We start from the raw sequence: 57671 nt of genomic DNA, 5'->3' as shown, positions 1-57671 counted from the left end.
TTGCGCCCCACCAAACAGACCCGCTCGCCCGCATCGACCTGCAGATTGACTGCATCGAGCACGGGCGGCCCGCCAAAGGCATGGGAGAGGTCGTTGATGGTCAGCAGCGGCATGGATTGAAAAACAGAGCCCGCCACGCTGCCAGCGACGCCCCGCCCAATGCCAGACAGATCTGCGGGCGCAGCTCCACCGCAGATTTGAACCGCAGATCACGCTGATAGGCGCAGATACCGTGGGGCAACGTGGCATTGAACCGCGAAGAGACGCGAAGCCACGCCACCGCAACACCGCGTCCAGATCGCCGCGCTCGCGGGACGGGAACCACGTTCTCGCGAACCATCGAGGAACGCCAATCGACGCTGATTTTCGCTGATTGGTATGAGCGCAGATTAGCGCCTATCCGCGTTCCCAAGCATGTTCTGCCCCGTCAGTCGGAGCTTCAGCGAAGGCGGGCCTCACGGCATCTGCGCCCATCCGCGCCATGTGCAGTTAAACCACGTTCTCCACTCCACCGCAGCACCGCGTCCGGATCGCCGCGTTCGCGGGACATGCGGGTCGCGGTCCACCTCAAGGCCGCCAGGTGGACGCCGACGGCGTCACGCTGCCTCTCAGCCACCATACCCCTCCGTGGATTCTGTGCCCTTGCTTCGGCACTTCGTCTCTCAGATGTCGCTGCGCTCGGTAGTGGTTAAAGAGATCCCGTCCTCACGGCATCTGCGCCCATCCGCGCCATCTGCGGTCAAAGCCTCCGTGCCTCGCGGGTTTCACTCGTTGCCATTTCGGTAATAAAGCCGGCCACGCGGCACGGGTTTCACCGACCAGGTTCCGCTGGCGACGAGGTCGCGCAAGGGCGTTTCGTCGACCGGCACGTTGTCCCACCAGAGGCCGGTCATGAGCACGGCGAAGGGGCGCTCCTCGGCGAGGAACTGCGCCACCGAGCGATCCGGCGCCGCGCTGCCGGTGATGGCGTTCACCGCCTCGATGCCGCGGCAACGATCCCGCCCCAAATACACTTCGTAGGTCGACGCGCCGTAACCCACCAACACATGCCGCCCGTCGTCCGGCCAGACTTCGGCCAGCGCCTGCGCCGTGGTCGAAACTGGCAGCACGGCCGGACGCGCCGCCAGCCGCGCCCGCGCCGGCCACCACCAGACCATCAGGACCAGCGCGCCCACCACCCAGATCATCCGCAACCCGCTGCGGGCCCGCGCGGGGATCCGTGGCGCGACCTGGCCGAGCCCCCAACCCACCACGGCCAAGGCTCCCGCCAGCACCGGCAGCAGATAGGTGTCCTTGGCCAGCACGACCAAACCCGGACCGACCACCAGCAAGCCTCCGCCCAATAACCACCACGCGCCTGGCTCGGCACTTGGCACCCGCTCCCGGATCAACAGGGCCAGCACGGCCAGCACCGCCGCCAACCCCACGCCGAAACCCAATCCCGCCGACGGTCGCCAATACTCCACCAGCACCTCCGCCGCATGGGTCAGGTTCCAAACCACATGCTTCAGCATCGCGCCGGGGTTGCTCGCCCAAGCTTCCGTCAATGAAGTCGCGCCGGGAAAATCCTCCGCAATGATCTCCGGATAGCGCGCGTAGGGGTCGAAGTTGCTCAGCCCCCGCACCGTCACCTCGCGCACCGCATAGTGCTGCTGAAAGGCAAACCACCCGCGATGCCCCACGCCTCCCCAGGAGCTGCCCTTCACCACCACGCCAATGGCCAGCACCAACAGCAAGGCCGCCCCCACCGCGGCCACCTGGACCGCCGGTTGGGCCGCCTCGCCGCGTATCCAACATTCACGCACCCGGCATCCGTCGCGCCACCAGCGCCAACCGAGTCCGGCGAGCACCACGGGCAAGGCGAACTGGTAATCCTGCCGATACGCCACCGCCCACGTCAGCAGCAACACCCCCAGCAGCGGCCAGCGATCGATCAACGCGAGCGCCGCGAGGAACCACATCCACGCCGCCAGATAAACCATCGACGGATACTCCAACTGAAACCACGTCGCGCTCCACGCCAGCACCGCCGCCACCGCCGCGGTCGGATTCCGCCACAGCCGCACCAGCGCGAGATAAAGCATCACGGCCACGCCGAGCTTCACCAGCGCGTGTTGCCAGATCACGGTGTGCCCGGCGTCGCCAAACCACGACAGCACGCCGTAGTTCACCACGTAACCCGGCCCCGTATGCAACTCACCAAAGCTGCCGCGTCCCTCCGCCCAGTCCGCGCCCCGGCCGGCGAAATTCGCCTCGTCCCACATCGGCCAGTCCGTCGTCTGCAACCAGCCGCTCAACAACCACGCCTGCGCCGCGACCACGATCAGCGCGCCGATCACCACCCGCCGTGGCGTCGCCGCCGCGACGTCCGCCAGCAGCACCTCGCCGACTCGACTCCCGCCCCGCCACGTCGCCGTCGCCGCCCGGGCCATCCCCTGCCCAAACGCCGCCGGCACCACTCGATGCCAACGATCCCGTTCCCGCACCGCCGGAAACCGCGCCAACCCAACCCGCAGCACGATCACGCCAACCGCCGCCGCCAGCCACCAGCCCCACGCCCGGCCGCGCGCGTGCCGCAAGGGTCCGCCGAGCCCAAACCACACCTGCACGTCGTCCGATCCCACCGCCGCCGTGGCCTCAAACCACTCGCCGGCATCGTGCCACGAATCGACCTGCAGCCGCGGCGTGACCGCCGAGCGCGGGAAGCGCGCGATCACCCGCCCCGTCGCCGACTCCAGCCACGGCACGCCGACCGCAAACGCACCGCCTGTCGTCATCGGATCCAATCGCAGCGTGAAGATCGGCGCCCGCGGCACCGTAAACCCGATCACCGTCTCCGGCATGCCCGGCACGAGCTCCCGCACGCTGACATCCCCCGCCCACAGTCCCTGCCCGACATCGAAGTAAAGCTCCGCCCGCGACACCTGCTCCACCCGCAAGGGGACTCGCAGCACGTTGGGGTTGTGCGCGTCGATCCAGTCCAAGCGTCCGCACCACCCGGCCATCGCCAGCAACGCAGCCGCCAACACCGGCAGCAGCCGGGCAAGCAAACGCTGGTGGGCATCGGACAAGAACATCGCCGCGACGTTGGCAGCCTCCCCCACCCGGTCAACGCGCACGTGGCGGAAGGCCTGACCACTAAAACTATGAACCGCTACCGAGCGCAGCGACATCTGAGAGACGAAGTGCCGAAGCAATGACGCAGATGGGGCGGGACAAGTTTTTCAGGAGAACGCTGATATGCGCTAATCTTCGCTCATACCTATCAGCGAAAATCAGCGTCGATTAGCGTTCCTCAGTTGGTCTCTTGATCTGCGATTCCAGGCGAGCGCTGTGGTTCTAATCTGGAATCGCCTCTCCGCACTGAACGGAAACCACCGCCTTCCGTGTCCCGCCCTTGCGGGGGACCTCCGGGCCATGTTCTGTTCGGCCTTTCATGAAACGCGCTTTGTTCTTCAGTGGCGGCTGGCCCGGCCACGTTCCCGAAACCTTTACCCAACTGTATGCCGACGCGCTCACCGCGCATGGCTTTGAGTGCCAGCTCGAGACCGAGACCGCCTGCCTCACCCGGCTCGATCTCACCACCTTCGATCTCATCGTGCCTAACTGGACGATGGGCGAATGGACCAAGGAGGAATCCCAGGCCCTCCGCGACGCGGTCGCTGGCGGCGTAAACCTCGGCGGCTTCCACGGCGGCCTCGGCGACGCCTTCCGCGGCGACGTGGAGTTCAAGTGGATGGTCGGCGGCATGTTCGTTTCGCACCCGCACATCGGCGACTACGAGGTGCACGTGACCGACCCCGAGCACGTCATCATGCAGGGCATCCCGGCCGACTTCACCTACACCTCCGAGCAATACTACATGCTCATCGACCCGGGCGTGCACGTGCTCGCCGAGACCACCTACGTGTGGGAAGGCCAGTCCGTGCCCATGCCCATCGCCTGGATCAAACACTGGGGCCAGGCCCGCGTCTTCTACGGCGCCCTCGGCCACGAACCCAAGGAATTCGCCACCAGCCCCCACGCCTTCGACCTCAACGTCCGCGGCCTCCGCTGGGCCGCCGGCGACCTGAACTGAAATTCAATTCTCAACCACAGATTTCACAGAGGACACCGAACCACTCCAACCCTTGGGAAACCGCAGATATCACAGATAAACGCAGATCCACTCCACCGAAACCCTGCCTCTCAGCCTCTGTGATAATCTGTGTCATCTGTGGTTAAAAAAACCTGCCTCTCAGCCCGTCTTTTCCATGTCCGACTCCCCCACCAAGATCGCGCTCATCGGCTGCGGTAACATCTCGAAGGCCTACTTCGAGGGCTGCGCCAACTACCCCATCCTCGACCTCTGCGCCGTGGCCGACCTCAACGTCGACCTTGCGAAAAAGACCGCGGCCGAACGCGGCCTCGCCTTCGGCGGCTCCGTCGACGAGCTGCTCGCCCGCGACGACATCGAGATCGTGGTCAACCTCACCATTCCCGGTGCCCACGCCGAGGTGAACCGCCGCGTGCTCGCCGCCGGCAAACACGTCTACTGCGAAAAACCCTTCGCCCTTTCCGCCGACGACACCGCCGCCGTCGTGGCCGAGGCTGCGTCCGCCGGCCTGCGCGTCGGCAGCGCGCCCGACACCTTCCTCGGCGCCGGCCTGCAGACCGCCCGCAAACTCATCGACGACGGTGCCATCGGCACGCCCGTCTCCGCCACCGGCTTCATGCTCTGCCCCGGCCACGAGGCCTGGCACCCGAATCCGGATTTCTACTACAAACACGGCGGCGGCCCCATGTTCGACATGGGCCCCTACTACTTCACCGCCATGGTCAACCTCTTCGGTCCCGTCGCCCGCGTGAGCGGCGTTGCCCGCAAGACCTTCGCCGAGCGCACGATCAAGAGCGAGCCACGCCAGGGCCAGACCATCACCGTCGATGTGCCGACCCATTTCTCGACCACGCTCGAATTCGCCAGCGGTCCCGTCGGCACCTTCGTCCTCAGTTTCGACGTGCCCAAGACCACCCTGCCCCACATCGTGGTGCACGGCACCGAGGGCACCCTGCGCGTCTGCGATCCCAACTGGTTCGACCTCCCCTGCTTCCTGGCCAAGGCCGGCAGCATGGACTTTGAGGAAGTGCCCATGACGCACGCCACCGGCCGCGCCCGCGGCAGCGGCGTGGCCGACCTCGCCACCGCCCTGCGCAGCGGTCGCCCGCATCGCGCCAACGGCCAGCTCGCTCACCATGTCGTCGAGCTCATGGAAGCCGCCACCCGCAGCGGCGCCGAAGGCCGCCACATCACGATCGAGTCGAGCTGCGAGCGGCCCGCCGCCCTCCCGACCGACCTCGCCGGCAGCAGCTTCGAAAACTGAAGGCAGGATTAGGGAAACGCGGATAGCCGCTCATCTTCGCTCATCTTCATCAGCGAAGGTCAGCGCCGATGAGCGTTCCACTGCGGCCTGATGGATCCGCCCGCGCCTGAGTTATTTGTGCGCCGCGGGAGCCTCGGCGGCACAGCACGACTGTCCGAATTTCTTCGCGCTTTCATCGGGTGAGGGCACCAACAGCCTAGCGCTTTCCCCTCCCCGCCATTCCGACCAATGAAACGTCTCCCCGCCGTCCTGGCCGTTTCGCTGGTCACCAACCTGCTGCTGGCCGCGGCTTGGTGGTCCGCTCCTCCCCCGTCCTCCGCGGCATCGAACACCGCCGATGCCGCGATCGCATCGCCGTCGAAAACTGACGCTCCCGCGTCCGCCACCACCCCGGCCTCGCCCCCACCGCCCCAGACGTGGGCCGAGCTCACCGACGGCATCGACGACAACCCGGCCGACGATGTCCGGCTCGTCGAACGCCTGCGGGCGGCCAACTTCGACGACGATACGATTCGGGACCTGCTCTGGCGGCGCATCAAAGACCGCTACGTCGATCGCGAGGTCGCCTTGATCGAGGCCCAACCGCGACCGGAGTATTGGAGCCAGCGCTATACCATCACCATGCGCGGTCCGCTGGAACAACGCGCCGCGCTGCGCCAACTGCGCCTCGAACAAAACGCCCAGCTCGACGCCCTGCTCGGCCCCGCCGCGGAATCCGCCGAAGATCGCCGCGCCCGCGAACGCCGCTTCGGCCCCTTGCCCCGGGAAACCGCCGAGAAACTGAAGGACCTTTTTGCCGACTACCGCGACCTCGCCGCCGAAGCGCGCGCCGAAATGAATGGGTTCTCCCTCCCCTCCGACCGCGAGGATCTCGCCCTCATCGAGGAAGCGCGCATGGCCGATCTCGCCGCCTTGCTTACGCCCGAACAACTGGAGGCCTACCTCGTGCGTTCGGGACCGGTCGGCAGCCGCCTGCGCCAAACCCTCACGGAATTTGCCCCCACCGAAACCGAGTTCCTATCCCTCTACGCGCTGCAGAACGCCTTCGAACAACAATGGGGCACGAGCGGTCCGGGGATGAGTCGCGAGCAACGCCAGGCCGTAATCGCCGCCCGCCAGGAACTCGACGCCCAGATTGCCGCCACTCTCGGGCCTGAGCGCTACGCCGACTACCAGGTGCTCACCCACCCCCAATACCGCTTCACCAAACAACTCACCGACCGGCTGGGCCTCCCCGCCGAAAACGCCCGCGCGGCCGCCCAACTCCAAATGGATACCACCGCGCGCATGCGCGAACTTTTCTCCAATCGGGACCTCGCGCCAAACGCCCGAATCGAGCAACTCGCCGCCCTGCAACAATCGGTGCGCGATTCCCTCCAACCCTTGCTGACCGCCGACGGTCTCGCCGCCTACGAAGGCTCCGGCGTCGGCCAGTGGATCAGCCGCATGGTGCCGGTCGCCCCACCACCGCAAGGAGGCAACTGACCATGCGCACGACCCTTTCCGTTCTCCTGGCCGCCTCCCTCCTCGCCAACGGAGTGATCGCTTGGCGCCTTTGGGCCGCCCACCAACCTGCCGCCACCGAACTATTTGTCGCTCCAGCCCCCGCGGCCCCCGCAACGCCGCCTCCGCCACCACCGCCCCCCCTCGGCGAACAACTTCGCACCGACGACCCCGCCGAACTCACCGCCCGATTGCGCGCGATCGGCCTGCCGCCCTCGCTGCTCAACGCCGTCGTCTCCAACCGCCTGCACCGCGCGCTGAACCACCGCTTGCGCGATCTCCGCAACGAAAACAGCGAGGACGGTTATTGGACCGGCACGCCGGACCTCAACCCCGACCAGCGGCGCGCCATCATCCAGCTGCAGAGCGAAATCGAAACCCAACTCCGCGAACTGCTCGGCGACGACTACCGCAACGACCCGATTCGCATCGCCGAATTGCAGCGCCGTTACGGTCCGATTGATCCCGCCAAGCTGCCGCGTCTCGAAGCCATCATCAGCGATTACCAAAGTCTCGCGGCCAGCTACACCGTCACAATGTTTGAACTCCCCGGTGACGTCGAAACCCTCACCCTGATCCAACAGGAGCAGCAACGGGACCTCGCCGCCCTGCTCAGCCCGAGCGAACTGTTGGAGTTCAATGTGCGCAACGACCCTGCGGCCCATCGACTGCGCCAAAGCCTCGGGGTCATGCAACCAACCGAAGCTGAGTTTCGCCAACTCCTGCCCCTCTGGCAGCAAATGCCCGTCGGCAACGAACCGCGCCGCGTGATGAACACCGTGGCAGCCAGCTCGCCCGAAGAACTCGCCGCCCGCGAAGCCCTCATCGCCCAAGTCAGCACCCTCTTCGGTCCCGAACGCGCCGCCGCGCTCAACCAGGCTCTCACCCCGCAGGCCTCCATGGAAAACGCCTTCGCCGCCCGCGTCGGCCTGCCGGCCAGCGCCGCCCGCAGCCTCTACCACACGCGTCTCGCCGCCCAGGAACTGTTGCAGACGTCCTCCGGCAACCCCGCCGCCGCCACCCAGGCTCAAACCATGCTGGATGAAATCACCGCCACGATCGACGCCGACAACCTGACACTCTACCGCAACGTTTTCGGCGGCTGGATCAACGGACTCGAGTCACTCGCCTCCACCCCGCCCTCGCCGCCCACGCCCGACGCCGGTGGTTGACCCCGCGGACCTCACCCGCAGCCGGACCGCTGATCTTCGCTCAGCAAGTTCAGCGAAGATGAGCGTTTCCTTTCAGGTCCGCCCGATGCCGTATTTGCGATCCAGCGAATATTTGCCGGGGCCGAGCAGGAAGAGGGCGAGGAAGCTGAACGCGAAGAGGAACGCCGTCTCGCCGCCGTGCGGCGCGCGAAAGCCAAAGTGATGAAACAACCCCCAGGCCACGAACATCGCGATCGACAGTCCCAAGGCATGCAGCCGCGTCGCGATGCCCAGCATGATCGCAAAACAGCCAAAGGTCTCCAGCCACGTGACGAGCACATAGCTCAGCTCACTCGAAATCCCGATGAGATCGGGGAAGCTGTGAAACTCCTTCTTCGCCCCGGCCAACGAAAACCAGTTGGGCAAGCCCGCGGCCTCGTCCTGCCAACCGGTCAATTTGCCCCAACCGTGGTAACGCACCATCACGAAGGGCAGCGCCAGCCGCAGCACCAACAAACCGAGATCCGCATTGAGTGGCAGGAAGGAGAGACCAAAGACCTTTTTCATGGGGCAAAGCAGCTTGAGGGCGGGAAACGACGTGAGCTTGGCAGACCCACCCCCGCGAGCAACCCCGCCCGCGAACATTGTTGAGCACCGCAGGCACAAATGGAGACAAGCGCAGATGGTGCATCCCGCTTTCGCGGGACCGGCGTCGGCGTCCACCGGGCGGCTTGAGGTGGACCGCGACCTCCGGACGCGGTGCTGCGGTGGAGTGGAGAACGTGGTTCAACCGCAGATGATGCGGATGGGCGCAGATCAGGTAGAATGGATGCCGAGGGGCAGATGGGTTTTTAACCACAGATGTCACAGAGGGGCACAGAGGGTGGGTCGGCTCTGTGTTCATCTGTGTCATCTGTGGTCCAATCTCGTTGCCTCTCCGCATCTGCGATTATCTGCGTGATCTGCGGTTATGTCCTCAGTCGTGTTGAACCGCAGATGACGCGGATGGGCGCAGATCAGGTAGAATGGATGCCGAGGGGCAGGTAGGTTTTTTTAACCACTACCGAGCGCAGCGACATCTGAGAGACGAAGTGCCGAAGCAAGGTCACGGAGGAGCACAGAGGATGAGGAGGCTCTGTGTTCATCTGTGTAATCTGTGGTCCAATCTCGTTGCCTCTCCGCATCTGCGATCATCTGCGTGATCTGCGGTTATGTCCTCAGTCGTGTTGAACCGCAGATGACGCGGATGGGCGCAGATGCTGAGAGGGCAACGATTCGCCGGCGGAGACCACCGCGTTCGCGGCCTCCGGACGCGGTTTTGCGAGGGAGTGGCTTCGCGTCCCTTCGCGCCCTTCGCGGTTCCACACCACGTTGCCGCACGGTATCTGTGTAACATGCGGTTAATCCCCGCGTTGCCTCGCAGCATCTGTGTCACTCGCGCGCCTCGGGCTCAGAAGCGGTGAGGCCCCGCAGGGGAACGCTAATCTACGCTGATCATCACTGATCATTGTTGATCCAGATAAGCGCAGATGAGCGCAGATCAGCGTTCCCTTCCCCTCCCTTCCACAAGCTCACCGGATTTGGAACACCTGACGGTCGCGCTGGCAAAGTCCGGCCCGGTGCGCATTGGTTTTCAGGTCCATGCCTCCGGTTCTGCTCCTCATCATCGGTCTCATCGTGCTCACGCTCGGCGCGGAATTGCTCGTGCGGGGCGCCGCCGCACTCGCGTTGCGACTCGGCCTGACGCCGTTGGTGGTCGGCCTGACCGTGGTCGCCTTCGGCACCAGCGCGCCGGAACTGGTCGTGTCTCTGCAAGCCGCCCAACGCGATGCCGCCGCCATCGCGGTGGGCAACGTCATCGGCTCCAATCTCTGCAACCTCGCCCTCATCATGGGCCTGTGCGCGCTCTGCCGGCCGCTCATGGCGAGCCACTCCGTCATCCGCCGAGAGGTGCCCTTGCTCATCGGCGCGACCGTGCTCGCGGCGGTCTTTCTCTTCAACGACCACCTCGCCATCTGGGAGGCCGCCGTGCTCTTCGTCGGCCTCATCCTCTACACCTGGCTCACCCTGCGCCGCGCTGCCGACGACCCGGACCAACATCTCGGCGAAGACGTCCCCGCCCCCACCAGTTTGCCCAAGGCCACCGTGCTCAGCCTCGTCGGACTTGGCCTGCTCCTCTACGGCTCCGATCTCTTCGTCGATGGCGCCGTCATCCTCGCCCGCGACTGGGGCTGGAGTGAAACCCTCATCGGCCTCACCATTGTCGCGGTCGGCACCAGCCTGCCCGAGCTCGCCATCTCCCTCGTCGCCGTGCTCAAGGGCGAAAACGATGTCGCCATCGGCAACCTCGTGGGCTCCTCGCTCTTCAACCTGCTCGGCATCCTCGGCGCCACGGGTCTCGCCGCCGGCGGCACCATCGCGCACCTCAACCTCCTCGATCTCGGTGTGCTCCTGGCGATCACCATCGCCGTCCTGCCCCTGGTGCACACCGGCGGCCGCATCAACCGGTGGGAAGGTGCGGCCCTCCTGCTCGCCTACGGGGCCTACACCGGCTGGCTGGTGGTGCACAACGTCGGCTGAGCACGCGGGGCCGCCCCGTTTTCATTCCCAGCCTCGCCTCGCGGCCCTCGACTTGCTCGAATTGCCCGCATGCAGGTGCTTCCCCCCACCGAAAATCCCGAGGACCTCGGCCCCTTCCAGTTTGGCGTGCTGGTGCTCTCGCTGGTGTTGCTGGCCGGTCTCGGCGCCGAACTCGTCTTCGACGTGCCCGAAGAAATCCGCCGGCTGGTCTTCTACATCGACACCACCATCTGCGGACTCCTCTTCGTCGATTTCGCCATCCGCTTCGGTCAGGCCGAATCCAAACTCCGCTTCATGAAATGGGGTTGGTTCGACCTCTTGGCCGCCATCCCCGCCATCGAGACCTTCCGCATCCTGCGCGTCGTGCGTGTCGTGCGCGTGCTCATCGCCATCCGCTCCTTTCGCCGACTCTACCACATCCTGTGGGACAACAAGGCCAGCGCCGGCCTCACCGGCGTGTTGGTCCTCACCTTTCTCGTGATCTCGTTCGGCTCCACCGGCGTGCTCATCGCGGAACTCGATGAACCCGGCGCAAATATCCACACCGCCAACGACGCGCTCTGGTGGAGCATCACCACCACCACCACCGTGGGTTATGGCGACAAATACCCCGTCACCACCGCCGGCCGCATCATCGCCACCTTCCTCATGATCGCGGGCATCGGCATGTTCGGCACGCTCAGCGGTGTCGCCGCCAGCATCTTCCTCGGCAAAAACGACGACGAGCCCGCCTCCCGTGACGCCCAACGCCGCATGGTCGCGCAACTCGAGTCGATCCAGACCGAACTCAAGGACCTGCGTGCGCGCCTGCCCGCAACGCCCCCCGACGATCCTACCAAACCGGCATGAAACCGATCGCCGCCATCGCCCGCCGCGGCTGCCTGGCGCTTTGCCTTATGTCTTCCCCCGCCGCCTCGGCCGACGACGCGCTCTTCGCCTACCCACCGGAGCCCCTCACCGACAGCGCCCCGCTCGTCAGCACCGCCGACGGCGTGACGGTTACGGACCACGTGTTCGCGCCCTATCCCGGTCAGCCCGATCACGCGCCCCTGCGCGTCACCATCGTGCGCCCGACGCAAGCGCCCGACTCCGCCCCCGGCCTGCTGTGGGGACATTGGCTGGGTGAGCCGGAGACCTCGCACCGCCAGCAATACCTCGACGAAGCCCGCGCCTGGGCGCGCGACCACAGCGCCACCTCCGTGCTCGTCGACGCCTTGTGGTCCGACCCACGTTGGTATCGCGACCGCGACCTCGCCAACGACTTCGCGCACGGCGTGAAACAGGTGATCCTTTTCCGGCGCGCCATGGACCTGCTGCTCGCCCAGCCCGGCGTGGATCCCGACCGCACCGCGTTCGTCGCCCACGACTACAGCGCGATGTATGGCAGCATCGCGCTCGCCGTCGACCCCCGCATCCGCCACGCCGTCTTCATCGCCGCCGCCCCCGAGCTGCGTGACTGGGCCTTCTACGTCACCCGCCCCGCCGACCTCGACGCCTACCTCGCGGAGAACCGCCCGCTGCACCTGCCCGACTACCTCGCGCGCCTCGGCGACCGCTCCATCCTGCTGCAATGGGCCGAAGAGGATTTCTACATCCCGTCCGCGCGCCGCGAGGCGTTCGTCACCGCCCTCGCCGCCGAGGCCACCGTCAAAATCTACCCCGGCGCCGGGCACGAAATGAACGCACCCGACACCATTCGCGCCGACCGCACCACCTGGCTGGCGCAGGCACTCATTAAAAAGTAGCCACGCCCCCCCGCACCGCGGCGGTCCCCGACGGCGTCGCGTTGCCTCTCAGGTTTTGAACCGCTACCGAGCACAGCGACATCTGAGATGACGAAGCGCCGAAGCAAGCGCACAGAAAACACAGAACAGCCGCCCGTCCGCGTTCATCCGTGTCCATGCGTGGTCAAAAAAACATCCGCGCCATCTGCGGTTAAAACCACGTTCTCCACTCCACCGCAGCACCGCGTCCGGATCGCCGCGCTCGCGGGACAGGGATCACGTTCCCGCGAACCATCGAGGAACGCTATTCGACGCTGATTTTCGCTGATTGGTATGAGCGAAGATTAGCGCCTATCAGCGTTCCCAAGCATGTTCTGCCCCGTCAGCCGGAGCTTCAGCGAAGGCGGGCCTCACGGCATCTGCGCCCCTCCGCAGCACGGCATCCGGATCACCGCGATCGCGAGTCACGTCCCCAGCCTACGGCGTCAGGTGGTAGCGCACCTTCTCCGCGAGCTGTTCCACCGCGTCGCATACCGCTTCGCGCACGCTGAGCTCCTGCCGCTCCACCCGCGCATCCCGCCCATCACCGCGCACGGTGATGATGCGTTCCAGACCCTCCACGGTCTTCAACCGAAACGTCATCTCGCACTCGTAGCGCACATGCGTGACCAGCAGCGGCCCATCCGGCAAACGCCGCAACAGGTCGTGTTCGACCAGCTCCAGCGTGTAGTCGGCCTTGGGGGATCCGGTGAACACCGCGCCAAACAACTCCCCCACCTTGACCCGTTCTTTCGGAAAGGTGTCGCCGATCTCCAACGCGAGGATCGCGAAATCAAAATCCAAAAACACCTCCGGGATCGGCTCCGTTTTCGGCCGGATCGCCGGCGGACCACCCCCGGTGCTCACGGTTTGCAGGCAACCGGTCAGCAGCAGGATCGACGCCGCGACCAAACAAACAACCAGGGCTTTCAGACGAAACGGGGCGGACACAAGAGGGTGGGATCGCCGAAGCCCGCCGTGGTTCCAAACCACTTTTGCGGCGCCGCCAAACTTTTCTGTAACCCCGCGCCATGCTGCCGTGTTCCTCTCCTTGACAATCTACAGGAAAGGCGCCTCTCCTGTCGATTATCTAGGAAAGACCTTCAACCATGGCCAAAGACAAATCCGACCTCCTCCAAGGCACCCTCGACATGCTCATCCTGAAGGCGCTGCAGCTGCAGCCCATGCACGGATTCGGCATCAGCGTGCGCATCCGCCAGATCTCCGCCGACGTCCTGCGCGTCGAGCAGGGTTCGCTCTATCCGGCGCTCTACCGCCTCGAGGAACAGGGTTGGATCAAGGCCGACTGGGGCGTCTCCGAAAACAACCGCCGCGCTCGTTTCTACGAGATCACCAAACTCGGCCGCAAACAGCTCGAGAAGGAAACCGCCAACTGGTCCCGCCTCTCCGACGCCGTCAACGCCGTCCTCACCGCCAAACTCGAGGACCTCGGATAATTCCTACCACCGATGAACACGGATACCCCCAGGTCCAAACCAGATTCCTCCTGCTACTCCTGCGGCGCGTAGCCGGTAGGCGAAGCCATCCGTGTCCATTGCTTCGGCACTTCGTCTCTCAGATGTCGCTACGCTCGGAAGTGGTTAAAAAAATCCTGCCCCTCAGCCCATGAGCAAACTCTCTGGCCTCCGCACCCGCCTCCGGCGCGCCTTCCAGCGCCGCGCGATGGACCAACAACTCCTCGACGAAATGAAAGATCACCTCGAACGCGAAACCGCCCGCCGCATCGCCCTCGGCGAAGATCCCGCCACCGCCCGCCGTCGCGCCGCCGCCGACTTCGGCTCGGTCGACGCCCGCGCCGAGGAGGTGCGCGAAGCCCGGCTCGGTTCCTGGCTCGACCAGCTCGGGCAGGACATGCGCTACGCCGCGCGACAACTGCGCAAGGCCCCCGGCTTCACCTTCGTCGCCGTCGCCACCCTCGCGATCGGCATCGGCGCGACCACCGCCATCTTCAGCGGCGTCGACGCCGTACTCTTGCGCTCACTCCCCTACCCGGAGCCCGACCGTCTGGTGCGGGTCTTTGAGACCACCCCCAAAGGCGGCGCCAATACCGTCGCCGGCGGCTCCTTCATCGACTGGCGCGATCATCAGACCCAGTTCGATGCGCTCTGCATCTGGGCCGGCGACCAGCTCGACCTGACCGGCATGGGCGATCCCGAGAAGATCGCCGCCGTCACCATCTCCAACGAATTCAGCGAGGTGCTCGGCATCCGCCCCCTGATCGGACGCGACTTCAGGCCGGCCGACGACCAGGTCGGTGGCCAGAACAACGTGGTCATGCTCACCGAGGGTTTCTGGCGCACGCGCTTTGGCGGCTCGCCCACTGCGCTCGGCCAGACCCTCACCCTCAACGGCAGCCCGCACGAGATCATCGGGGTGATGCCCGGCGGCACCTGGCATGACCCATCGGTGCAACTCTTCGTGCCGCACGTGCTCACCCCCAACAACTACCGCACCAGTTTTGATGTGCACATGGCTCAGGTGTTTGGCCGCCTGAGCCCCACCGCCTCCGTCAGCAGCGCCAACGCGGAACTCAACGCCATCAAGGCCAACCTCAACCCCGGCTACCCGGATTGGATGCGCAGCTGGGGCGTAGGGGTGGAGCCACTACGGGACAAGCTGGCGGCCAATCCCCGGCCCTTCCTGCTCATGATGCTGGGCGCCACCGCCCTCGTGCTGCTCATCGCCTGCGCCAACGTCGCCAACCTGCTGCTCGCCCGGTCCGCCACCCGCCAGCGGGAAATCGCCGTGCGCGCCGCGCTCGGCGCCAGCAGCGCGCGCATAGTCCGCCAAGTCCTCACCGAGAGCGCGCTCCTTGCCTGCCTCGGCGGCGCCGCCGGCCTGCTCGTGGCGTTCGCCTGCATCCGTGTGCTGACCGTGGCCAGCGCCGACTTGTTGCCCGCCACCATGTCGCCCCAGCTCGATTGGCGTGTGCTCAGTTTCGCCCTTGGCACCAGCATGCTGACGGGCCTCTGCTTCGGCATCTTCCCGGCCCTGCGCGCGCGCCGGCCCGACCTCAACACCACCCTGAAGAGTGGCAACACCGGCGCCACCGACGGCGCGCGCTCGCGCAGCCAGAGCGGCCTCGTCATCGCCGAAATCGCTCTCACCGCCGTGCTGCTCATTGGCACCGGCCTGCTCGTGCGCGGCATGGTTCGCACGGTCACGGCTGACCCCGGCATCACGGCGGAAAACTTGCTCACGTTTGAACTTACCCCGCCCTACTCCGGCAACTACGGCCCGCAGGAATCGCGCACCGAGTTTCTCAACCGGGTGCGCACGGAGTTGCAGGCAGTGCCGGGCGTCATCGCCGCGGCCAGCGCCGACGACCTGCCCTTCGGCAGCGGCGGCCAAGGCTACTTCGTGAGCCAGGAGGAAAAGCCCGAGACCCGCCAGGACCTGACCGCGCGCATCAAATACGTGTCCGAGGACTACTTTGACACGCTCGGCATGCACCTCGTGCGCGGCCGCTGGCTCACCGCCGACGACAACCGTATCGGCGCTCCTCCCGCAATCGTTATCAACGAAACCATGGCCCGCGTGCTCTACGGCGCCGACGTCAATCCGCTCGGCCGCCTCGTGCACGCCCGCAACCAACCCTGGGAAGTGGTCGGCATCGTGGCCGACGCCCGCACCGAGCGCCTGCACCTGCCGCCTCAGCCGATGTTCTACGCGCCTCAGGTCGAGTTCGTCTGGAACTCCGGCTACATCGTGCGCACACAGGGCGACCCGTCGTCCTACGCCGGCGCCATCGCCGCCGCCATCCATCGCCTCGATCCCAACCTGCCGCTGGCCAACGTGCAGACCGTCGAGCACGCCATGGCCGCAGCCCTCGGTCCGCAACGGCTCACCCTCAAACTGATCGGCGTGTTCGCCGTCGTCGCGCTCCTGCTCGCCGCCATCGGCCTCTATGGCGTCATGGCCTTCGCGGTCGCCAACCGCCGCCGCGAACTTTCCATCCGCGTCGCCCTCGGCGCCGCCCGCGCCGACATCATGCGCCTCATCCTCCGCCACGGCGGCCGCCTCCTCGCCATCGGCCTCAGCCTCGGCCTGCTCGCCGGTATCGGCGCCGCCCGGCTGGCCGCCAACCTCATGGCCGAAGTGAAGGCCGGCGACCCGCTGGTGTTCGCCGGCGCCGCCCTCGTTCTGGCCGTCGTCACCACCCTCGCCTGCTACCTCCCCGCCCGCCGCGCTGCCAAAGCCGATCCGATCAAAGCCCTCCGCGCGGACTGAGGTAGGGCGGGACCGCTGGGCCCGCCGCAACCCGGACGGCCCGGCGGTCCGTCCCTACCCCCCATTCTTTCACCATTCTCCCATGAGCAAACTCTCCGGCCTCCGCACCCGCCTCCGGCGCGCGTTCCAGCGACGCGCGATGGACCAACAACTCCTCGACGAAATGAAAGACCACCTCGAACAGGAAACCGCTCGCCGCATCGCCTTGGGTGAAGACCCGGTCACCGCCCGCCGCCGCGCCGCCGCTGAGTTCGGTTCCGTTGACGCGCGCATCGAAGAGGTGCGCGAGCACCGGCTCGGCGCGTGGCTCGACCATTTCGGACAGGACCTGCGCTTCGCCGCCCGCGACCTGCGCAAATCTCCCGGCTTCGCCGCCGTGGCCATCCTCACCCTCGCCCTCGGCATCGGTGCCAACACCGCCATCTTCAGCGTGGTCTCCGGCCTGCTGCTCAACCCGCTGCCCTACGCCGATTCCGAACGCATCATGCAGATCGACGAAGCGCCCGCGCCGGGCGCCGCCGGTGGTTCCTGCGGCGGCACCTTCCTCGATTGGCAGAACAGCAACGTCCACTTCGAGTCGATGGCCGCGATCCACGCGATGGCCTTCACCCTCACCGGCCACGGCGACCCTCGCATCATCAACGGCCTCGAAGTTACCCCGGGCTACCTGAGCCTCTTCGGCCTGCGCCCCACGCTCGGCCGCGATTTCCGCCCCGAGGACGATGTCGCCGGCGCCAACGAGAACATCGTCATCCTCAGCCACCGCTTCTGGCAGGAAACCTTCAACGGCGCGCCCGATGTGCTGGGCAAGTTCCTCACCTTCGACGGCGAGGGGTTTGAGATCATCGGTGTGCTGCCGCCCGACGCCCTGCTCGATCCCGACGTGCAATTCCTTTCCCCCACCGGCCTGTTCAACGACCCGCAGAAGCAGACCCGCAACTACCACTACGTCACCACCACCTTCGGTCGCCTCAAACCCGGCGTCGCGCCCGAGACTGCCGCCGCCCAGCTCACCGCCGCCAAGCAAAGCATCAACCACCTCTATCCGGATCGGAAGAAGGAGTGGACCGTCGCCGTGACCTCGCTGCAGGAGAGCATGTTCGGCGGCGCCCGCCAACCGCTCAACCTCCTGCTCTGGTCCGTCGGCGTGGTGCTGCTCATCGCCTGCGCCAACGTCGCCAACCTGCTCCTCGCCAAGACCTCCGCCCGCCGCGGCGAATTGGCCCTGCGGCTCGCGCTCGGTGCCACCAAGGGCCGCATCATCCGGCAGATGCTGACCGAGAGCCTGCTCCTGGCGGTCCTCGGCGGCGCGGCCGGCATCGCGCTGGCCACGGTGGCGATCAATCCGCTCACGGTCTTCATCGGTGTATCCAACATCCAACGACTGGAGATCGGCGTGGACGGCACGGTGCTCGTCTTCGCCCTCGGCGCCTCGGTGCTCACCGGGCTGATCTTCGGCCTGCTGCCGGCGCTGCGCGCCGCCGGCCGCGATGTCGCGGAATCCATCAAGGACGGCGGCCGCAGCGGCAGCGCCGGCAAACGCAAGCGCGCCCAGTCGGCCCTCATCATCGCCGAGACCGGCCTCACCGTCGTGCTGCTCGTCGTCGCCGGTCTGCTCATGCGGAGTTTCTTCAAGGCTTCGTCAGCCGACGTCGGTTTCCAGACCGCCGGCGCCCTCACCTTCCGCCTCAACAACGCCGGCGAAACCGCTCGCACGGTCGACGACCGCATTCGCTTCGCCGATCAGGTCCTGACCGAGCTGCGCGCCATCCCCGGCGTCGAGCGCGCGGGCTTCATCAGCAACATGCCTCTCAACGGCAATCGCTTCTACGGCGACTCCATCCAGCGCGCCGACCGCCTCGAACCCGACAACAACATCGTGGCCGGTTTCGACGCCGTATCGCCGGGTTACTTCGAAGCCATGCGCACACCACTGCTGCGCGGGCGCGACCTCACCGACGCCGACAACCGGGTCGACGCCCCCAAGGTCATGCTCGTCAACCAGTCGGTCATCGACCGTTTCTTCGAGGCGGGGGAGAACCCGCTCGGCCACCACATCCTCTTCAAACGCGAACCCTACGAGATCGTCGGCGTCGTGGCGGACTCCCGCCGCTTCGCGGTGGACAACGAACCCTTCCGGCAGGTCTTCATTCCGCTGGCTCACTTCCCGTGGAGCACCCACTTCGTCGTGCGTGCCCAACTCCCGCCTGAGTCGCTCGGCTCCGCGGTGCGCGCCGCGGTCGCCCGCGTGAACCCCGACCTGCCGATCCACCAATTGCGCACTCTGGAGGACATGGCCGCAGGCACCCTGCAATTCCGCACCATGATGCTCACCCTCCTTGGCCTCTTCGCCGGCGCCGCGCTGCTGCTCGCCTGCGTGGGCATCTACGGCGTCATGGCCTACAGCGTGAACCAACGCACCCGCGAGATGGGCATCCGCCTCGCCCTCGGCGCGGCGGCCCGCGACGTCGTCCGGCTCGTGCTGGGCGACGGCCTGCGCATCATCGGGCTGGGCCTGCTGCTCGGCGCCATCGGCGCCGGCTTCGCCGCCCACCTCGTGCAACTGCAACTCTACGAGGTCGACGCCCTCGATCCCACCACCTACCTCGGCGTCGCCGGGCTGCTCCTGCTGGTCGGCGCCCTCGCCTGCTTCCTCCCCGCTCGCCGCGCGAGCAAGGTCGATCCGATGACCTCGCTGCGCGCGGAGTGAGGCGAACGCTCAGTCCACCACACGCTGCAGCGTCATCTCCAGGGTCGGAAACCACTGGGTGCCGTCGGGGGAAAATTCACCGATCTCGTGCCAGGTCTGGCCGTCGTCCTTGAAGGTGATCGTGTAACGGATCTGGCCACCGGGCATTTCGAAGCCCCAACGCAGCTGCCGATTCGGTTCGAGCACCTCCATGTCCGCCAGCATATGCATGCCGCGCGCGAGATGAGAGCTCATCTTCAGCCCGCGAGTCATGTTGTCGAAGTAGATCAGCCCCAGCGCATCGTGCGCCAGCGCGCCATCGTCACCCGTGCCGCGCCCTTCGACTTGCAGCACCGTGCCGTCGAGTTTGGCCACGACCGTTTCGTGCACGTGCGTGGTGTGGCGTGAGCCGTCCGGCTGCATGGCCCAACCCGAACCGCGCCATTCGCCAACCATGACTTTGAGTTCGCCCACCGCCGCCTGAGCGGGAGCTTTGAAGTCGGGCATCTGCGCCCCGACCACACCGGCAATAACCAGCATCCCCGCCAAAGGCCGAAGGACACGCGAAAACGAACGGATAAGTTGCATAACCCCTCCAGCCTACCGCAGTCCCCCCCGTTCTCACATGTGCCAATGGTCACGATCGAGGTCACCCCACCTGTGAACCGTCCACTTTTCGCAATGCCTACGTATTTCCCTCGCGGAAAGACATTAAGCCCGGCCTCCGGTGGGACGATGGCATCCCCACTCCTTCCGCGCTCATGCAACCTCCTTCAACGCCCGCTGGCCTCCTTGCGCTGTTCTTTACGTTCTCTGCAATCGCCAGTGGCTGTCTGGCGGCGCCCGAACCCATTGACGTTGGAACCGTCCTGGCGGTCGGACCTTCCTCCGTCGGCGCCGATGACGAAGCCTCGGCTGCCGACCGGGTGCGCGAGATCGGGATCCTGATCGCAGGGCTCGCCCTCGCTGTCACCGGGGTGCTCGCCGCGATCCGCATTTTCGCCCAACGCGGCATGACGACGTGGACCGTCGGCCGCCGTTTGCAGTTTGGTTTTGGCACCATGCTCCTCGTGCTGACCGGGCTCGCGCTTGAGAGCTACCTGAGCCTGCACCACGCCTTGGCCGATTTCCGCCGGTTCCAACAGCGCGCCAACACCAACGCCGAAACCGTGGCGCTGCTCACCGAGTTCTTTGAGGCCGACCTCGCGACCAAGGAGCTGGCGCTGACCCGCGACCCGGCGGACTGGTCAAATTACCAACAACACCAGCTCGCGCTGGAAGCCCGCCTGCACGAAGCCGAAGCGGCCTACCCCGCGCCGGAGCTCCAGGCCCACCTGCGGGCCATTGCGCAGGAAATCTCCACCTTTCACGCCGGCGCCAACGACCTGCTCGCCGCGATCAAGGATCAGAACGACGACCGCATCCAGGCGGCCATCGCCTCACTCGGGAAGTTCACCGACGTCCTCAAGCACGACGTCGAAGACTTCGAACGAATCCTGCTGGATCAGCAAAACCAACTCGGCGCAACCCTCGCCGCGGACATCGTCCGCACCCAGCGCAACGTGATCGGCTTCGCCCTCTCCGCGGTCGTCCTCGGCATCGGTCTCGCCCTCATCCTCACCCGCAGCATCACCCGACCGCTGTCCCACCTGGCCACCGCCCTGGGCGACGGTGCGCAACAGACCGCGACCGCCGCCAACCAGGTCTCCGGCTCCAGCCAAACCCTCGCCGCCGGCGCCAGCGAACAGGCCGCCTCCGTCGAGGAAACCGCCGCCGCCATCGAGGAACTCTCCTCCATGGCCGGCCGCAACGCCGACCACAGCCAGGACGCCGAACGCATCGTGGGCACCGCCCAGGCATCGGCCGATCAGGGCAGTCGTCACATCGACGCCCTGCAGGCCTCCATGACCGAGATTCAACGCGCCTCCGCCGAAGTGACCGCGATCATCAAGACCATCGACGAGATCGCCTTCCAAACCAACATCCTCGCGCTCAACGCCTCGGTCGAAGCCGCCCGCGCAGGTGAAGCCGGCGCCGGATTCGCGGTCGTGGCCGATGAAGTCCGCGCCCTCGCCAAACGCTCCGCCGAAGCCGCCCGGGAAACCGCCTCCCGCATCGAGAGCTCGGTCGCCAAAGGCCGCCACGGCACCGAAACCAGCAATCTCGTCGCCGAACACTTTTCGAACATCCAACGCCAGATCCTCGACCTCAGCTCCCACATCACCGAGATCGCCCGCGCGTCGCAGGAACAGAACTGCGGCATCGACCAGTTGAACACCGCCACCTCGCAGATCGATCAGGTCACCCAGACCAACGCCGCCGCCGCCGAGGAAACCGCCGCCGCCGCCGAGGAACTCAACGCCCAGGCCACCGTCCTGCAGCAAGCCGTCGAAACCCTCTGCCAACTTTGCGGCGTCGCCGCCCCCGGCACGTCTCAGCGTCGCCCGGAACGTCGGATCCCCTCACCGGTCCGGCGCCCCGCCAGCGCGCCGCGCCGCGCCGGCAACGCCGAGCCCGCCACCACCTTCTTTCGCTGAGCGCGGCGCGATCCAACCACCGCCCGCGCGACGGTAGCCGGCGTCGCTGCCCCCGGTCTTCACCGACCGTCCGCACCGAGGTCAACGACCTCGGCTACAAGCTAAAGGCCCAGCGACGGGTATGACGTCGACTCGCCTTCACCGTGACCGACCTGACTGTAGCCGGGGTCGGTGACCCCGGTTTCCGTGTCCCCCGGGCCGAGGTCAACGACCTCCCCTACAGCGGACTTAATCTCTGATCGCTTGGACAAAACGAAACGACCCCCGCCGAAGCAGGGGCCGTTGCAAATGTCACCGGATCGTGGATACGACATTCGCCGATCCGCTCACGCTCACGGCATGAGCACGGTGTCGATCGGGTGGATCACACCGTTGGCGGTCTGGATGTCAGCCTCGAGCACCGTGGCGGAGTTCACCATCACGCCACCCGCTTCCGGCAAGGTGATGGTCACGTCGGAGCCCTGAAGAGTCGAAGCCGTCATGCCGTCACTCAAGTCGGTGGAGAGCACCGCGCCGGTGATCACGTGGTAGAGCAAGGTGGCCTGCAGGTCGGCCTTGTTGGCCGGCAGCAGCAGGTTGTCCAAGGCACCGGCGGGCAGCGCCGCAAAGGCGTCATCGGTCGGGGCGAAGACCGTGAACGGACCCGGGCCCATCAGCACGCCGTCGAGGTCGGCCGCTTCGAGCGCGGTCACGAGGGTATCGTGCATGCCGGTGGCGGAGAGCGTGGCGACGAGGTCGTCCATGCCGAGCACGTAGACCTCAAGCACGGCGACGCCGGCACCCTTGGTGGAGTCCACCTGCGCCGAGTAGGCGCCGGCCGGGAGCGTGGCCACGATGGCGGCATCACTGTCAACGAGCGGCGCGAAGCCGGTGCTTTGGATGTTCATCCACTGCGTGGTCTTCCAGTCGTCATTGCTGGCGATCATTTCCGAGGCGCCGTTGAAGAGTTCGATCGCGGCGTCCGGCAGCGCGTTGTCCACGCCGAAGTTGCTCAGGCTCTCACCCGCGGCGCGAATGAGGACCTTGGTTTCGGTGCCGAGCACCCAGCCGCCGAAGAGCGTGCCAACCTGGCCGTTGCCGGGGTTGATGAGGCCGCGGCCGGAATAGTTGAGCGCGGTGATGCGACCATCGATCTGGCGGTTCAACTGACCGCGCAGTTCGCCGCCCGGATTGTCGGCCGTGTGGATGTTCACATAGGCCCCACCCGCGAGCAGCGCGGAGAGGTCGCCGGTGTAGGTGCCCTCAAAGGTGCCGGCGTGAAAGCCGTTGGCGGCCATGGTGTAGGCCGAGGAGTCACCCAAGCCGATGGCCACGGCGCCGTTGGCACCGGCGGCGGCCTCATGAATGTGCGAGCCCGTGATCGCGCCACTCAAACCGGACGCGGTGACGGTGAGTTTGTAGGTGTTGTCCTCGGGATAAAGGGTCAGCTCCGCATTGCCCCAGGCGTCGGTCGTGACGGCGGGCACTTCGTTGGCGCCACTCAGATTGGCGACAAAGCGAATGGGCGTGAAGTGGGCGGCGAACGTGGTGCCTGCGGCGAGCAAAGCGACGGCGCCTAGTTTCAGAATATCTCGTTTCATAATTTTGATTGGAGGTTCTTGCAGTTGGACCAAGCACCCCTCGGCAGCGGCCGAGCGGTGGGATTGAGTCAGGGGGCAACGCCCGCAGGCACCGCCCCGAAGTTTGGTCAGTTCCCCTAGCACCAACATGAACCAGCGTGATCGGTTCACGATTTAAGCAAATTCCCTGCAATAACTCCTTCTTTAGCGCGGCTCCGTGAAACTTGGGCCCATTGGCAAGAAACAAACCGCGAACTGGAACCGCAGATTTCGCTGATCAACGCGGATGCTGTGAGGCAACGTGGTTTTAACCCGCGAATGTCGCGAAGCCACTCCACCGCACCACCGCGTCCGGAGGCTACCGTTCACCTCACCGCAAACAGGTGGACGCCGACGCCCCCGACGGCGTGAGCGTTGCCCCACGGCATCTGTGGTCATCTGTGGTGGGACCGTCTCCGTTGTTCTGCGCGTTGCCGTTGGCTTCGCGATCTTCGCGGTTCAATCCCATCCTGCCTCTCGGCTGACCGGAAGGGCACAGCGCCACTCCACCGCACCACCGCGTCCGGAGGCCACCGTTCACCACACCGCAATAAGGTGGACGCCGACGTCCCCGACGGCGTGAGCATTGCCCCTCCGCATCTGTGTTTATCCGTGTCCATCCGTGGTCAAAAAACTCCCTGCCCCTCAGCCTAGCTACAGCCTAGGGGCTATCGGAATCCATCCGCACGACTTGTGCGCCGCAGGAGCATCGGCGGTTTCCCAGCCTCAATCGCCCACCTTCACGACGTCCACCACCTCAGCCAAGCGCGGGTCACTGCTCACGCGCGGAGCCAAACCGCTCGTGGTCGCCAGTCCGCGAATCTCCACCCGCGCGGTCGGGCGATACGGATGCGGCAGGCTCGGGTCGAGCGCGCCGCTCGGATTGTCGAACAACACCACCCGCGATACGCCGTCATGCGGCGGCCCGTCGTCGATCGTCAGCCCATCGACCGTGATCGTGGTCGGCATCGAGCACGGGTAACCGAAGTCATGGGTGCCGTCATTGCGCACCCCGAACATCGCCAGCGTCTCCCCGCTCCACGCCGGTGGCACCCACCGGCTGTTGCGGATCACCACGTCGCCGGCCCACGTCGCGCCGTAGTCTTCCCGAAAACTGATCAAGCGCCAGCTGTGCACGGTGGAGTCCTCGACGAGCAGCCGCCCCCGACCAATGGCGTTGAGACCCATGTGCCCGAGCGTGGAGGCGCGGATCACATAACCGCCCGACACGCCCATGTGCACGTCCATGCGCGAGATCACACAGTCCTCGACGAGCACGTTCTTCATGAAGTTCGTCGCCGCCACGCCCCAGCGCGTCCGGTCGTGAATGTCCCCCATCCGGCACCCGCTCATGGTGAAGTTCACCACCAGATCGGCCCGATAACCGTAGGTGCCCATCGGCACGGGTTTACCGGCAGAGCCGATCGTCGGGTAAACCTTGTGCGGGTCGACCCGACAGTCGCGAAAGGTGATGTTGGCCACCTTTTCCGCGCGCAGAAAGCCATTGTAAGGATGGCCGAAGTCGGTCTCGCCCGTCACCTCGCAGGAGAGGCCCTCGATCACTGTATTGGAACGTAGGATACGGATGTTGCGGCCCCAATAGTTGTAGCCCACCGGCTGCTGCATCCGGTTCGCGATGTGAACAAAAAAGCCGCCGCGCAGCACCAGCACCTCCGGATCAATCGGCCGCGCCTCAACCCGGGTCACGGTTTCGTAGTCCCACTCGATCGCCCCCTCGATCGTGCCGTCGCGGCGCACGATGAAGACCTCGTTCTGCGGGTGGCCGGAATTCACGTTCAGGCCCCGTCGAATGAAACGACGCTGGTTGGCGTTCTCCACCAACACCAACAGATCGGTCTCGGGGCGCGCATCGAGCCGCTCCTGCCCCGCCGCGAGGCGCTCGATCGCCAGCGGCACCGGCTCAAAGCGCGACTGCACTTCAAACAGGGCGCGCCGGTGGTCCGCCACGCCCTGGCTGTCATCGATGATGAAGCGTGAGGTGCTCCAATCGGTCGACGTCTGGATCGCGACGGTGAGCGCCTGCCGCCCAAGGTGGTAGGTGGCGTCCGGATCGGACCGCACCGGCAGACCCTCTACATTGGCGTGCGCGTGGGCCGCGACGATGGCCGGCAGGTCATCCGTCAGGCCGTCCCCCACCGCGCCGAACTGCTCATAGGTGACCACGTCGGCTGCGCCGGCGGCACCGACCCAACACGAAAGGAAAACACCCAGCCGCAGAACGCGACCGGAGACCAGGGAAGAAAACAGCGAAAGCATGGCAGGAAGAACGGAAACGACGGGGTATGGCAAACGACGACATCCCTACCGCGAATTCGCCGGCCCGGCAAACTCACAGGACCCTCAAGACCCCAGGTGGACGCCGACGTCCCCGACGGCGTCACGTTGCCTCTCAGCACCTGCGCCCACGTTCTCCACTCCCCCGCAGCACCGCGTCCGGAGGTCGCGGTCCACCTCAAGCTCCCAGGTGGACGACGACGCCTGTCCCGCGAACGCGGTGGTCCCCGACGGCGTCGCGTTGCCTCTCAGTCTCCGACGCACTCCGTGCCCCTCGGTGACCTCTGTGGCTCAAAAGGCACCTGCCTCTCAGCACCTGCGCCCATCGGCGTTCGGCGGCGGTTCAGTCGCGATCGGCTCGCGTCGGATCCTGCAGCATGAACTTCGCGATGCCGACCCCCATCGCAGCCGGGCAGGCCACCATGAAGGCAGTGCTGATGAGGAACAGCGCGCTCATCTCCCGGTTGAGGCAGAAGGCGAGCGCGGCGATGCCGACGGAGGCCATGGCGCAAAAGAATGCGACGAGGACGACGGGAGAGGGCTTGGCGGAGGAGTCTTGAGATTTCATTTTAAGATCGGTTGGAGGGTGGACGGTGGGTTGGAACTGAGCGCCCGCCGCAACGGGCTTCATCCATAGGGGCCACCCAAGCGCGCCGAGGTGACAGGTTTTTGAGAATAACTTTTTCCGGCGCTCGGCACCCAGCCTACCTCATCAGCGCCCATCGGCGTCATCTGCGGTCAACCAGGTCCTTATTTTCAACCGCAGATGACGCAGAGAAACGCGGACGAAGCGCGAATGCGCGGAGATGGTGCCGAACGAAGAGAGGTGCCCCGAAGCGGAGCGAAGGGGTGATTGAGACGGGTGCCCGTCGGGCAGGCGAATGAACATGCGGAGAGGCAACGTGGTTGGACCACAGAGAGCACAGCGTTCACAGGGACTTAACAATTCTCTGTGCGCTCTGTGGTTAAAAAAACATCTGCGCCCATCTGCGCCATCTGCGGTTCAACTCCTCCCATGGTAGCCCGCCCGGGCCCGCTACCTCACGCCGCCGGACAACTTTGTAACCCCAACGGATTCCGGTTGCGCGGTAAAAATGCGCTCATATCGATCCCGATCATGGACGAATGGCGAGTCTGCAGGTGAAACACCTCCTTCTCACGCCCACCGCCCTCACCAACCATCATCTGCCCACCACTCCCATGAACCGTCGTTTTATTTTGACCATCGCGGCTGCACTTCTTTTCGCCGCCGCTGCTTCGGCCCAAAGCCTCACTGACCAAGTAAACGCCCAACTGGCCATGAACGGCCTCGCGCTGGATACCGCCAGCGAGGCCGATATCGCTGCCGCCACCGAAGCCGTGTTCGACGCGGCGATCAGTGCCCAGCTTGCCCTCGTCGGCCTCGACGTCGCCACGGCCACGCCGGAACAGATCGCGCAGGCCGCCGCCGCCGTGGTCCAAAACAACCCAGGCCTCTCTGACGGTGCGGTCGCCGCCCTGACCAACGCCGCCGTGAAGACCAATCCCGCCGCCGCCGGCACGATCACCCGCGCCGTGGTTGCCCAGCGCCCCGCCGCCGCCGTGGCCATTGCCCGTGCCGCCGTCGCCGCTGCTCCGACCCAGGTCAATCAAATCGCCGCCGCCGCCACCGCTTCGGCCGTCGCGGGTGGGCAAACCAATCTGGTCGGTGGCATCACCGCCAACGCCGTCGCCGTCGCCAACGCCAGCGGTGTCGGCACGACCGTGAACGATGTCGCCGCCGCCGTCGCCTCCGACACCGGTCTCGCCGCCGCGACCATCACCGACGAGGCCAGCACGGCTGTCATCGTCGCCGACGCCGAAACCACCGAGCTCATCGAACAGGATGCCAACGAGGCGGACCTGGTGATCGAGGAGGTCGAAGTCGAAGAAACCGTCGAACAACCGACCATCCTGACCGCTTCCCTGAACCTCTCCTATGGCACCTTCCTCATCGAGTGGGCCGCCGACGGCACCACCGTCACCGTGACCCGCACGGGCGCGGGCACAACCGATGGCTCCAACAACGAGCTCACCATCGCCAACCTCGGCCAGATGACCGCCACTCAGCGCACCGCGCTGCAGACTGCTCTGGCCGCTGCCGCCACCGCCGCCAACCAAGGCCAGGTGGTCGTCGAAGTCCCGGGCACCGGCAACGTGATCGTGGTCAGCCCCTCGAGCTGATCCGCACCGCGCCTCCCCCTTTCGCCCCTCCGCCGCCACACCAGCGCGGCGCGAGGGGCTTTTTTATGGGCCGGTCCCAAACCCCTCCGTAGGCCGCCCGCTGGCGGGCGCTCCGCCCCACGTCATCCGCGTTCCAGACCCAACGCTTAGAAACCGCATATGACGCAGATGATCGCAGATCCGCCCGGCGGAACAGGAACGCTCATCTGTGCTCATCCGCATCAGCGTAGATCAGCGAGGATCAGTGTTCCCCCTCCACCCCTCCCTCAATATCTGCGCCCATCCGCGAAATTTGCGGTCAACCACGTCATTTCCATCAACCGCAGATCACGCAGATGATCGCAGATGCGGAGAGGCAACGAGATTGGACCACAGATGAACACAGAAAAACACAGAGGCTCCCCACCTTCTGTGCCCCTCTGTGACATCTGTGGTTAAAAACCCATCTGCCCCTCGGCATCCATCCTACCTGATCTGCGCCCATCCGCGTCATCTGCGGTCAACCACGTCATTTCCTTCAACCGCAGATCACGCAGATGATCGCAGATGCGGAGAGGCATCGAGATTGGACCACAGATGACACAGAAGAACACAGAGCCTCCCCTCCCTCTGTGCCCCTCTGTGACATCTGTGGTTAAAAACCCATCTGCCCCTCGGCACCCATCCTACCTGATCTGCGCCCATCTGCGCCATCTGCGGTTCAACCCGACTGAGGACTAAACCGCAGATCACGCAGATGATCGCAGATGCGGAGAGGCAACGACATTGGACCACAGATGACACAGAAAAACACAGAGCCGACCCACCCTCTGTGCCCCTCTGTGACATCTGTGGTTAAAAACCCATCTGCCCCTCGGCACCCATCCTACCTGATCTGCGCCCATCCGCGTCATCTGCGGTTAAAGAAACCCATCTGCCCCTCGGCATCCATCCAGTCCATCTGACCTGCGACATCGGCGGTTCAACTCGTCTTCTGTTTACCCGCGGCGCTGAGCCACACGTATCCAATGATTCCCGACACGAGCGAGGTCAGCAGCACGGCCATGATGGAGCTGTTCACCAGCTCCGGCGTCGTCTTGTAGGCCAGGTTGGTGATGAAGATCGACATGGTGAAACCGACGCCCGCGAGGAAGCCGGCGCCGGTCACGTGGCTCCAGCCCATGCCCAGCGGCAGTTTGCACACGCCCAGCTTCACCGCGATGAGACTGAAGACCGTGACGCCCACGACCTTGCCGACCAGCAGGCCGGTGGAGATGCCCAGGCTGTTGGGACTCGTGAGGCTCGCCGCCCAGTCCGCGCCGATCACGATGCCCGTGTTGCACAGCGCGAAGACCGGCATGATGAAAAACGCCACCGGCTTGTGCAGGAAATGCTCCACGATGTAGGACGGCGACTTCACATCATCGCGCACCGGCGTGAACGGAATCGTGAACGCCAACAACACCCCGGCGATGGTCGCATGGATACCCGACTGCAGCATGAAGAACCACGTCAGCGCCCCGCCCAGCAGGAAGGGCCAGAGCGTCATCACCCGCATGCGGTTCAAGACCGCCAGGATCGCCAGGACGCCGAACGACAGCCCCAGATACACCGCCGAGAATTTGGCCGAATAAAACAGCGCGATCACGATGATCGCACACAGGTCGTCGATCACCGCCACCGCCGTGAGGAAGATCTTGAGCGATGCCGGCGCCTTGCTGCCGACCAAGGCCACCACGCTGAGCGCGAACGCAATGTCGGTCGCCATCGGGATGCCGAACCCCTTCTGCGTGGGCAGCCCCGCGTTGAAGCCGAAGTGAATCAGCGCCGGCAGCGCGATGCCACCCAACGCCGCGAAAATCGGCAGCATCGCACTCTTCAGGTCGGACAACTCACCCTTGTAGAGCTCGCGCTTCAGCTCGAGGCCGATGAGCAGGAAAAACACCGCCATCAACCCGTCATTGACCCAGTAGGCCACGGTCAACCCGCCGACATAACTCTGCCAGAAGCCGAGGTAGGACGAAGACAAGGCCGAGTTGGCCACCAGCAGCGACAGGATCGAACAGGCGATCAGCACAAAGCCGGCGGACTTCTCGTTGTTGAAAAACTCCTTAAAGGTCTCGGTCAGGCGGATATCAGACATGGGGAAACGGAACACGAAGGGTGAACGAACACGGCCGGGGCCGTGAGGAACCGGACCCTACCCAAACCCCACCCCGAGGCCACCGATCCCGACCGGTTTTCGGTCGAAATCGGTCCCAGCGTAAACCAGTCGAGCGCGGAACCGTCCCCGCCAGCGCGGGGCTTTTGGGCGTGGCCTTCGGGGACGCCTCCGCTAGCCAAGAGGTGATGTCGATGCACCGAGACTACCTCCTCACCATGATTGAAAAGCTGGGGGAGTTGGTGCGCCAGGTCATGAAGCGGGGCGACTCCCCGGAACAAACCCAGGTGCGGATCGACGAACTGGCGAACGAGTTGACCGGCCTGCCCGCCACGACGGTGTGCACCCTGCCTCCCGCGGAGGTGTATCGTTTGATCGCCGGATCGGATCGGATGGTGGCCGAGAAAAGCTACGCCGTGGCCGAGTTGTCGCGTGTGCAGGGCCTGTTGGCCTCCGACCCCGCCGAGCGCCAATCCCTCTTCCGTCGCGCGCTGTTCTTCTACGAACATTGTGGGCCGGAACTGGAGGACGAACTCGGCGAGACCTTGGCCGAACGTCAGGCCGAACTGAAAGCCACCTTGGACGGCGCCCCCGCGATGGAATCGGAGGAACGCCAACACCTCGTGCCGCCGGAGACTCCCCCACCCGCACGACGCCAGCCCAAACCCGGAATCAGTTGGCTGAGTCGCCTCAGTCTCGCCGTCATGGCGGTCTCGCTGGTCGCGATCCTCTTCCAGCCCGCGCCGGACTACCAGATCACCGACACGACTTGGCGGAAGCAAGGCCCGGAGCTGCTCGTCACCAGCGTCCTGCGCAACCGCAGCGATGACGCCCGACAACTGACGGTGGAATTTCTCGCCGACTACGCCCACACCGCCCAGCTCGACCAAACCCTCTCGTTCGCCGGCCGCCTCGAGCAAAGCTTTCACCTCGCCCCCGCCTCCGAGCTCCCCATCGAAGTCCGGGTCCCGCTCACGCGTTCAGGCGGCGAAGTCCTGCTCACCGCCCAGATCATCCGCGTGGAGTGACCGTTCTCACGGTCTTCGTCGGTTCGCCCCCAGCCCGTCCGCGGCCCCCTTTCCCGCCCATGGTGGACGTCGACCTCCGGACGACGTTTTTTTCGAGGGTGTGCCCAGGCCGGATCAAAGGCCGGCCAGCTTGCCGGATCGCGCGGGAAAGGATTCGAGCGCTTCGTGCAGGCGATCGGTATGGATCGGTTTGCCGAGCACAAGCGATACGCCGGCGTTGATCCAGCGGCGGTGGGAATCCGGCGTGAGGTCGGCGGTCAGGGCCACGATGGGCGTGGTGGTGTTCCGGTGTTCCGGCGGCCATTCACGGATCAGCTGCGCGACTTCCCAGCCGTTGAGATCGGGCATCTGGCCATCCAGCACGATGATGTCAAAGTCCTCCTCGGCGAGGCGGGCCAGCGCGGGACGTCCACCGTCGACGATGGTCACCTCGCAGTTGCAGCGGGCGAGTTGCGAGGAGCTGACGCGGCGACTGAGGGGATTGTCATCCGCCAACAAAACTCGACGACGCGGCGTCGAGGCAGCCACGAAACGACGGTCTTCGGTGGGGGTGGCCGAGAGCAGGGCATGGGCCATGCGCCGGCGGCGCAGGGGGATGAAGTGAGCCGTGCCGGGTTTGGTCTCGGGCTTGGCAATCACGGCCAGCGGGTAACCGGCCGCAGTCCACGCGGCCACGCTCTCCTCGCCGGCATAACCTTCGTCGACCACCAGGGCGGTGCGCTCCGCCGGCGGCGGCGCCAGCGGGAAGGTATGCTCGGTGGCTTCGAGACCGAGACTGCGCAGGCCGGCGAGGGCCGCGCGGCGCGCGGTGGGATCATCCAGGACCACGGCGACCGGGAGCGAGTCCAGCTCGTCGCCCAGCCGTTGCACGGCCACCGCGGCTTCAGGGGCTTCGACGAGGGGGAGCGTAAGCGTGAAAACCGAGCCGCGGCCGACTTCACTGCGGACCGTGACTTGACCCTGCATGGCTTCAGCCAGGCGTTGGGTGATGGCGAGCCCCAGGCCGGTGCCTTCAGTGCGGCGGGCGGTTTGGGGGTCGCCGCGATTGAAGGGTTCGAAGAGTTGATCGAGGTGTTCGGCGGCGATGCCGGGGCCCGTGTCGGCGACCTCGACCACGAGGTGCTGGTCCTCGCGCCGGGCCCGCAGCGTGACCAGGCCGCGTTCGGTGAACTTCACGGCGTTGCCCACGAGATTGAACAGGATCTGGCGGAAGCGCTCCGCGTCGCCGGACAGACCGGCGGGCACTCCGGGCTCGATCCAGTGGAACAGGCGCAGCCCTTTCACCCGGGCGACCGAGCTGAGCAAATCGGCGATCTGATCGAGCACGTCATCGAGCAGGTAGGGCTCGTTGGCGATCGCGAGGCGACCTGCTTCGATGCGGCTGAGATCGAGCAGGTCGTTGATGAGGCGCAACAGGATGTCGCTCGCGTCGGTGATGGTGCTCACCGCCTCGCGCTGGGTGGAGGTCAGGTTGCCGGCCCCCAGGGAGTCGGCCATGCCCAGGATGGCGTGCAGGGGCGTGCGCAGATCGTGGCTGACCTGAGTGAGGAAGGTGCTCTTGGCCGTGTTGGCCGCGACGGCTTCGCGGGCGAACGCATCGGCCCGGGCGAGGGTTTGCTCGAGCTCGCGTTGGGTTTGCTGCACGGCGATCTCATTGCGGCGGGCGTCGGTGATATCGCGCAGGATGAGGATGCGCCCGCGGGCCTGACCGCCGGTATCATCGAGCGGGGCGGCTTCCACCGTCCACCACTGCTCACCCAAGGCAAAACGACGCGGGACAGCGGTGGCGTGGAGGAGCGCGTCGAGGAGCTGGGGACGGTCGGCCAGCCAGGCGGAAAGCGACTGGCCCAGATACGGCTCGAGCGTCGGCAGGCGTTGGATGGCGGCCGCGTTGGCGCGGACGAGTCGGTCCGACGGATCGACCACGAGCACGGGATCGGGCAGGCGCAGGAACAGGGTATTGGTGGCGATGGGGACCAATTCAAACAGGCGGGCCCGGGCGACCGCCCAACTGAGGATGAGGCCCGTGAAGGCAAAGCCGACGGGTGTGTGGTCCAGATCTGGCAAGGGACCCACGCGGAAAACATAGGCGATGCTGGTGATCCAAGGCGCCAGGGTGGCGAGAAGGATGACGATCGACTGCTGGCGGAAGACGGTGCGCTGATTGAGGGTGTGCGCGGCCAGCATGACCGAGCTGGCGAACATGAAGCCATAGCAGTAGGCGACCGTGAGCCAAAACCCGGGTCCCCGACCATAGTAGGCGAAGAGCAGACCATCCCGTTCGATCGGGCGCACCTCGGGCCAGTGCAGGTGGTGCAGCTGGTTGGTGGCGGCGGAGAGCACGACCACGACACCTAGTCCGATCACCACGGCACTGAGGGTGCGGGGCGGCGCCTGCTGGTCGTGGGTATAGGTGTAGGCAAAGTGGAACAGCGACACCGGCCCCATGGCGACGCCGAGATAGGAGACCTGCGACCAGAAGACCTTGGCGGCCATGTTCGCCGCGCAGAACTCGGCGGCGCCGGCCGCCGCCCACCAGGCCGCTCCCCCCAGCACTGCCAGCAACCAGCGGGCGGAAGCGTAATCCTTACGCAGCGGGAGGGCGAACCCACCGGCCATGACGCACAACCCCGCGGCCAACGCCTGCGGGATCGCCAAGGAGGTCAATTGAAAGGAAAACAGATCGGCCACGGGAGAAGGCGGAAAAGTCGGCAGGAGACTCCGATAGACGGGAAACGTTCCGTGCGACAGTTCCGGCACGAAGCGGCAGGAGCAACCGCGAACCCGTTGCCAAAACAATCAAGGCCTCAACTAACGACGACCGACTCCCAAATGCGACGACACAAACCCGTCGGACCACTCCCAGCCGCTCAAAGTCAGTCCCGACCTTGCTGACAATGTGACGACATGACCCCGTCTGGCTGCCCCCAAGGAGGTCAATTGAAAGGAAAACAGATCGGCCACGGGAGAAGGCGGAAAAGTCGGCAGGAGACTCCGATAGACGGGAAACGTTCCGTGCGACAGTTCCGGCACGAAGCCGCAGGAGCAACCGCGAACCCCTTGCCAAACCAATCAAGACCTCACCGAACGGCCACCGACTCCCAAATGTAACGACCCAAACCCGTCAGATCACTCCCAGCCGCTCAAAGTCGGCCCCGGCCCTGCTGACAATGTGACGACATGACCCCCTCTGGCTGCCCTTGGTCGCGGCGGGCAGCTGGATGCCCAGGCTCTTGAGCAGGAAGCGCACGGTGTTGGTTTGGGCGACCCGGCTGCGGACCAGCGCGTCGCGCACCTTGATCTTGAGCAACGCCCGCTGGCAGCGCTCGCTGCGATGGGTGACCGGACTGAGCAACTGCGGGTCCGCGCGGCACAACCGAGCGAGCATCCGCGCATCGTGCCGATCGCTCTTGGTGTCGGACTTGGAGATCGCGCGCAGTTTGCGAGCGTTGGCTACGTAGACCCGGTGGCCACGCTCGGTGAAGAACCGGCTGATCCACGGCGAGTGCGTGCCGGTCTCCATGGCGAGGGTAGCCCCGGGATACTGAGTGCTCAAGCGAGCGAGCCCCTCGCGATCGTTGGTCACAGTGTGCTCGTCGATGATCTTACCCGGGCAGTTGAGAACGCAGGCCGCGTGGCGGCGGTCTCCTAGGTCGAGGCCAATCGTGCAGGCGGAACTATCGGTCGATGTGGTGGCGTGCTTCATAAGGCGGAGTCTGTATCCACCGGCCGCTTACCGCGATCCGGTAGACTCACGCCTTCTCATTCCTACTGGTTCTGCCTTTTCTTCATTTTAATTTCAATAGCGCATCAGAAGCACGAACTGTCGTCCGTAGTAGGTCAGTAGAATGCTCCATCCAACGAGGATGATGGCAATGCGAGTGGCCCTACTCGGGATGGAAAAAACGACCCCGACAAGTGCTGCGAGAATGGACATGAAAAGCACAAGACCGCCCCACACCATCACAAGTGTGGCATTTCCGATGTGCGGCACGAGAACGTAGAGGCCTGCCATCATGATCGGAAACACAGCCAGGACAGACACCCAATATCTCGTATCAGCCTCTGAGGGCGCTTCGTAGCGCTCACCCATGAGTATTCGAACGACTAGTCTCGCGACCGGATCAATCATTTACGCAGAACGTTTCAGCTGAGCCGCGAGCGCCGGCGCGGAGCGACGGTGCTCGTTGGCTCGGGCGGTTGGTTAGCCTGTTTGGTTTTTCCTTTGGTGCGAAGCGGTTTGAGCCCAAATCGTCGCCACTCATCACGTTCTCGTCGCATTTCCTTCCAGAGGCACGATGCGACGTAACCGATAATCGCCGCTAAGAGCGCATACGCGAGAGACCTGCCTGCATCTCGCATCCAGAGATAAATCATCGAGGAGACACCCCAAATAAGTGCATTTAGGGTCATAAATGCTGCACCAAGTCCAAAGCCCCAGGCACGTGAAGGATTCGACCTCATCACCGGCTAACGCTAAAGCTGAGCCGCGACGGCCAGCGAATGAAATATGGGGTTCGCTTGGAGGACAACGGAACGGCCAACGACGGCCTTGGCCGTCGTTGGCTCCGGCGATTGGATGGGCTCTTTATTTCTGCCGAAATACATAGCAGGTGGGGTCCTCCCAGAACTGATCCATAGGCACCAACTCCTCGGCTATTCTCTCGTCGGCCTCTTCGGGCTCAACCGGCCAAGCAACAAACTGCCCATCCTCGATATGACCTACCTCAACGTCATTCCCCCACAGGAGGCAGGTGCCCACTTCTCGAACGAAATGGTGAACTTCTACGACACCGTGCGATGGTCCCCACTCCTCGCGAATCTCGCGGATCATGTCCGATGCGGGAACAGCCTTCTTTCTTAAGCGCTCCCGAATTCGATCTGCCATGTCACTCTGTGCGGACATCTTTATTCGCCCATCGTTGTTTAGCCCCTGTAAAACAGGGGGATAACTGATAAATATCCTGTTATTGGCATTTAAGGACAGGGTTTTGCGTTATCGTGTGTCGCAATGACGCAGTTTTCGATTAACAGAAGGGGAGGTAATGAGGGGTCAAGCTTTGTAGATTGTGGTCCGGTCATGCTCACTGCCCCGACTGCATATAAACTTCCTCATAGGGTTGGACGACGACGAAGCCGGTGCCTTGCCATTCCATTTGGATGCTTTCGCCGCTGCCGCGGCCGAGGAAGGTTTTGAAGGAGACGTCTTTGCGGAAATTGGGCTCAAGGTTGCCTGACCACGCCACCGTCGCGTTGGGATCGGTGATGACAGGGAAGCCCGGATCAACCGGCAGGGTGATCGGATCGTAGTGCGTCGTGATCGCCACCAGTCCCGTGCCTTCCAAGCGCACGTTGAAGAGGCCGCCGGAGAGCATCGCCGCCATCTTCCGCATCATCTTGATGTCGCACTTGATCTGCGGCTCGAAGGCCAGGACGTCGTTGCCGTTCACCACCAGCGCTTCGTTTTGCAGCTGCAGCACCGTGATCTTCTTCCCGGCATCGGCCAGATACACCGCCCCCTGCCCTTCCGCCTTCGTCAGCTTCGTGCCTTCCCCACTCACCGCCTTCTTCAACAGGTTGCCGAGGCCCTGCGACAGCATGTTCTCCCGGGTGAACTTCACCGACCCGTTGTAGGCGACCATCGCGCCCATTTTCATCCAGATGGAACCGTTCAGGTTCACCTCCAAAAACCGGTCGGTCTCAAGTTCGAAGAGCCCCTGCCCCCGATCCTTATTTTTAGTGCGATTGACGAATTCAGACAGCGTGGAGGAGCTCATGGGCAATGGGGTTGAAAACGGACTCAGCGATGGCCGGATCCCCACCAGTCGGAGCAGGAATCGCTCCGATCTTGCGGTCGCTCCCGCCGCGCCCACGGCTTGGGCCGGGCGGTCGAACAGTCGGGAAAAGATGGCAGGTCATGCATGCGGGGAATCATGCCGAGTCACAAACGAGGTGAGATGAAACCCGCCGAGGACCAGTCGCAGGCAACGAGGCGAGAACGTGTTGGTTCCCAGCCCCTTTGGCGAGCCCAATCGGGTAGATCCCCTACTCCACCCAAAATTCCGCACCGGTTTAACCGCAGACAACGCAGATGATCACAGAGGTTGACGTTCCACTCCACCGCAACACCGCGTCCGGAGGTCGCGGTCCACCCTAAGACATTCAGGTGGACGCCGACGTCCCCGACGGCGTCACGCGTTGCCCCTCAGCCTCTGTGCTCCTCTGTGAAATCAGTGGTTAAAAACATCTGCGCCCATCAGCGTCGTCTGCGGTTCAAAGACCTCTGTCACTTTTCCCATCCGAAGCGGGAGCGGGTTTCTGGATTTGGCAGCAGGCCCGGGTTGTGTCGGCATGCCCGCCATGACGTGGGCTGACGCACTGTTGTTGTTTGGGATCATGGTGGGCCTCGCGGCGACGCCGAGTGCCAGTGTCGCGCTGGTGGTGAGTCGCGCGGCCATGTTCGGCGTGCGCAGCGGCGCGGCGGTCGCCGGCGGCATCGTGCTCGGTGATCTCGTGTTCGTGACCCTCGCCATCCTCGGGCTCTCTTCCCTCGCCCACGCGCTGGGGCCGTTCTTCGTGGCGCTCAAAATCCTCGGCGGCGGCTACCTCATCTACACCGGCGCCCAGTTGCTGCGGGCTGGTTGGAAACGTCCACCTGCCGACGTCGCCGCGGACCAATCCGATCCCGCCGCGGGCCGACCGCACACCACCAGCTTCCTCGCCGGTTTCCTCCTCACCCTCGGCGACGTGAAGGCCATCTTTTTCTACGCCAGCCTCTTTCCCTCCGTCACCGACATCACCGCGCTCACCGCAACCGATGTTGCCGTGATCATGGCGGTCACCGTGCTCACCGTCGGCGGTGTGAAACTCGCCTACGCGATCGCCGCCCGCCGACTCGCCCGCCTCACCACCCGACCGTCCGTCGCCCGCGGGCTCAAACTCACCACCGGCGGCGTCATGGTCGGCGCCGGCAGCTACCTGATCGCCAAGACCTGAGGGTCCTTGGCCTCATCCCACCAAACTTCGCGACCTTCACGATCTTGGTGTAAAAATCCCCTCGCTGCCTCTCCGCTGCGGTGAGGCAACGCGGTTCAAACGCAAAGATCGCCGAGGCCCGCAAAGCCGGTCTCGTCGACCGAAAGCATAGCCCCTCCATCTCCGTGTGCATCCGTGTCCATCCGTGGTCGAACCAGCGCTGCCTCTCCGCCACCACCTACGCTTTCTCTGCCGGATCCGGCACGTCGGCGGCCGAGACGTTTTCCTCGGCCACCTTTTCCGCCGCCCACGCGCGGTCGTCTTCATCGACCGCCAAGCCTTCGCCGGCGTCGGCCGGCTCGAGGTGCAGGTCTATGAGCAGCGGGAAATGGTCGGACCCAAAATCCGGCAGGCGCCGGATGTCGTTGAGACAAAAGTGGGCGCTGTGAAACAGGTGATCGAGCGGCCAGCGCAGGAAGGGCACCCGCGCGTTGAAGGAGCAGAACATGCCCCGGCCCACCCGCGGATCGAGCAGGCCGCTGATCTTGCGAAAGAGCCGCGTGGTCGACGACCAGGCCACGTCGTTGAGGTCGCCGGCCACCACCGTCGGCTGCTGAGTGTCCTTCAACTCACGGCCCACCACGATCAGTTCCGCATCCCGCTCGTCGGACGTTTCGTTTTCCGTCGGCGAGGGCGGCGCCGGATGCAGCACATGCAGGCGCACCCGCGGTCCGGCCGGCAACTCCACCAACGCGTGCATGGACGGCACGTCGTCCTCCACCAGGGTTTCGATCGAGGCACCATGCAGGGGATAGCGCGAATACAGCAGCATGCCGTAGAGGTTGTCCAAGGGCCGCTGCAAGGTGTGGGCAAAGCCCTCCTCGCGCAGCACGTCGAGTTGATCCCGCCACCAGGTGTCGGTCTCCATCGCGATGAGCACGTCGGGCGCGGCTTCCCGCACCAGCGCCAGAAAGCGTTCCGCCTGTCGGTTGGTCTGTAGCACGTTGGCGGTGAGGATGCGCAGCGAGCGCTCCCGCGACCCGTTGCGGGCATCCGGCACCTCGCGCCGACCCAGTCGGGAATAGGGCAAGATCCACCACGCTTGCACCAGCAGCGCGCCGCCGCCGAGACCGAGGGCCGTCCACGCCAGCGCGCCGTCCCGCGCGCCCAACCCGAGCTGCAACGCGAGGCTGCCCGCCAGCACGGCCGCGATCTGCCCGCGCGGAAAGTCGCAGCCCCGCACCAGGTAGTGCGTCTGTCGCGACAGCGGCAGCAGGGTCGCCACCGCCAACACCAGGTTGAGCGCGAGAAAGCAAAGGAGCATCGGCCCCCATCTGGGCCGACCCGTGACCATGCGTCCAGTTCGCACTGCCCGCCAGCCCGCCGCCACCTGGGCCGGAGTCACCCCGATCGGCCCCGAACAGCTACCTAACCGATAGGCAGAAAAGCGCGGTTCAGTTCTGAACCGAAACTCATTTGCAAGTTGTGATCCCCTTCCCACGCGAACACCGTCGCGAACCGCGCCGCATGGCCCGGGTCATTTCTCTCCATGCCAGCCGCCGAACACGCCACTATTCTGCTCATCGACGATGAGCAATCGGTGCGACGCTCCGTTTCCACCATGTTGGAGCGCGAGGGCTTCACCGTGCTGACCGCCGCGAATGGGGAGGAAGGATTGGAGATCGCCCAGGAAACGCACCCCGACGTCGTGGTGACCGACCTCGCCATGCCGGGCATGTCGGGTTTCGACGTCATCGAGCAACTGCGGGCCAACTCCGAGCTCCACCTCACGCAGGTCATCGTCATCACCGCCCGACTCGAACGGGAGATGATGCGCCGCGGCATGGATCTCGGCGCGGATGATTTCATCACCAAACCTTTCACCGAAGAGGAACTCCTCCATTCCCTCGCGGCCCGGCTCGAAAAGAAGGCGCTCTACGACGAACTCGACGCCTTTGCCCACACCGTCGCGCACGACCTGCGCTCACCCCTCGGCACCCTCACCGGTCGCGTCGAACTGGCCAAGATGATGTTGCCCAAGGGCGATCTCGACAAGGTGGCCCACAACCTCGACGGCGCGCATGAGGTCGCCCACCGCCTGGTGAACATCGTGGAGGAAATGCTGCTGCTCGCCGGGCTGCGCCGGGATCGACTCCAACCTGCGCCCGTCGACTCCGCCGAGGTCGTCAACGAAGCCCTGCTCCGCGTGGAGGGAGCAATCCGCAAAGCGCAGGCCCGCGTGACCCTCCCGCAAACCTGGCCGCCCGCCGTCGGCTTTGCACCGTGGCTCGTGCACGTGTGGACCAACCTCCTGAGCAACGCCGCGAAATACGGCGGCTCACCGCCCCAGATCGAAATCAAGGCCGCCACCCGCGGTCGGTTCACGCGCTTCGCGGTGCGTGACCACGGTCCCGGTCTGAGTGACACGACGCGTTCCGCCGTCTTCACCCCTTTCGCCCAAATCACCATGCGCGACGCCAAGGGCCACGGGTTGGGCCTGAGCATCGTGCAACGCATCATCGCCAAACACCGCGGCCGCGTCGGCGTGGAAACGCCGCCCGACGGCGGGGCGGAATTCTGGTTCGAAATCCCCACGACCGCCCCGGAGCTCGCCCCCACCCCCAGCGCCGCCGTGCCCCTGGGCGCCTAACTGCGAATCTACATCCGCGCCCATCTGCGTCATCTGCGGTTCAACCAAGGAATCCACTCCACCGCAAAACCGCGTCCGGAGGTCGCGGTCCACCCGAAGCCACCAGGTGGACGCCGACGCCTGTCCCGCGAACGCGGCGGTCCCGACGGCGTCACGCGTTGCCTCGTCCGCCGAAGCTGTAGCGAAGGAGGGCCCCTCAGCCGCCGTGCCCCTCTGTGGTCCCAAAGTCCCTGCCTCCCAGCATCCTGCTCTGATCGGCGGCTAAACCGCACCCGGCCAAACTTTAATCGGCGCATATCGTTCGCGGGGGAACGGCTTGGGGAAGCGCGAGGGTCGGTGCGGCGAAATACATCGTCTCCCTCGCGCGCCCGGCCTAAAATCTGCGCAGTGACCGAGTGGCTCGCCCCTCCGACAACGGCATTTCCGCCGGCTGTCCCACCCCGCGCCCTCGGTCGATGTTCATTATGAGAAACGACTACCTGCAGAGCGCCCGCCTCGTCATCGAGGACCCCAATGTCCTCATCAATGTGGTCTCGCGCCGCGTGAAGCAATTGCGCCAGGGCAGCCGCCCGCTCGTCGAGTCGTTGGAAAAACTCGCCTTCGAGGACGTCGCCCTGCGCGAGATCGCCGAGGGCAAGATCAGCTACGAACTGGCCGTGATCGTCGAGAACGACATCCCCGATGTCTCCGGCCCCAGCAATGTTCGCCGCGAACGCCGCCAGACACCCGCCGTGGAGGCGACGTGATCCGCCGCGTTCACCCCATCACCCCGTCCCAGGCCGCCACCAATGGCGCGATGGATCTCTTCGTCGACGGCCACCAACGCCAACGCGTCCCGCAGATGCTCATCGGCCTCACCGTTCTGGCCAGCGCCACCGAAGCGCAGGTGCAGACCGCGATGCGCATGGTCCACGCCCATCGCCGACTCACCCTCCCCGCGATCGAGGCCATGTTCACCGGAAACTGAGCGTCCATCCGATCTCCCTCTTGCCCATGCCCACCACCACCTTGTCTCCCACCACCCTGTTCACCGTCCACGGCATCGCCCGCGATCGCGCGCCGGCCGATCACCTGTTGCACGCCCTCAAGGAAGCCGGCTTCGGCCCGGGATCGATTTCCCTGCTCTTCCTCGATCGCAAACCTCCCACCTCGCAATCCCGCGGGCGCACCATCCGTCCGGCGCCGGAGTCGTCCACCGACATCCGCGGCATCGTCGCCTCGCTCGATGAGGTGCGTTCCGTGATGTTGCCGAGCTCCACCTACCTGATCGTGGCCGGCCCCCTCGGCCGCGCCCTCAAGCCGGCCCAGCCCAACGCCATCGCCGCCGCCCTCATGACCTTTGGTGTGCTGCCGCTCGATGCCACGCGCCGCGCCCAACGCGCCTACGACGGCGCCTTCCTCGTGGGCGTGCACACGGAAAACAGCGACGAAGCCGCCCGCGCCCAAACCGTCTTCCGCGAACAACAGGCCGAACTCATCACCCAGGGCGGCAGCGTCGACTGGGCCCAAGGCAAACTCGACCTGTTTGGCTGAAACCCAGCTGAATCACCGAAATCTGAATTCAACCGCAGATAGCGCGGAAGCACGCAGAGCCACTCCACCGCAGCACCGCGTCCGGAGGTCGCGTTCGCGGGACAGGGACCACGTTCCCGCGAACCATCGAGGAACGCTAATCGACGCTGATTTTCGCTTATTGGTATTGGCGAAGATTAGCGCCTATCAGCGTTCCCAAGCATGTTCTGCCCCGTCAGCCGGAGCTTCAGCGAAGGCGGGCCTCCCAGCATCCGCGCCCATCTGCGTCATCGGCGGTTCAAGCAAGTAATCCAGTCCGACCGAAAACAGGCGATGGGAAAAGAACGCTGATCTTCGCTCATCTCCGCTCATAACGATTCGCGAAGATCAGCGTTCATCAGCGTTCCCAAGTCCCCATTCCGTTTTTGCGCCTTCTGCGCCTTTTTGCGGCCAATGCGTTTCACCCACCCTGCCGCCAGAGCACGACGAGCAGGATCACCGTGACCAGGATCGCGACCACCGTGCGGCGCGTGTTCCAGCGCACCCACATCGGTTCAAAACGAGCGCGTTCATCGCGCAACGTGGCCGCGTCCATCGCCGCGAGGTCGAGGCGTTGCACGCGGTTGTTGGCCGGGATGTTGTAGCGCGCGGTCGGCACCATCACGCCGCCCAGATGCAGCACCACCGCGGTGATGAGCAGGGCGCGATGCGGTGACACCACCTGATTCCAGCCGAGCACCACCGTGAGCACCAGGCCGACCATCGAGCCGAGCCACACGATCATGAAGAGCGGCTGACCGTCCTGAATGATCCGATCCATCGCCTTGAAGGCCGCGAGGTAGGCCCGGTCCGACAGGCTGGCGAGGCCGGGCATCACCACCACCGCGAAGGTGAAGACGAGGCCCGCCACCAAGGCGACGAGCAGGGTTGTGAGGACGAGGGTGAAAACGAAAAGGTTCATTGTGCGGATCTCCTTAGGGTGTGTCTGGGAAAGCCGATCGCCGACTCAACGCCGGACGCGGGTTCGTCCGTGCTGGCGCGCCCCAAGCGATGGTGCAGCCACGCCGCGCCGTTGAAGCCGGCGAGGAGCAACTCCAGCACCGCCGCGCCCACCAGTCCGGCGCTCGGCAGACCGTCGAGGAACAGGCTCAGCACCCGCCCCAGCCCGTAGCAGGCATAAACGAGCGCCCCCCAGCCCAGCGCCGCCTGCAAAGCAACCGCCCGCACCGCGCTGGTGAGCATGAGCAAACCCGTGACGAGCAACAGGGTTCCGGGCGCGCGGACCTCCGACATGAGGCTCGGGTTGCCCGGCAGCGTGACGCCGTTGCCCGCGAAGAACGCGACCGGGCTGAAAAGCACCGAGACGCCCACGCCGAGCAGAATGAGGCCGGACAGCCCCAGCAGGAGACGCGTCTTCAGGCCGGGCATGACGCGGCCTCCTTCCAGAGCGAGGTGGCGGCGATCTCACGAGCATAGGTCGCGAAGGACTTCGGCGGGCGACCGAGCGCACGTTGCACGCCGTCGGTCAGGTAGGCGTTGCGGCCGTCGAGCACCGTCGAGAACAAGTAGTCGAGAATCCACAGCACCGGCTCCGGTGCGCCGGACTCACGCGCACCGCCGAGGAAGGCTTCGTGCGGGATTTGTTGATACGTGAGCGCGCGGCCCGTCGCCTGCGCGATCTCACGGGTCACCTCGGCAAAGCTCAGCAGCTCCGGCCCGGTCACTTCGTAGACCTGACCGACGTGCCGCTCGTCGGTCGCGGCCAGCGCGACGGTGGCGACCTCGGCAATGTCGTCGGCGTCGACAAAGGGTTCCTTCACATCGCCGGCCGGCAGCGTGATCTGGCCCGCCTGCACGAGATCGAGGAAGGCGCCTTCGGAAAAGTTTTGGTTGAACCAACTCGCGCGCACGATCGTCCACTCGAGTCCGCTGGCCTGCACGATGGCTTCGCAGGCCTGCGCCTCCTTTTCGCCGCGACCGGAGAGCAAGACGAGGCGGCGCACGCCAGCGCGTTTGGCGTGATCGACCAAGGACTGAATCGAATCGGTCGCGCCGGGGATCGCGAGGTCGGGCACGTAACTGATGTAGATGGCGGACACGCCGCTCAGGCAGGCGTCCCAGCCGGCTTCGTGGTGCCAGTCAAAGGCGGGCACCCCGCGACGGGAGCCGCGACGCACCGGGAGACCCAGCGCAGTGAGACGCTCGGCGACGCGGCGGCCGGTTTTGCCATTGGCCCCGAGCACGAGGGTGAGTGGCGCGGAGGCGGAGGAGGAGGAAGTATGGGTTGGTTTCATCGCCACCACCATAGAGGAAGACCGCCGGTGATTTATTGACGCCGCCCGCCAAGCTTTTGGCCGATCGCGCCAATCGGCCCATTTTTGTCGGCAAACCCCCAGCAGGTGGACGCGGACGTCCCCGACCGCGTGTTCCAGTTGCCACCGCCCCCCCACCGTAGCCGGCGGGCCCAGCGGTCCCGCCCTACCTTGCACGCCTACGTTGCCTGCAATCGAAACGAGCGCGGCGTCTGCCCGGCCCACCGCTTGAAGGCGCGGGTGAAGGCGCTCTGCTCGGAGAAGCCCGTCATGAACGCGACATCGAGCAGCGAGTAACGCGTCTCGCGCAGCAACCGCTCGGCGAGACGCCGACGCGAATCGTCGACGAGATCCTGATATGACACGCCGTTCTCGCCCAAGCGCCGTTGCAGGGTGCGCGCGCTCATGCCGAGCCGCGACGCGATGTCGGACACCATCGGCACACCGCCGCTGAGCGCCTGCGAAATCTCCGCCCGCACCCTTTTGTCGAGCGCCTCCGGCTCGGTCATGCGGGCCAGCTCTTCGTCGAGGAAACGATCGAAGAACCGCGCCATGCCCGCGTCGCTGAGTTGGTTGGGCCGCGCCAGCGCATCGCCCGGCATCAGCAGCGCATCGCGGTCCGCGCCAAAGTGGACCGGACAGCCGAAGTGCGCCTCGTGCCCCGCCCGGTCGCGCGGCCCCTCGTGTTTGAAGCAGACGGCGAGCGGACTGAAAGGTTCGGTGGCAACCTGCAGGCTCAAGGAGTAGGCACTGGCGATCGAGGCCTCGTTGGACAGCCGCAACCCGAGGATGCGTTCCCCTTCGCGGTGGAGTTTGAACCACGCGCCCTCCGACGCATCGACCAGCTCGTAGGTGGTCACGCTCGTGAGCATGCGCGCGTAGCGCTCGGCGCGCTGCATGGCGCCGCGCAGGTTGAGCGCCGCTTTCCACGCCAGCCCCCACGCCCCGTATTCATCAAGCCGCATCGAGGCGCCGGTGCGCAGCGGCAAGGTCGCCCCGTCCGCATCGCGCCGCGCCGCCTCGGCGAAGAAGCCGTAGTAGGCCTGGTCATCGAGGTTGAAGCCGGGATCAGGTTCACCCGTCGGATCAATCCCGACCGATCTCAGCAACGCCGCCCGGTCAACCCGCGCATCCGTGGCGGCGGCGACCTTCCAGGCAAACAGCGACGTGATCTGACCCATCGCTCGCAGGGGTAGTCAAAACCACCCCAAACGCGAGACCCACTGACGCTTGTCGGGAAAACCGAGCGGCTGAGAGGCAACGCGATTGGGCCACAAAAAGCACAAAAGGCACAGATCCAGAACCCCCAAAAAATCTGCGCTTATCGGCGACATCTGCGGTTCAGCACACGTTTTCTTAAACCGCAGATCACGCTGACGATCGCAGATGCTGTGAGGCAACGCGGTTGGACCACAGAGCACACAGAGTAACACAGAAACAAGGAAACCCATGCCTCACCGCGGATTGCGCGGAAGACGCAGAGCCACTCCACCGCAGCACCGCGTCCGGAGGTCGCGGTCGCGGGACAGGGACCACGTTCCCGCGAACCATCGAGGAACGCTAATCGACGCTGATTTTCGCTGATTGGTATGAGCGAAGATTAGCGCCTATCAGCGTTCCCAAGCATGTTCTGCCCCGTCAGCCGGAGCTTCAGCGAAGGCGGGCCTCACGGCATCTGCGCCCATCCGCGTCATCTGCGGTTCAACCGCATCCGCCCCTCAGCAGTCTACGTTTCCAAAAACTCGGCGGCACGCGTCTCGGACCAAAACTCGCTGTCGACGCCGCGTGTGATGAATCCGACATGCCCCCCATGCCGCGGCGTCTCCAGGTGCAGGTGGGCGTGATCGCGCGCGAGGTCCTGCGGCCAGCAGCGACCCGCCAGGAAGGGATCGTCGCGGGCGTTGACCAGCAGGGTGCGCACCCGGATCGCATCCAGAAAACGGATACTGCCGCACTGCGCCCAGTAGTCGCGCGCATTGGCGAAGCCGTGCAGCGGCGCGGTATAGACGTCGTCGAACTGGGCGAAGGTGCGCATGCGATCGAGCCCCGCGGTTTCGAGCGCGCCGGGAAAACGCGCCGCCTTCTCGCGCACCTTGGCGCGGAGCGTGCGCATGAAGCGCTCCATGTAGAGCCGGTTGCTCCAATGCGCCAATCGTTCGGAACTGGCGGTCAGATCACAGGGCACGCTGATCGCCACCGCCGCCCGAATACGTGGATCGACCGCCCCGCCCCGTTCGCCGAGGTATTTGAGCGTCTGGTTGCCGCCGAGACTGAAGCCGACCAACGCGATCTCGCGCCACGCCGGATTCGCCAGCGCGTGCTCCACCACCACCGCGAGGTCTTCACTCGCGCCGCTGTGGTAGAAGCGCAGTTGGCGATTCGGCTCGCCGCTGCAACCGCGGCAGTTCCACGCGATCACATCCCACCCGCGCCGCGTAAGCGCCCGCGCCATGCCCTGAATGTAGGGCGACCGCGAACTGCCCTCCAGCCCATGCGACACAATCGCCACCCGCGAAGCCTCCACCGTCGCGACATCAAGATCCAGAAAATCGTCGTCCGGCGTCGCGATGCGTTCCCGTGCCATCGCCACCCGCGGCACCCGCCGCCACAGCGCCGGCACGATCGACTGCACATGCCCGTTCCGCGCCCACCCCGGCGCCACGTAAGTCGATTCAATCAAAGGCATGCAGAGACGAATTATTCACAGGAGAAAACAGAGGTGAACGGAGCCGTTCCAACGAGAACTTATTCAACCCCTTTCAGGCTGACGGCTTTGTTTCCCTCCGTTTCCTTCTGTAAAATTACTCACTGCCCCTCGGGCATTTGGTAGAGATTCATCGCGGCGACGTCGCGTTCGAAGAGGGTGCGCGGGTCGGCGTGGAAGGCGCGGAACGCCTCCTGGGATTCGATCGGTGATTCGGCGTGCGGGGTGTAGGGGCCGGACCAGTGGGCGTTGATCCACGTGAGCACCCACGCGATGCGTTTGGCCTTGGGCGAGGCGAAGATCGGATCGAGCACGCTGCGCGTCCACCAATCGGGCTGCTCGGTGTGGTAGGCAATTTCGCCGTGCGTGTGATAACCCGTCTCCGTGAAGGCCGCGACCTTGCCGCGTTCGGCCGCGAAGTCCGTTGCTTGCTCCAGCAGCGCCACCATCTGCGGCACGCTGAACCACTCGATCGCCGGATTGCCCTGACCGTAGCCATCCACGCCGATGACATCGACGTAGGCATCGCCCGGATAATACTCCATCGCCAGCGCCTTGTCGGGCGACCACGCGAAGAGCACGAGATCGCTGCGTTCGCGGATGTAGTCCACCAACATCCGGTAGGCCGCAACGTAGGTCTCGGCGCCGCCCTCCAATCGACTGCCCCACCAGAACCAGTTGCCGTTCATCTCATGCAGCGGTCGGAAGACGATGGGGAAACCGAGGTCCTCGTTGATGATTTTGAGCACGGCATCGAGGGAATGGTAGAACCAGGTGACGTCGCCTTCCGAGTCATCGCCGTTCACGACGCGATGGAGAATCCGGGCATCCGCCTCATCCCAATTGTGCGACCGTCCGTGCCGTCCCAGCCAATGGTAGTCAAAGGTCACCATGGCTCCCGCGGCATAGGCCTGCCGCGCCGCCCGTTGGTGGGCCAGCACCTCGTGAAGATCTTTATCGATGAAGAAGTGGAAGTCCGATCCATGCACCGCCGGATGATCGCCCACCACATCCTTCACGTCGGACTGCCCTTGATCGAGGTAACCCACCACGCGCCGATCGTAGCTGAGCGGAAACTCCTGCCCGAACATGATCGTGTCGGTGTCCCAGGCGAGGTGATGCAGATTGGCCAACAAGGCCCGCGTCTCCGGCGTGGCTCCCGGATCGACCGGTTCCGGCGCGGCGAACGCGCGCGTGACGACGACAACCCCGAGCAGCAGCAGAAGGCGAACAGTCATGCCGACGAAAGCGGTTCCGCGCCTCCTTCAAGTCAATCCCGGAGCACACAACGTTGAGCCGCACGGCTGAGTGGCGACGGAAAGAAGAACGCTGATCATCGCTGATTTTCACTGATTGGAATGAGCGGAGATAAGCGAAGATCAGCGTTCCCACCCCGTCCGCCGACCAAGTCCGCCGTAGCGTGAGCGAAGGTGGAAGCTCTAGCGAAGGCGGGCCTCTCGGCTCCTCTGTCTCTACGCCGCGATGGTTCCTTGACCTTGCGGGCAAAAAAGCGAGGGTCCCCGTCATGCTCATTCTCTTCGGCAAAATCGGCCTCGCGACCCTCTCGGGCCTCGTGATTCTGGCCTTGCTGTGAAGCCGTTTGGCTACGCCCGCGACCCGCTCTGCCTGATCTCGATCGCGCTCTACGCGCTGAATCGCTGGGCGCTCAAACCGCACCTGCCGGGCGGCTTCATGCACGATCACTTCAACGATCTGCTGCTCATCCCCGCCGCCCTGCCCCTCATCCTCTGGGTGCAACGCAAACTCGCCTGGCGCGACCATGACGACGCGCCGCGTTGGAGTGAGATCGGCCTGCACCTCGCCATCTGGGGCGTGATCTGCGAAGTCGCCGGTCCGCTCCTCGTGGCCCACGCCACCGGGGACTGGCGCGACCTCGTCGCCTACACCGCAGGGGCCGCCGTGGCCGGGCTATGGTGGCAGGTGGCGGAGAAGGTAGGGCGCGACCGCTGGGCGCGCCGGTCACCGTCGCCCAAGCCTTCCGAAACGGCGGGCCCAGCGGTCCCGCCCTACCCGGGGAGCTGATCGCTGACTGCTGCCCATGTCCTTCGACACGCTCGCGCCGCATTACCGTTGGCTGGAAACCGCGATTGCCGGGCGGGTGTTGCAACGGGCGCGGCTGGCTCATCTCGCGGCCCTCGACCAGGCGAACCGCGTGCTGCTCGTCGGCGAAGGTCCCGGGCGTTTTCTCACCGCGCTGCGGGCACGCCGACCCAAGGTCGCCATCACCGTGCTCGATGCCAGCGCGGCCATGCTGCGGGAAGCGCGCCGCGCCGACCCGTCGCCGCGCACGACCTTGGTGCAGGCCGACCTGCGCTCGTGGGCACCGCCCCTGGGCACTTGGGACGCGATCGTGACCCACTGCGTGTTGGACTGTTTTGCGCCCGACTCGTTGGCCCGCGTGGTCGATACCTTGGCCTCAGCCGCCGCGCCCACGGCCGATTGGTTGATCACCGATTTCACCGTGCCGGCCGATCGCGGCTGGCGGCGGTTGCGCGCGCGGGGCGCCCACGCGCTCATGTATGGCGCCTTCCGCATCGTGACCGGATTGGAGGCGCGGCACCTCACCCCGCCGGATCCCTTTCTTATCCGCGCCGGCTTCGCCCGGGTCGCGCGGCGGCCCTTCAATCACGGCCTCCTCCAGGCCGACCACTGGCGACGCGACGTAAAAAGCCATTGAGTCCCCGCCCGAAAACCCCGCACAACAGCAGCTCGTGATCCTCGACCTCCCAGCCCGTGCCATGGCGCGATTGCCCGCAAAAACGCGGGGCATCGTGCAGACCATTTGTTTTGGTCTCGCCGCTGGTGGCGGGGCCGTGGCGTTTCACATCGCGATCCACACCATCTTCACCCACGGCATCGAGCGGCTGACGCACGAGAGCACGGAGGTGTTCCTGGTCGGGAGTTTTGTCATCATCGCGGTGTTTTCGGCGGTATCGGGTTGGTTGCTCTCGGCCTTCTGTCCGGCGGCGGCGGGATCGGGCATCCCGCAGGTCAAACTCGCCTTCTGGAAGGACATGGGCGACATCCCCTTTCGCGTCGTCTGGGTGAAGTTCATCGCCGGCGCGCTGAGTGTGGGCGCGGGTAACAGTCTCGGCCGCGAAGGACCATCGGTGCAGTTGGCCGCCGGCCTCTCGTCGCAGGTGAGTGGCACCCTCGGCACGCCCAAACACAAACGGCGTCTCGCCACCGCGGCGGGGGCGGCGGCGGGCTTGGCGGCGGCCTTCAATACGCCCATCGCGGCGGTGACCTTTGTGCTCGAGGAAATCATCGGCGACCTCAACAGCCGCATGCTCGGTTCGATCCTGCTCGCGGCCGTCGTGGGGGCCTTGGTCGCGCACGGTCTCCTGGGCGAACAACCGGCCTTCACCTTGCGCGGCGCGGGCTCGCCGGAATGGCAGGTCTACCTGGCGACGCCGATCGTCGCGGCCGTCGCGGCGCTGGCCGGCGTGTGGTTTCAGAAATTCGCGCTCGGGCTGCGGGCCTGGAACAAGGAAAAACACCGCGTGCCGGCGTGGGCGCGTTGCATGTTGGGCGGACTCGGCGTCTGGCTCATCGGCAGCACGGTGTTCCTCTGGACCGGTCACCACGGCGTGTTCGGCCTCGGTTACGAAGACCTCTCCATGGCGCTCAACGACCAGATGGACTGGCAGAGCGCGGGCCTGTTGCTCATCGCCAAACTCGTGGCCACCGCACTGTGTTACGGGCTGGGCGCGGCCGGCGGCATCTTTGCCCCGACCCTGTTCTTCGGCGGCATGGCGGGCGCCGCCATGGCGGGGCTCATCTCGCTGATCTTCCCGCTGAGCACCGCCGGACACGTGACGCTCGCCGTGGTCGGCATGTGCGCCTGCCTCGGAGCGGTGGTGCGCGCGCCGGTGACGGGTCTGCTCATCGTGTTCGAGATGACCCACGAATTTGCCATGGTGCCGGCGCTGATGGTCGGTGGGTTGGTGAGCATCGCGATCGCGAAGCGTTTCACGAAACACAACTTCTACGACGTGATCCTCGAACAGGACGGCCAGGAAGTGGAGCGCGTGATGCCGCCGCGCGACCTGCGCTCATGGCAGGAAACCGCGGTGAGCCGGGCGGCCAATTTCCGCCCGGTGCTCGTGCGCGACCTGGCGCCCGAGGCGGTGAAGAAACTCTTGGCCGAGACCAAGCACGACTGCTACCCGGTGGTGATCGATCGCAAGCTGCATGGCGCGATCACACGCGAACATTTGCAGCGCATCGTCGACCATGGCGAAGAGCCGATCATCGATCCGGTCGCGACCTGTCGCCGCGATGCGACCATCCGCGATGTGCAGAGCAAGGTCATCGAATCGCCGGCCAACATGATCGTGATCGTCGGCGGTGAAGAGGAGGTCGTGATCGGGCTGATGACCCTGCACGACATCCTGCGCGCGGAGATCTTGTTCACGAAGGAGTGATCATGTTCGATGTAAGAGGTGAGAAGTAAGATGTGGATTGGCACCGACCGGGTGCTTTCTCTTCCTTCACATCAGACATCACACATCAGCCATCTGACCTAGAACCCCGTGGCCAAACTCTACTTTTACTACTCTGCGATGAACGCCGGCAAAAGCACGGTGTTGCTGCAGTCGAGCTACAACTACCAGGAGCGCGGCATGCGCACGATGCTCTTCGCCCCGGTCATCGACCAACGCGCGGGCATCGGCCGGATCGCGTCGCGCATCGGCCTGAGCGCCGAGGCGCATCCGTTCAGTCCGACCGACGACCTGTTCCGCCGCATCCTCACGCAACACGGGGAGGAGCAGCTCGCATGCGTGCTGGTCGACGAGGCGCAGTTTCTGTCCCGCGCGCAGGTGGAGCAGTTGTGCAAGGTCGCCGACAAGCTCGACATCCCGGTGTTGTGCTACGGCCTGCGCACGGATTTTCAGGCGCAACTCTTTCCCGGCAGTGCCGCGCTGCTCGCGCTGGCCGACGACCTCATCGAGCTGAAAACGATCTGTCACTGCGGCCGCAAGGCCACCATGAACCTGCGCGTCGGCCCCGACGGCAAAGGCCTGCGCGAAGGCGAACAGATCGAGATCGGCGGCAACGAACGCTACGTCGCCATGTGCCGCCGCCACTACGTCGAGGCCCTGGAAGGCTGAGCGGCCGGATGGTAAACCGCAGGTAGCGCGGATACTCGCAGATCCACTCCACCGGCACACCGCGTCCGGAGGTCGCGGTCCACCCCGATCCAAGGTGGACGCCGACGCCTGTCCCGCGAACGCGGCGATCCCCGCCGGCGTTGCGTTGCCTCTCGGCATCTGCGCCCATCTGCGTCAGCTGCGGTGAGACCCATCCTGACTCTCGGCTACCGTGTAGTCCGTGGGCCACTACAATGTCGCGCCGCGTCAGCTCTGCCAGGTGACCTTGCGCATGTCGCCTTGTTCGAGGAAGGCGAGGTGCATGTTGAAGGCGTTGTTGAGCGTCTGCTGCACGTGGCCGCGGGCGGAGGCCTTGAGGTAACCGCGCAGGGTGTCGCGGTATTCCGGCGCGACACACTTCTCGATCATGAGCACGGCGCGCTCATGCGGGGACTTGCCGCGGAGGTCGGCCACGCCGTGTTCCGTCACCACGACCTGCACCGAGTGTTCGCTGTGGTCGAGGTGGGTGACAAAGGGCACGATCGTGCTGATGTTGCCACCCTTGGCGACGGACGGGCAGGTGTAGATCGAGACGTGCGCGTTGCGGGTGAAGTCGCCCGAACCGCCGATGCCATTCATGAGATCGCGACCCATGACGTGGGTGCTGTTCACGTTGCCGAAGAGGTCGACCTCAATGGCGGTGTTGATCGTGATGAGGCCGAGGCGGCGCACGATCTCCGGGCTGTTGGAAATCTCCTGCGGGCGCAGCACGACACGGGAGCGGTAATACTCCAGGTTGGCGTAGAAGTCCTGCAGGCGCTCGGGACTGAGCGTGAGCGAACAACTGCTGGCGAAGGCGCATTTGCCGGTCTCGAGCAGGTCGATGACCGAGTCCTGCAGCACCTCGGTATACATCATGAAGGGCGGGATGTCGGGGTGCGCGCCGAGCGCGCCGATCACGGCATTGGCGATGTTGCCCACGCCGGATTGCAGCGGCAGGAAGGACGGCGGCAGGCGGCCGATCTTGATCTCGTTGGCGAGGAAGCCGGCCACGTTTTCGCCGATCTGCGTGGTGATGGGATCGGGCGGCGTGAAGCCCCCGGATTCGTCGGGCAGGTTCGTCATGACCACGCCGGCGATCTTCTTGGGATTCACTTTGATGAAGCTGGCGCCGATGCGGTCGGTCGGCGCGTAGATGGGGATGGCACGGCGATACGGCGGATCGGCTGGTTCAAACAGATCATGGAAGCCCATGAGGTCGCCGGGATGATGGGCATTGAGCTCGATGATGATCTTGTCCGCCACGCGGGCAAAGGTGTTGGCGCCGCCGACGCCCGTGGTGAGCACGATCTCACCCTGCGCGGTCACATGGCTGGCCTCGATGATGGCCCAATCCATCTTGCCAAAGACCCCGCTGCGCACGCTGGGCTGAACCGCCGAAAGGTGGAGGTCGAAGAACTGCGTCTTCCCCTCGTTGATCGATTTGCGCAGCGTCTTGTCGGACTGGTAGGGCGTGCGCCAGGAGATGGCTTCGGCTTCGGCGAGCGCGCCGTCGAGGGATTTACCCGTGGAAGCGCCGGTGATGACACCGAGCTTAAACGGCCGACCGGCCGCGTGTTCGGCCTTGGCCTTGGCGGCGATGGCAAGCGGCACGACTTTGCAGGCACCGGCGGCGGTGAAGCCGCCGAAACCCACGGTCTGGTTGTCTTGCACCATGGCCGCAGCCTCTTCGGGAGAGAGCGTGGGAAACGGGTAGTTCATAGGAAAGGGATTCATGGGCCGGTTGCCCGGCGAGTGTTGGGGGCATTGTGGCACACCGGCGGGATGAACAGCTCCGCAAGCCTTGCCACACGTCGCGCGCATCTTGACGGCATGGGGGTCTACGCCCCCGGAAAAGCACGCGCAACCCCGCAGGGCACTGCGCATATTCTGCCCAACGCCACCCGACCGGATGGGGACCCTAGACCCTGCTCCGGACACTTATAAGGTCCAACAGCACGCTCGGGCAGCGTGCGCATCTTGCGGCGGGCCCTCAGCCCTCCCCGCCCCCGTCTCCCCCGCCGTCATGCGACAGCACATCGGGCACCCACACGGTGTCGCCCCGCTGCAGAACCGGATCGGACCCGGCACGGGCGTCGCCTTTGATCAGCCGGTCCACGTTGAAGACCTGTGATTCCATCCGGCCCTCGGCGTTCAAGCGCGAGATGCGCACCTTCGCGCGATTCGCCGAACGGGTGAATCCGCCCGCCCCGGCCACCGCGCTCAACAGGGTAAGCGAATCCTCGCGCGGAAAAGCCACCTCGCCCGGCTTTTGCACCGAACCGAGCACGTTGACGGAACGACGGGCGTATTCGAGCACGAGCAGGTTCACCTGCGGGTTCACCAGGTATTCCTCGTCATAGCGCTGCGCGATCCGCGCCTCGGCGGCGGCCACGCTCAGGCCCTTGAGGTCAACCGTTCCGATCAACGGAAGGTTGATGCGATGCTCCCGGCTGATCCGCACCTCGCGATCCAGCGTCGGGTCGTCGTGGATCCTGACGCTGATGCGATCCAGCGCCTGCAGCACATAATCGCGCGCTCTGCCCGCGACGGTGGGGGGCGTTTGACCCGGTGATTCGCCGAGCCATGCGCAGTTAAAAACCATGCACCAAACCCAAGGCCGCAGCCGCAGTATTGAGAACATAAAGAAGACGTGGAGGCCGGTGTGACTCGCAAACCCGGCCCCGCGTTCCACGCCCATCTACGCACCAATGCGTATACCGACATTCCGGAGCATGGCCTAACTTCGCGGCGAACCTTCACCGGCGCCTCCGGCGTCCTGTCTCCTCGTCAAACACCCTGCGCACCATGATCTTCTCCCGCAAACCACTCGCCGGGCTCAGCTTGGCTCTCGCGGTCGGCATCCACCTTACCGACGCTCAAATCGAAGCCCGCGTAAACCTCGGCCTCATCGACGGCGGCACCAACTGGACCAACGTCTCCAATGGCCAGGATGATTTCACCCTCATCGACTACAACACCGGCGCCGACACCGGCGCGACCGTTTCCACCCTGTTCCCGTCCTTCGGCCCCGGCGCCGACTTCACCGACGAAGACTGGGTGACCACGGCGGCGCTGGAGTCCAGCGTGACCTCCAACTTCAACGGCGGCAGCGTCACCTTCAACGGCCTGCCCGCCGGGAGCTACCGTGTCGAAGTCGTCGCCGTGCGCACGTTCGACGTCTACGCCGGCACCTACACCGCCAACTCCATCGCCCCCGACACCACCTACCGCGGCGCCACGCCGCCCGCGGTCTGGCGACCCAACACACACGCGGTCTCGCCGCTCGATTGGCTCATCTGGTCCGACGTCACCGTGGGCGACGACGGACGCCTCCAGCTCCTCGCCCTCATCGAGGGCAACGGCTACGTCACCATGAACGCCATCCGCATCACGACCGCCTCCTCCGGCAGCGGCGGTTCGGGCGGTTCGGGTGGGAGCGGCGGCTCGGGCAGCGGCGGCAGCGGTTCCGGCTCCGGTGGCGGCAGCACGGTCGATGTGGCCGGTGGCGGACTCTCCAACCTCTCCGTGCGCTCCAGCGCGGGCAGCGGCGACGCGACCATGATCGTTGGTTTCGCCGTGGCCGGGGATACGAAGTCCGTGCTGGTGCGCGGCATCGGCCCCACCCTGCTCAACTACGACCAACCCACCGCCCTCACCGATCCCCGCCTGCGCCTCTTCGCCGCCGGCGTGAGCGACGCCCTCGCGGTCAACGCGGGTTGGGCCGGCGACGCAGCGATTCGCGACGCCGCCGTCGCCCTCGGCGCCTTTGCCCTCGCCGACGACTCGCTCGACGCCGCCTTCCTGCGCACGATGGACCCCGGTTCCTACAGCGTGCACATTGAGTCCGCCACCGGCACCCCGGGCATCGCCCTGGCCGAGTTGTATGACGCCGATTACGGCACCGGCGGTATCCTCACCAACATCTCCGCCCGCACCTTCGTCGGCACCGGTAACGACGTGCCGACCCTCGGCTTCGTGGTCGCCGGCTCGGAGGACGCCACCGTGCTCATTCGTGGCATCGGCCCGGAACTCGCGGCCTACGATGTCGCCGGCACGCTGCAGAATCCGCAGCTCAAGGTCTTCGTCCACGGCAACGACACCCCGGTCGCGACCAACGACGACTGGGCCGGCGACGCCACGGTCGTGAGCACGGCGGCCACGGTCGGCGCCTTTGCCCTCAGCGATGAAACCAGCGCCGACGCCGCCATGGTCGTCACGCTGCCGCCCGGCGTTTACAGCGTGCAGCTCACCGGCGTGGGCGACACCACCGGCATCGGCCTGCTCGAGCTCTACCGGGTGCCGCCGTCAGACTCCTGAGGCCGCGCCCCCACCGCGCTCCCGCAAACGCCCGAGGCGCTCACGCTTCGGGCGTTTTGCCTTGTTGGCATGACCCGCTTCCGTGGCGGTCGGCTCAGAAGAAGCGCTCCGGCACGTAAATCACATCGGAAGTCTGCAACGGCCACAAATCACCGGACTCACCCTCGATGAGTTCATTCACATCGATCACGAAGGTGACAGCGGGCTCGTCCTTCACCTTGCGAGTCAGCCGGACCCGCTTGCGATCTCCCAACCGCGAAAAACCGCCGGCCCGCGAGATCGCACTCAGCAAGGACATCTCCTCCTCGCGCGGAAACGCGATCTCCCCGGGTGCGCCCACCGCCCCCATCACGTTCACCGTGCGTCGGGCGTAATCGAGCACGATGACATTGACCTGCGGGTTCACCAGGAAGTCACGATCGTAGAGTGCGCTGATTTGATCCTGCGCCTGTTGGATCGTCTGGTCGTTCAGATCCACACTGCCAATGAGGGGCAGATTGACCCGGTAATCGCCGGAGATCCGCACCTCCCGATCGAGGTTGGGCTCGTTGTAAATGCGGACGCGGATCAGGTCCAGCGGCTGCAGCACGTAATCGCCGATCCGCTCGCCGGGCGCCGCCTCCGCGGGAGACTGGGCGCGAACGAGTGGCAGGAATCCCATGAGGAAGGCCAGACCAAGGGCCGACCGACGGCGCGGGATGAGAGAGACGGAAAAGACCATAGAGAAACCACGCTCTGCGGCGCAGGTTGCCGGCGGAAGCACGCCACCCGGTTTTCGGGAGCCCCATGACCAGCCGGCGCGCTGAACTAACGCGCCACGGCGACCATTGGCGAGTCCCATCGGGAGTCTGGCAGCAGAATCTCGGCCGCCCCCCGGCGCTTTGTTGAACAGTCAGGATAATTTTGTGCGTCAAAACCGTGTCATTTACCCAACCGCGCGTTGACTGC

General features: G+C 65.4%; 47 protein-coding genes (1 of these 47 running past the window's edge). 23 read left to right on the top strand and 24 right to left on the bottom strand.

Going from position 1 to position 57671, the window contains the following annotated elements; genetic code table 11:
* Positions 1 to 113 carry the beginning of an ATP-binding cassette domain-containing protein gene (locus AC0MRV_RS05405; protein ID WP_472763415.1) on the bottom strand. Its footprint begins 1717 nt before the window's first position, so only the first 113 of its 1830 coding nucleotides appear in the window; its start codon is at positions 111 to 113; its stop codon lies off the left edge, out of view.
* Between the two features lie 651 nt (positions 114 to 764).
* Positions 765 to 3119 carry a hypothetical protein gene (locus AC0MRV_RS05400; protein ID WP_472763414.1) on the bottom strand — a complete coding sequence of 785 codons (2355 nt, stop codon included), beginning with the start codon at positions 3117 to 3119 and terminating at the stop codon, positions 765 to 767.
* 317 nt (positions 3120 to 3436) lie between these two features.
* Between AC0MRV_RS05400 and AC0MRV_RS05395 the strand changes: the two genes are divergently transcribed.
* The 4 genes from AC0MRV_RS05395 (at position 3437) to AC0MRV_RS05380 (ending at position 8035) form a co-directional block, all read left to right on the top strand.
* On the top strand, positions 3437 to 4078 hold the full coding sequence (locus tag AC0MRV_RS05395) for a ThuA domain-containing protein (RefSeq protein ID WP_472763413.1): 642 nt from the start codon (positions 3437 to 3439) through the stop codon (positions 4076 to 4078).
* A gap of 175 nt (positions 4079 to 4253) precedes the next feature.
* Entirely contained in the window at positions 4254 to 5360 is a 1107-nt protein-coding gene (locus AC0MRV_RS05390) for a Gfo/Idh/MocA family protein (protein WP_472763412.1), read from the top strand.
* 228 nt (positions 5361 to 5588) lie between these two features.
* Positions 5589 to 6845: a hypothetical protein gene (locus AC0MRV_RS05385; protein ID WP_472763411.1), complete on the top strand. Its 1257-nt coding sequence runs from the start codon at positions 5589 to 5591 to the stop codon at positions 6843 to 6845.
* Between the two features lie 2 nt (positions 6846 to 6847).
* Positions 6848 to 8035, top strand: a complete 1188-nt coding sequence (locus AC0MRV_RS05380; RefSeq protein WP_472763410.1) for a hypothetical protein — start codon at positions 6848 to 6850, stop codon at positions 8033 to 8035.
* A gap of 72 nt (positions 8036 to 8107) precedes the next feature.
* Here AC0MRV_RS05380 and AC0MRV_RS05375 read toward each other — a convergent pair whose 3' ends face one another.
* Positions 8108 to 8581 carry a DoxX family protein gene (locus tag AC0MRV_RS05375; protein WP_472763409.1) on the bottom strand — a complete coding sequence of 158 codons (474 nt, stop codon included), beginning with the start codon at positions 8579 to 8581 and terminating at the stop codon, positions 8108 to 8110.
* A gap of 1074 nt (positions 8582 to 9655) precedes the next feature.
* Between AC0MRV_RS05375 and AC0MRV_RS05370 the strand changes: the two genes are divergently transcribed.
* The 3 genes from AC0MRV_RS05370 (at position 9656) to AC0MRV_RS05360 (ending at position 12339) form a co-directional block, all read left to right on the top strand.
* Positions 9656 to 10594 (top strand): calcium/sodium antiporter, encoded by a 939-nt coding sequence (locus AC0MRV_RS05370; protein WP_472763408.1) that lies wholly within the window; start codon positions 9656 to 9658, stop codon positions 10592 to 10594.
* Positions 10595 to 10663: 69 nt separating this feature from the next.
* Positions 10664 to 11443: a potassium channel family protein gene (locus tag AC0MRV_RS05365; RefSeq protein ID WP_472763407.1), complete on the top strand. Its 780-nt coding sequence runs from the start codon at positions 10664 to 10666 to the stop codon at positions 11441 to 11443.
* The gene (locus tag AC0MRV_RS05360; protein WP_472763406.1) at positions 11440 to 12339 is read left to right on the top strand and encodes a dienelactone hydrolase family protein; all 900 of its coding nucleotides are present in this window, start codon (positions 11440 to 11442) and stop codon (positions 12337 to 12339) included. Before AC0MRV_RS05365 ends, AC0MRV_RS05360 begins: the two co-directional genes overlap by 4 nt.
* Positions 12340 to 12795: 456 nt before the next feature.
* Here AC0MRV_RS05360 and AC0MRV_RS05355 read toward each other — a convergent pair whose 3' ends face one another.
* On the bottom strand, positions 12796 to 13308 hold the full coding sequence (locus AC0MRV_RS05355; RefSeq protein WP_472763405.1) for a hypothetical protein: 513 nt from the start codon (positions 13306 to 13308) through the stop codon (positions 12796 to 12798).
* A gap of 158 nt (positions 13309 to 13466) precedes the next feature.
* Here AC0MRV_RS05355 and AC0MRV_RS05350 point away from each other — a divergent pair, with 158 nt between their 5' ends.
* The 3 genes from AC0MRV_RS05350 to AC0MRV_RS05340 all read left to right on the top strand — a co-directional run bounded on the left by AC0MRV_RS05350 (position 13467) and on the right by AC0MRV_RS05340 (position 19318).
* Entirely contained in the window at positions 13467 to 13814 is a 348-nt protein-coding gene (locus AC0MRV_RS05350; RefSeq protein WP_472763404.1) for a PadR family transcriptional regulator, read from the top strand.
* 169 nt (positions 13815 to 13983) lie between these two features.
* Positions 13984 to 16608 (top strand): ADOP family duplicated permease, encoded by a 2625-nt coding sequence (locus AC0MRV_RS05345; protein WP_472763403.1) that lies wholly within the window; start codon positions 13984 to 13986, stop codon positions 16606 to 16608.
* Positions 16609 to 16690: 82 nt separating this feature from the next.
* Positions 16691 to 19318 (top strand): ADOP family duplicated permease, encoded by a 2628-nt coding sequence (locus tag AC0MRV_RS05340; protein ID WP_472763402.1) that lies wholly within the window; start codon positions 16691 to 16693, stop codon positions 19316 to 19318.
* Between the two features lie 9 nt (positions 19319 to 19327).
* On the opposite strand, the gene AC0MRV_RS05335 is transcribed toward AC0MRV_RS05340, so the two are convergent.
* Complete coding sequence (locus AC0MRV_RS05335) at positions 19328 to 19837, bottom strand: hypothetical protein (protein ID WP_472763401.1); 510 nt, start codon at positions 19835 to 19837, stop codon at positions 19328 to 19330.
* Between the two features lie 221 nt (positions 19838 to 20058).
* On the opposite strand from AC0MRV_RS05335, the gene AC0MRV_RS05330 reads away from it, so the two are divergent.
* Positions 20059 to 21834 carry a methyl-accepting chemotaxis protein gene (locus AC0MRV_RS05330; protein WP_472763400.1) on the top strand — a complete coding sequence of 592 codons (1776 nt, stop codon included), beginning with the start codon at positions 20059 to 20061 and terminating at the stop codon, positions 21832 to 21834.
* Positions 21835 to 22166: 332 nt separating this feature from the next.
* Here AC0MRV_RS05330 and AC0MRV_RS05325 read toward each other — a convergent pair whose 3' ends face one another.
* From AC0MRV_RS05325 to AC0MRV_RS05315, 3 genes are all read right to left on the bottom strand, one after another.
* Positions 22167 to 23414: a fasciclin domain-containing protein gene (locus AC0MRV_RS05325; RefSeq protein ID WP_472763399.1), complete on the bottom strand. Its 1248-nt coding sequence runs from the start codon at positions 23412 to 23414 to the stop codon at positions 22167 to 22169.
* 744 nt (positions 23415 to 24158) lie between these two features.
* Positions 24159 to 25709 (bottom strand): hypothetical protein, encoded by a 1551-nt coding sequence (locus tag AC0MRV_RS05320; RefSeq protein ID WP_472763398.1) that lies wholly within the window; start codon positions 25707 to 25709, stop codon positions 24159 to 24161.
* A 361-nt stretch (positions 25710 to 26070) separates the two neighbouring features.
* Positions 26071 to 26295, bottom strand: a complete 225-nt coding sequence (locus AC0MRV_RS05315; protein ID WP_472763397.1) for a hypothetical protein — start codon at positions 26293 to 26295, stop codon at positions 26071 to 26073.
* 632 nt (positions 26296 to 26927) lie between these two features.
* Here AC0MRV_RS05315 and AC0MRV_RS05310 point away from each other — a divergent pair.
* Positions 26928 to 27929, top strand: a complete 1002-nt coding sequence (locus tag AC0MRV_RS05310; RefSeq protein ID WP_472763396.1) for a hypothetical protein — start codon at positions 26928 to 26930, stop codon at positions 27927 to 27929.
* 961 nt (positions 27930 to 28890) lie between these two features.
* Here the strand turns inward: AC0MRV_RS05310 and nhaA are convergent.
* A complete protein-coding gene (gene nhaA / locus AC0MRV_RS05305; RefSeq protein ID WP_472763395.1) occupies positions 28891 to 30051 on the bottom strand; it encodes a Na+/H+ antiporter NhaA in 1161 nt (386 codons plus the stop codon).
* A gap of 212 nt (positions 30052 to 30263) precedes the next feature.
* Here nhaA and AC0MRV_RS05300 point away from each other — a divergent pair, with 212 nt between their 5' ends.
* The gene (locus tag AC0MRV_RS05300) at positions 30264 to 31097 is read left to right on the top strand and encodes a hypothetical protein (protein WP_472763394.1); all 834 of its coding nucleotides are present in this window, start codon (positions 30264 to 30266) and stop codon (positions 31095 to 31097) included.
* Positions 31098 to 31211: 114 nt separating this feature from the next.
* On the opposite strand, the gene AC0MRV_RS05295 is transcribed toward AC0MRV_RS05300, so the two are convergent.
* The 5 genes from AC0MRV_RS05295 to AC0MRV_RS05275 all read right to left on the bottom strand — a co-directional run bounded on the left by AC0MRV_RS05295 (position 31212) and on the right by AC0MRV_RS05275 (position 36874).
* Positions 31212 to 33788: a hybrid sensor histidine kinase/response regulator gene (locus AC0MRV_RS05295; protein WP_472763393.1), complete on the bottom strand. Its 2577-nt coding sequence runs from the start codon at positions 33786 to 33788 to the stop codon at positions 31212 to 31214.
* Positions 33789 to 34221: 433 nt separating this feature from the next.
* Positions 34222 to 34803, bottom strand: coding sequence for an IS110 family transposase (locus AC0MRV_RS05290; RefSeq protein ID WP_472763392.1), 582 nt, complete (start codon positions 34801 to 34803; stop codon positions 34222 to 34224).
* Positions 34804 to 34896: 93 nt separating this feature from the next.
* Complete coding sequence (locus AC0MRV_RS05285) at positions 34897 to 35190, bottom strand: hypothetical protein (RefSeq protein WP_472763391.1); 294 nt, start codon at positions 35188 to 35190, stop codon at positions 34897 to 34899.
* A 495-nt stretch (positions 35191 to 35685) separates the two neighbouring features.
* On the bottom strand, positions 35686 to 35985 hold the full coding sequence (locus AC0MRV_RS05280) for a hypothetical protein (protein ID WP_472763390.1): 300 nt from the start codon (positions 35983 to 35985) through the stop codon (positions 35686 to 35688).
* A 196-nt stretch (positions 35986 to 36181) separates the two neighbouring features.
* The gene (locus AC0MRV_RS05275) at positions 36182 to 36874 is read right to left on the bottom strand and encodes an AIM24 family protein (protein ID WP_472763389.1); all 693 of its coding nucleotides are present in this window, start codon (positions 36872 to 36874) and stop codon (positions 36182 to 36184) included.
* 583 nt (positions 36875 to 37457) lie between these two features.
* On the opposite strand from AC0MRV_RS05275, the gene AC0MRV_RS05270 reads away from it, so the two are divergent.
* Positions 37458 to 38093 carry a LysE family translocator gene (locus AC0MRV_RS05270; protein WP_472763388.1) on the top strand — a complete coding sequence of 212 codons (636 nt, stop codon included), beginning with the start codon at positions 37458 to 37460 and terminating at the stop codon, positions 38091 to 38093.
* A 217-nt stretch (positions 38094 to 38310) separates the two neighbouring features.
* Here the strand turns inward: AC0MRV_RS05270 and AC0MRV_RS05265 are convergent, their stop codons facing one another.
* Positions 38311 to 39396: an endonuclease/exonuclease/phosphatase family protein gene (locus AC0MRV_RS05265; protein WP_472763387.1), complete on the bottom strand. Its 1086-nt coding sequence runs from the start codon at positions 39394 to 39396 to the stop codon at positions 38311 to 38313.
* Positions 39397 to 39621: 225 nt separating this feature from the next.
* On the opposite strand from AC0MRV_RS05265, the gene AC0MRV_RS05260 reads away from it, so the two are divergent.
* From AC0MRV_RS05260 to AC0MRV_RS05245, 4 genes are all read left to right on the top strand, one after another.
* Positions 39622 to 40722 carry a hybrid sensor histidine kinase/response regulator gene (locus AC0MRV_RS05260; protein ID WP_472763386.1) on the top strand — a complete coding sequence of 367 codons (1101 nt, stop codon included), beginning with the start codon at positions 39622 to 39624 and terminating at the stop codon, positions 40720 to 40722.
* A 464-nt stretch (positions 40723 to 41186) separates the two neighbouring features.
* On the top strand, positions 41187 to 41468 hold the full coding sequence (locus AC0MRV_RS05255; RefSeq protein WP_472763385.1) for a DNA-directed RNA polymerase subunit omega: 282 nt from the start codon (positions 41187 to 41189) through the stop codon (positions 41466 to 41468).
* Positions 41465 to 41689, top strand: a complete 225-nt coding sequence (locus AC0MRV_RS05250; RefSeq protein ID WP_472763384.1) for a hypothetical protein — start codon at positions 41465 to 41467, stop codon at positions 41687 to 41689. Before AC0MRV_RS05255 ends, AC0MRV_RS05250 begins: the two co-directional genes overlap by 4 nt.
* A 26-nt stretch (positions 41690 to 41715) precedes the next feature.
* Positions 41716 to 42255 carry a hypothetical protein gene (locus tag AC0MRV_RS05245; RefSeq protein ID WP_472763383.1) on the top strand — a complete coding sequence of 180 codons (540 nt, stop codon included), beginning with the start codon at positions 41716 to 41718 and terminating at the stop codon, positions 42253 to 42255.
* Positions 42256 to 42694: 439 nt separating this feature from the next.
* On the opposite strand, the gene AC0MRV_RS05240 is transcribed toward AC0MRV_RS05245, so the two are convergent.
* From AC0MRV_RS05240 to AC0MRV_RS05215, 6 genes are all read right to left on the bottom strand, one after another.
* A complete protein-coding gene (locus AC0MRV_RS05240; protein ID WP_472763382.1) occupies positions 42695 to 43195 on the bottom strand; it encodes an anthrone oxygenase family protein in 501 nt (166 codons plus the stop codon).
* Positions 43192 to 43662, bottom strand: a complete 471-nt coding sequence (locus AC0MRV_RS05235) for a DUF4345 domain-containing protein (protein ID WP_472763381.1) — start codon at positions 43660 to 43662, stop codon at positions 43192 to 43194. The genes AC0MRV_RS05240 and AC0MRV_RS05235 overlap by 4 nt, the downstream gene beginning before the upstream one ends.
* Positions 43650 to 44528 carry an NAD(P)H-binding protein gene (locus AC0MRV_RS05230; RefSeq protein ID WP_472763380.1) on the bottom strand — a complete coding sequence of 293 codons (879 nt, stop codon included), beginning with the start codon at positions 44526 to 44528 and terminating at the stop codon, positions 43650 to 43652. The genes AC0MRV_RS05235 and AC0MRV_RS05230 overlap by 13 nt, the downstream gene beginning before the upstream one ends.
* A gap of 197 nt (positions 44529 to 44725) precedes the next feature.
* On the bottom strand, positions 44726 to 45727 hold the full coding sequence (locus AC0MRV_RS05225) for an AraC family transcriptional regulator (protein WP_472763379.1): 1002 nt from the start codon (positions 45725 to 45727) through the stop codon (positions 44726 to 44728).
* A gap of 545 nt (positions 45728 to 46272) precedes the next feature.
* The gene (locus tag AC0MRV_RS05220) at positions 46273 to 47232 is read right to left on the bottom strand and encodes a YheT family hydrolase (protein ID WP_472763378.1); all 960 of its coding nucleotides are present in this window, start codon (positions 47230 to 47232) and stop codon (positions 46273 to 46275) included.
* Between the two features lie 119 nt (positions 47233 to 47351).
* Entirely contained in the window at positions 47352 to 48488 is a 1137-nt protein-coding gene (locus AC0MRV_RS05215) for a glycoside hydrolase family 26 protein (protein ID WP_472763377.1), read from the bottom strand.
* 352 nt (positions 48489 to 48840) lie between these two features.
* Here AC0MRV_RS05215 and AC0MRV_RS05210 point away from each other — a divergent pair, with 352 nt between their 5' ends.
* The 4 genes from AC0MRV_RS05210 (at position 48841) to AC0MRV_RS05195 (ending at position 52385) form a co-directional block, all read left to right on the top strand.
* Positions 48841 to 49293, top strand: a complete 453-nt coding sequence (locus tag AC0MRV_RS05210; protein ID WP_472763376.1) for a hypothetical protein — start codon at positions 48841 to 48843, stop codon at positions 49291 to 49293.
* A gap of 16 nt (positions 49294 to 49309) precedes the next feature.
* Entirely contained in the window at positions 49310 to 49948 is a 639-nt protein-coding gene (locus AC0MRV_RS05205; protein ID WP_472763375.1) for a methyltransferase domain-containing protein, read from the top strand.
* A gap of 61 nt (positions 49949 to 50009) precedes the next feature.
* Entirely contained in the window at positions 50010 to 51698 is a 1689-nt protein-coding gene (locus tag AC0MRV_RS05200) for a chloride channel protein (RefSeq protein ID WP_472763374.1), read from the top strand.
* A gap of 108 nt (positions 51699 to 51806) precedes the next feature.
* Complete coding sequence (locus AC0MRV_RS05195; protein ID WP_472763373.1) at positions 51807 to 52385, top strand: thymidine kinase; 579 nt, start codon at positions 51807 to 51809, stop codon at positions 52383 to 52385.
* Between the two features lie 246 nt (positions 52386 to 52631).
* On the opposite strand, the gene AC0MRV_RS05190 is transcribed toward AC0MRV_RS05195, so the two are convergent.
* A complete protein-coding gene (locus tag AC0MRV_RS05190; RefSeq protein ID WP_472763372.1) occupies positions 52632 to 54140 on the bottom strand; it encodes a succinate CoA transferase in 1509 nt (502 codons plus the stop codon).
* 256 nt (positions 54141 to 54396) lie between these two features.
* Positions 54397 to 54930 carry a polysaccharide biosynthesis/export family protein gene (locus AC0MRV_RS05185; protein ID WP_472763371.1) on the bottom strand — a complete coding sequence of 178 codons (534 nt, stop codon included), beginning with the start codon at positions 54928 to 54930 and terminating at the stop codon, positions 54397 to 54399.
* Between the two features lie 281 nt (positions 54931 to 55211).
* Here AC0MRV_RS05185 and AC0MRV_RS05180 point away from each other — a divergent pair, with 281 nt between their 5' ends.
* Complete coding sequence (locus AC0MRV_RS05180) at positions 55212 to 56723, top strand: hypothetical protein (RefSeq protein ID WP_472763370.1); 1512 nt, start codon at positions 55212 to 55214, stop codon at positions 56721 to 56723.
* A gap of 94 nt (positions 56724 to 56817) precedes the next feature.
* Here AC0MRV_RS05180 and AC0MRV_RS05175 read toward each other — a convergent pair whose 3' ends face one another.
* Positions 56818 to 57444 (bottom strand): polysaccharide biosynthesis/export family protein, encoded by a 627-nt coding sequence (locus AC0MRV_RS05175; protein ID WP_472763369.1) that lies wholly within the window; start codon positions 57442 to 57444, stop codon positions 56818 to 56820.
* Between the last annotated feature and the right edge of the window lie 227 nt (positions 57445 to 57671).

Origin of the sequence: Actomonas spartinae, assembly GCF_051209155.1 — a bacterium.
GTDB lineage: Bacteria > Verrucomicrobiota > Verrucomicrobiia > Opitutales > Opitutaceae > Actomonas.
This window is presented reverse-complemented; position numbering and strand designations above follow the sequence as displayed.

Bases quoted from the DNA above. Each gene is read 5' to 3' on its own strand.
- AC0MRV_RS05385 (WP_472763411.1), top strand. From the start codon at position 5,589: ATGAAACGTCTCCCCGCCGTCCTGGCCGTTTCGCTGGTCACCAACCTG.
- AC0MRV_RS05190 (WP_472763372.1), bottom strand. From the start codon at position 54,140: ATGAATCCCTTTCCTATGAACTACCCGTTTCCCACGCTCTCTCCCGAA.
- AC0MRV_RS05275 (WP_472763389.1), bottom strand. From the start codon at position 36,874: ATGAGCTCCTCCACGCTGTCTGAATTCGTCAATCGCACTAAAAATAAG.
- AC0MRV_RS05245 (WP_472763383.1), top strand. From the start codon at position 41,716: ATGCCCACCACCACCTTGTCTCCCACCACCCTGTTCACCGTCCACGGC.
- AC0MRV_RS05325 (WP_472763399.1), bottom strand. From the start codon at position 23,414: ATGAAACGAGATATTCTGAAACTAGGCGCCGTCGCTTTGCTCGCCGCA.
- AC0MRV_RS05235 (WP_472763381.1), bottom strand. From the start codon at position 43,662: ATGCCCGGCCTGAAGACGCGTCTCCTGCTGGGGCTGTCCGGCCTCATT.
- AC0MRV_RS05370 (WP_472763408.1), top strand. From the start codon at position 9,656: ATGCCTCCGGTTCTGCTCCTCATCATCGGTCTCATCGTGCTCACGCTC.
- AC0MRV_RS05395 (WP_472763413.1), top strand. From the start codon at position 3,437: ATGAAACGCGCTTTGTTCTTCAGTGGCGGCTGGCCCGGCCACGTTCCC.
- AC0MRV_RS05365 (WP_472763407.1), top strand. From the start codon at position 10,664: ATGCAGGTGCTTCCCCCCACCGAAAATCCCGAGGACCTCGGCCCCTTC.
- AC0MRV_RS05240 (WP_472763382.1), bottom strand. From the start codon at position 43,195: ATGAACCTTTTCGTTTTCACCCTCGTCCTCACAACCCTGCTCGTCGCC.
- AC0MRV_RS05390 (WP_472763412.1), top strand. From the start codon at position 4,254: ATGTCCGACTCCCCCACCAAGATCGCGCTCATCGGCTGCGGTAACATC.
- AC0MRV_RS05350 (WP_472763404.1), top strand. From the start codon at position 13,467: ATGGCCAAAGACAAATCCGACCTCCTCCAAGGCACCCTCGACATGCTC.
- AC0MRV_RS05360 (WP_472763406.1), top strand. From the start codon at position 11,440: ATGAAACCGATCGCCGCCATCGCCCGCCGCGGCTGCCTGGCGCTTTGC.
- AC0MRV_RS05230 (WP_472763380.1), bottom strand. From the start codon at position 44,528: ATGAAACCAACCCATACTTCCTCCTCCTCCGCCTCCGCGCCACTCACC.
- AC0MRV_RS05260 (WP_472763386.1), top strand. From the start codon at position 39,622: ATGCCAGCCGCCGAACACGCCACTATTCTGCTCATCGACGATGAGCAA.
- AC0MRV_RS05200 (WP_472763374.1), top strand. From the start codon at position 50,010: ATGGCGCGATTGCCCGCAAAAACGCGGGGCATCGTGCAGACCATTTGT.
- AC0MRV_RS05380 (WP_472763410.1), top strand. From the start codon at position 6,848: ATGCGCACGACCCTTTCCGTTCTCCTGGCCGCCTCCCTCCTCGCCAAC.
- AC0MRV_RS05180 (WP_472763370.1), top strand. From the start codon at position 55,212: ATGATCTTCTCCCGCAAACCACTCGCCGGGCTCAGCTTGGCTCTCGCG.
- AC0MRV_RS05270 (WP_472763388.1), top strand. From the start codon at position 37,458: ATGACGTGGGCTGACGCACTGTTGTTGTTTGGGATCATGGTGGGCCTC.
- AC0MRV_RS05215 (WP_472763377.1), bottom strand. From the start codon at position 48,488: ATGACTGTTCGCCTTCTGCTGCTGCTCGGGGTTGTCGTCGTCACGCGC.
- AC0MRV_RS05205 (WP_472763375.1), top strand. From the start codon at position 49,310: ATGTCCTTCGACACGCTCGCGCCGCATTACCGTTGGCTGGAAACCGCG.
- AC0MRV_RS05225 (WP_472763379.1), bottom strand. From the start codon at position 45,727: ATGGGTCAGATCACGTCGCTGTTTGCCTGGAAGGTCGCCGCCGCCACG.
- AC0MRV_RS05345 (WP_472763403.1), top strand. From the start codon at position 13,984: ATGAGCAAACTCTCTGGCCTCCGCACCCGCCTCCGGCGCGCCTTCCAG.
- nhaA (WP_472763395.1), bottom strand. From the start codon at position 30,051: ATGTCTGATATCCGCCTGACCGAGACCTTTAAGGAGTTTTTCAACAAC.
- AC0MRV_RS05315 (WP_472763397.1), bottom strand. From the start codon at position 26,295: ATGAAATCTCAAGACTCCTCCGCCAAGCCCTCTCCCGTCGTCCTCGTC.
- AC0MRV_RS05375 (WP_472763409.1), bottom strand. From the start codon at position 8,581: ATGAAAAAGGTCTTTGGTCTCTCCTTCCTGCCACTCAATGCGGATCTC.
- AC0MRV_RS05220 (WP_472763378.1), bottom strand. From the start codon at position 47,232: ATGCCTTTGATTGAATCGACTTACGTGGCGCCGGGGTGGGCGCGGAAC.
- AC0MRV_RS05320 (WP_472763398.1), bottom strand. From the start codon at position 25,709: ATGCTTTCGCTGTTTTCTTCCCTGGTCTCCGGTCGCGTTCTGCGGCTG.
- AC0MRV_RS05255 (WP_472763385.1), top strand. From the start codon at position 41,187: ATGAGAAACGACTACCTGCAGAGCGCCCGCCTCGTCATCGAGGACCCC.
- AC0MRV_RS05330 (WP_472763400.1), top strand. From the start codon at position 20,059: ATGCAACCTCCTTCAACGCCCGCTGGCCTCCTTGCGCTGTTCTTTACG.
- AC0MRV_RS05285 (WP_472763391.1), bottom strand. From the start codon at position 35,190: ATGGGTGAGCGCTACGAAGCGCCCTCAGAGGCTGATACGAGATATTGG.
- AC0MRV_RS05265 (WP_472763387.1), bottom strand. From the start codon at position 39,396: ATGCTCCTTTGCTTTCTCGCGCTCAACCTGGTGTTGGCGGTGGCGACC.
- AC0MRV_RS05280 (WP_472763390.1), bottom strand. From the start codon at position 35,985: ATGGCAGATCGAATTCGGGAGCGCTTAAGAAAGAAGGCTGTTCCCGCA.
- AC0MRV_RS05175 (WP_472763369.1), bottom strand. From the start codon at position 57,444: ATGGTCTTTTCCGTCTCTCTCATCCCGCGCCGTCGGTCGGCCCTTGGT.
- AC0MRV_RS05300 (WP_472763394.1), top strand. From the start codon at position 30,264: ATGCACCGAGACTACCTCCTCACCATGATTGAAAAGCTGGGGGAGTTG.
- AC0MRV_RS05310 (WP_472763396.1), top strand. From the start codon at position 26,928: ATGAACCGTCGTTTTATTTTGACCATCGCGGCTGCACTTCTTTTCGCC.
- AC0MRV_RS05335 (WP_472763401.1), bottom strand. From the start codon at position 19,837: ATGCTGGTTATTGCCGGTGTGGTCGGGGCGCAGATGCCCGACTTCAAA.
- AC0MRV_RS05290 (WP_472763392.1), bottom strand. From the start codon at position 34,803: ATGAAGCACGCCACCACATCGACCGATAGTTCCGCCTGCACGATTGGC.
- AC0MRV_RS05340 (WP_472763402.1), top strand. From the start codon at position 16,691: ATGAGCAAACTCTCCGGCCTCCGCACCCGCCTCCGGCGCGCGTTCCAG.